General features: G+C 70.2%; 41 protein-coding genes and 3 pseudogenes (2 of these 44 running past the window's edge). 15 read left to right on the top strand and 29 right to left on the bottom strand.

The features are described 5' to 3' along the window. Positions 1-936, bottom strand: partial view of a molybdopterin-dependent oxidoreductase gene (locus tag LUX31_RS31115; protein WP_235478625.1) — the 5' portion only. It extends 330 nt beyond the left edge of the window; only the first 936 of its 1,266 coding nucleotides appear in the window; it begins with the start codon at positions 934-936; its stop codon lies off the left edge, out of view. 114 nt (positions 937-1,050) lie between these two features. On the opposite strand from LUX31_RS31115, the gene LUX31_RS31110 reads away from it, so the two are divergent. Both LUX31_RS31110 and LUX31_RS37575 read left to right on the top strand, forming a co-directional pair. Continuing rightward, the gene (locus LUX31_RS31110; protein ID WP_235478624.1) at positions 1,051-2,502 is read left to right on the top strand and encodes a hypothetical protein; all 1,452 of its coding nucleotides are present in this window, start codon (positions 1,051-1,053) and stop codon (positions 2,500-2,502) included. A 103-nt stretch (positions 2,503-2,605) separates the two neighbouring features. Beyond that, positions 2,606-2,740, top strand: coding sequence for a hypothetical protein (locus LUX31_RS37575; RefSeq protein ID WP_268828219.1), 135 nt, complete (start codon positions 2,606-2,608; stop codon positions 2,738-2,740). Between the two features lie 30 nt (positions 2,741-2,770). Here LUX31_RS37575 and LUX31_RS31105 read toward each other — a convergent pair whose 3' ends face one another. The 3 genes from LUX31_RS31105 to LUX31_RS31095 form a co-directional block, all read right to left on the bottom strand. Further along, on the bottom strand, positions 2,771-3,895 hold the full coding sequence (locus LUX31_RS31105) for a sulfite oxidase (RefSeq protein ID WP_235478623.1): 1,125 nt from the start codon (positions 3,893-3,895) through the stop codon (positions 2,771-2,773). Positions 3,896-4,119: 224 nt separating this feature from the next. Continuing rightward, positions 4,120-5,229, bottom strand: coding sequence for an SPFH domain-containing protein (locus tag LUX31_RS31100; protein WP_235478622.1), 1,110 nt, complete (start codon positions 5,227-5,229; stop codon positions 4,120-4,122). Between the two features lie 31 nt (positions 5,230-5,260). Beyond that, positions 5,261-5,698 (bottom strand): NfeD family protein, encoded by a 438-nt coding sequence (locus LUX31_RS31095; RefSeq protein ID WP_235478621.1) that lies wholly within the window; start codon positions 5,696-5,698, stop codon positions 5,261-5,263. 745 nt (positions 5,699-6,443) lie between these two features. On the opposite strand from LUX31_RS31095, the gene LUX31_RS31090 reads away from it, so the two are divergent. Together LUX31_RS31090 and LUX31_RS31085 are read left to right on the top strand one after the other, a co-directional pair. Beyond that, positions 6,444-6,977 carry a TerD family protein gene (locus tag LUX31_RS31090; protein ID WP_235478620.1) on the top strand — a complete coding sequence of 178 codons (534 nt, stop codon included), beginning with the start codon at positions 6,444-6,446 and terminating at the stop codon, positions 6,975-6,977. 329 nt (positions 6,978-7,306) lie between these two features. Continuing rightward, positions 7,307-8,166 (top strand): IS5 family transposase gene (locus LUX31_RS31085; protein WP_235478619.1). Its coding sequence is split into 2 segments (ribosomal slippage): positions 7,307-7,658 and positions 7,658-8,166, totalling 861 coding nucleotides; the frame shifts between segments, so codons are not numbered across the junction. Positions 8,167-8,187: 21 nt separating this feature from the next. Here LUX31_RS31085 and LUX31_RS31080 read toward each other — a convergent pair. After that, positions 8,188-8,484 (bottom strand): barstar family protein, encoded by a 297-nt coding sequence (locus LUX31_RS31080; RefSeq protein ID WP_235478618.1) that lies wholly within the window; start codon positions 8,482-8,484, stop codon positions 8,188-8,190. A gap of 54 nt (positions 8,485-8,538) precedes the next feature. Next, a pseudogene (locus LUX31_RS31075) lies at positions 8,539-8,643 on the bottom strand (dihydrofolate reductase family protein); the annotation flags it as partial. A 164-nt stretch (positions 8,644-8,807) separates the two neighbouring features. On the opposite strand from LUX31_RS31075, the gene LUX31_RS31070 reads away from it, so the two are divergent. Then, a complete protein-coding gene (locus LUX31_RS31070) occupies positions 8,808-9,638 on the top strand; it encodes a hypothetical protein (protein ID WP_235478617.1) in 831 nt (276 codons plus the stop codon). 213 nt (positions 9,639-9,851) lie between these two features. Here LUX31_RS31070 and LUX31_RS31065 read toward each other — a convergent pair whose 3' ends face one another. From LUX31_RS31065 to LUX31_RS31040, 6 genes are all read right to left on the bottom strand, one after another. Continuing rightward, a complete protein-coding gene (locus LUX31_RS31065) occupies positions 9,852-10,310 on the bottom strand; it encodes a DM13 domain-containing protein (protein ID WP_235480124.1) in 459 nt (152 codons plus the stop codon). A gap of 34 nt (positions 10,311-10,344) precedes the next feature. Next, positions 10,345-11,265 carry an IS3 family transposase gene (locus tag LUX31_RS31060; protein ID WP_235475767.1) on the bottom strand — a complete coding sequence of 307 codons (921 nt, stop codon included), beginning with the start codon at positions 11,263-11,265 and terminating at the stop codon, positions 10,345-10,347. Continuing rightward, on the bottom strand, positions 11,262-11,570 hold the full coding sequence (locus LUX31_RS31055; protein ID WP_030053558.1) for a transposase: 309 nt from the start codon (positions 11,568-11,570) through the stop codon (positions 11,262-11,264). Before LUX31_RS31055 ends, LUX31_RS31060 begins: the two co-directional genes overlap by 4 nt. A 374-nt stretch (positions 11,571-11,944) precedes the next feature. Then, positions 11,945-12,196, bottom strand: coding sequence for a hypothetical protein (locus LUX31_RS31050; RefSeq protein WP_235478616.1), 252 nt, complete (start codon positions 12,194-12,196; stop codon positions 11,945-11,947). A 61-nt stretch (positions 12,197-12,257) separates the two neighbouring features. Then, positions 12,258-12,437 carry a hypothetical protein gene (locus LUX31_RS31045; protein WP_235478615.1) on the bottom strand — a complete coding sequence of 60 codons (180 nt, stop codon included), beginning with the start codon at positions 12,435-12,437 and terminating at the stop codon, positions 12,258-12,260. A gap of 106 nt (positions 12,438-12,543) precedes the next feature. Beyond that, a complete protein-coding gene (locus LUX31_RS31040) occupies positions 12,544-18,735 on the bottom strand; it encodes a DNRLRE domain-containing protein (RefSeq protein WP_235480123.1) in 6,192 nt (2,063 codons plus the stop codon). Positions 18,736-19,148: 413 nt separating this feature from the next. On the opposite strand from LUX31_RS31040, the gene LUX31_RS31035 reads away from it, so the two are divergent. Beyond that, entirely contained in the window at positions 19,149-20,288 is a 1,140-nt protein-coding gene (locus tag LUX31_RS31035) for a sensor histidine kinase (RefSeq protein WP_235478614.1), read from the top strand. A 21-nt stretch (positions 20,289-20,309) separates the two neighbouring features. Here LUX31_RS31035 and LUX31_RS31030 read toward each other — a convergent pair whose 3' ends face one another. After that, positions 20,310-20,915, bottom strand: a complete 606-nt coding sequence (locus LUX31_RS31030; RefSeq protein ID WP_235478613.1) for a response regulator transcription factor — start codon at positions 20,913-20,915, stop codon at positions 20,310-20,312. A gap of 335 nt (positions 20,916-21,250) precedes the next feature. On the opposite strand from LUX31_RS31030, the pseudogene LUX31_RS31025 reads away from it, so the two are divergent. Then, positions 21,251-21,400: pseudogene (locus LUX31_RS31025) on the top strand (cyclase); the annotation flags it as partial. Positions 21,401-21,478: 78 nt separating this feature from the next. Then, on the top strand, positions 21,479-21,730 hold the full coding sequence (locus LUX31_RS31020; RefSeq protein ID WP_235478612.1) for a hypothetical protein: 252 nt from the start codon (positions 21,479-21,481) through the stop codon (positions 21,728-21,730). Here LUX31_RS31020 and LUX31_RS31015 read toward each other — a convergent pair. Beyond that, positions 21,708-22,373, bottom strand: a complete 666-nt coding sequence (locus LUX31_RS31015) for a class I SAM-dependent methyltransferase (protein ID WP_235478611.1) — start codon at positions 22,371-22,373, stop codon at positions 21,708-21,710. The genes LUX31_RS31020 and LUX31_RS31015 overlap by 23 nt on opposite strands. A gap of 102 nt (positions 22,374-22,475) precedes the next feature. Between LUX31_RS31015 and LUX31_RS31010 the strand changes: the two genes are divergently transcribed. Both LUX31_RS31010 and LUX31_RS31005 read left to right on the top strand, forming a co-directional pair. Further along, positions 22,476-22,811, top strand: coding sequence for an ArsR/SmtB family transcription factor (locus tag LUX31_RS31010; RefSeq protein WP_235478610.1), 336 nt, complete (start codon positions 22,476-22,478; stop codon positions 22,809-22,811). Beyond that, the gene (locus tag LUX31_RS31005; RefSeq protein ID WP_235478609.1) at positions 22,811-23,518 is read left to right on the top strand and encodes a cation transporter; all 708 of its coding nucleotides are present in this window, start codon (positions 22,811-22,813) and stop codon (positions 23,516-23,518) included. Before LUX31_RS31010 ends, LUX31_RS31005 begins: the two co-directional genes overlap by 1 nt. Before the next feature lie 44 nt (positions 23,519-23,562). Here LUX31_RS31005 and LUX31_RS31000 read toward each other — a convergent pair whose 3' ends face one another. Then, a complete protein-coding gene (locus LUX31_RS31000; protein ID WP_235478608.1) occupies positions 23,563-24,315 on the bottom strand; it encodes a DUF2182 domain-containing protein in 753 nt (250 codons plus the stop codon). Between the two features lie 267 nt (positions 24,316-24,582). Here LUX31_RS31000 and LUX31_RS30995 point away from each other — a divergent pair, with 267 nt between their 5' ends. Beyond that, a complete protein-coding gene (locus LUX31_RS30995; protein WP_235478607.1) occupies positions 24,583-25,236 on the top strand; it encodes a DUF1326 domain-containing protein in 654 nt (217 codons plus the stop codon). A 406-nt stretch (positions 25,237-25,642) separates the two neighbouring features. Here the strand turns inward: LUX31_RS30995 and ltrA are convergent, their stop codons facing one another. Beyond that, a complete protein-coding gene (gene ltrA, locus LUX31_RS30990) occupies positions 25,643-26,953 on the bottom strand; it encodes a group II intron reverse transcriptase/maturase (protein ID WP_235478606.1) in 1,311 nt (436 codons plus the stop codon). Between the two features lie 535 nt (positions 26,954-27,488). Between ltrA and LUX31_RS30985 the strand changes: the two genes are divergently transcribed. Further along, a complete protein-coding gene (locus LUX31_RS30985; RefSeq protein ID WP_235480122.1) occupies positions 27,489-27,815 on the top strand; it encodes a zinc ribbon domain-containing protein YjdM in 327 nt (108 codons plus the stop codon). A 179-nt stretch (positions 27,816-27,994) separates the two neighbouring features. Here the strand turns inward: LUX31_RS30985 and LUX31_RS30980 are convergent. From LUX31_RS30980 to LUX31_RS30955, 6 genes and pseudogenes are all read right to left on the bottom strand, one after another. Continuing rightward, positions 27,995-28,177: pseudogene (locus LUX31_RS30980) on the bottom strand (DUF2637 domain-containing protein); the annotation flags it as partial. Positions 28,178-28,343: 166 nt separating this feature from the next. Next, positions 28,344-28,865, bottom strand: coding sequence for a DUF2637 domain-containing protein (locus LUX31_RS30975; protein ID WP_235478605.1), 522 nt, complete (start codon positions 28,863-28,865; stop codon positions 28,344-28,346). A 374-nt stretch (positions 28,866-29,239) separates the two neighbouring features. Then, entirely contained in the window at positions 29,240-30,208 is a 969-nt protein-coding gene (locus LUX31_RS30970) for a hypothetical protein (protein ID WP_235478604.1), read from the bottom strand. Between the two features lie 81 nt (positions 30,209-30,289). Beyond that, a complete protein-coding gene (locus LUX31_RS30965) occupies positions 30,290-31,153 on the bottom strand; it encodes an RICIN domain-containing protein (RefSeq protein WP_235478603.1) in 864 nt (287 codons plus the stop codon). A gap of 53 nt (positions 31,154-31,206) precedes the next feature. Continuing rightward, positions 31,207-33,816, bottom strand: coding sequence for a right-handed parallel beta-helix repeat-containing protein (locus tag LUX31_RS30960; protein WP_235478602.1), 2,610 nt, complete (start codon positions 33,814-33,816; stop codon positions 31,207-31,209). Further along, a complete protein-coding gene (locus LUX31_RS30955; protein WP_235478601.1) occupies positions 33,813-42,395 on the bottom strand; it encodes a hypothetical protein in 8,583 nt (2,860 codons plus the stop codon). The genes LUX31_RS30960 and LUX31_RS30955 overlap by 4 nt, the downstream gene beginning before the upstream one ends. Positions 42,396-42,582: 187 nt before the next feature. Here LUX31_RS30955 and LUX31_RS30950 point away from each other — a divergent pair, with 187 nt between their 5' ends. The 3 genes from LUX31_RS30950 (at position 42,583) to LUX31_RS30940 (ending at position 44,259) form a co-directional block, all read left to right on the top strand. Beyond that, the gene (locus LUX31_RS30950; RefSeq protein WP_235478600.1) at positions 42,583-43,524 is read left to right on the top strand and encodes a serine/arginine repetitive matrix protein 2; all 942 of its coding nucleotides are present in this window, start codon (positions 42,583-42,585) and stop codon (positions 43,522-43,524) included. Positions 43,525-43,547: 23 nt separating this feature from the next. Further along, positions 43,548-43,859 (top strand): hypothetical protein, encoded by a 312-nt coding sequence (locus LUX31_RS30945; protein WP_235478599.1) that lies wholly within the window; start codon positions 43,548-43,550, stop codon positions 43,857-43,859. A gap of 70 nt (positions 43,860-43,929) precedes the next feature. Further along, positions 43,930-44,259 carry a hypothetical protein gene (locus tag LUX31_RS30940; protein WP_235478598.1) on the top strand — a complete coding sequence of 110 codons (330 nt, stop codon included), beginning with the start codon at positions 43,930-43,932 and terminating at the stop codon, positions 44,257-44,259. Positions 44,260-44,328: 69 nt separating this feature from the next. Here LUX31_RS30940 and LUX31_RS30935 read toward each other — a convergent pair whose 3' ends face one another. From LUX31_RS30935 to LUX31_RS30905, 7 genes are all read right to left on the bottom strand, one after another. Next, on the bottom strand, positions 44,329-48,906 hold the full coding sequence (locus LUX31_RS30935) for an FtsK/SpoIIIE domain-containing protein (RefSeq protein ID WP_235478597.1): 4,578 nt from the start codon (positions 48,904-48,906) through the stop codon (positions 44,329-44,331). A gap of 673 nt (positions 48,907-49,579) precedes the next feature. Then, complete coding sequence (locus tag LUX31_RS30930; RefSeq protein ID WP_235478596.1) at positions 49,580-50,824, bottom strand: hypothetical protein; 1,245 nt, start codon at positions 50,822-50,824, stop codon at positions 49,580-49,582. After that, positions 50,821-51,330 carry a sigma-70 family RNA polymerase sigma factor gene (locus LUX31_RS30925; protein WP_235478595.1) on the bottom strand — a complete coding sequence of 170 codons (510 nt, stop codon included), beginning with the start codon at positions 51,328-51,330 and terminating at the stop codon, positions 50,821-50,823. The genes LUX31_RS30930 and LUX31_RS30925 overlap by 4 nt, the downstream gene beginning before the upstream one ends. A gap of 245 nt (positions 51,331-51,575) precedes the next feature. Beyond that, entirely contained in the window at positions 51,576-53,873 is a 2,298-nt protein-coding gene (locus LUX31_RS30920; RefSeq protein WP_235478594.1) for a glycosyl hydrolase family 95 catalytic domain-containing protein, read from the bottom strand. 7 nt (positions 53,874-53,880) lie between these two features. After that, positions 53,881-54,579, bottom strand: coding sequence for a cinnamyl alcohol dehydrogenase (locus LUX31_RS30915; RefSeq protein WP_235478593.1), 699 nt, complete (start codon positions 54,577-54,579; stop codon positions 53,881-53,883). 156 nt (positions 54,580-54,735) lie between these two features. Next, positions 54,736-55,356, bottom strand: coding sequence for a sarcosine oxidase subunit gamma (locus LUX31_RS30910; protein ID WP_235478592.1), 621 nt, complete (start codon positions 55,354-55,356; stop codon positions 54,736-54,738). Beyond that, positions 55,349-57,671: the 3' portion of a sarcosine oxidase subunit alpha family protein gene (locus LUX31_RS30905; protein ID WP_235478591.1), read on the bottom strand. Its footprint extends 953 nt past the window's final position; only the last 2,323 of its 3,276 coding nucleotides appear in the window; the start codon falls outside the window, past its right edge; the stop codon is at positions 55,349-55,351. The genes LUX31_RS30910 and LUX31_RS30905 overlap by 8 nt, the downstream gene beginning before the upstream one ends.

Genomic DNA, 57,671 nt, shown 5'->3' with positions numbered 1-57,671 from the left:
ACTGTGCAGGGGCAGATCCAGCAGATCGGCCCGGCTCAACCGGACGGCCCCGGAGCGCCCCCTGACGACCAGCCGCCACGCCGCCTCGCTCGTCTCGGCGGCGCTGATCCCTCGGGACGCGGCCGTCTTGTTGATCTGGAAGCCGCCCGGTCCACTACCCGGATCGGCGCCCCCGTGCGGTGCGAGGAGGGCCGTCCGCCGCAGCGGTCCGTCGAAGTTCTGCCCCACGGTCGTCCCGAACAGCAGCAGCGAACCGCCCCCGACGAACCACAGCGCACCGCGCCGCGACACGGTGGGCTCCGCGGGCCGCGGGGAGACCAGCGGAAACTCCGGATCGACGCCGGCCTCCTCCTGAGGGCCCTCCCCTTCCCGCATGCGGCGCAGATTGCGTACGGCGGCCGGCGCCCGCAGCGCCACGTGCACGACGAACGCGGCGAAGAACACCCACGCCCCGTAGAAGTGCAGCGGGTAGAAGGAGCCGGGGAAGACGTAGTCCAGCTGGATGTTGAGCACACCGGTGACGAGCTCGAAGAGCACGCCGCCGACCAGCAGGAGCAGCGAGATCCGCTCCAGGGCGTGGGCGAGCGACCGGGCCGGTGGCAGCGCGAACAGCTTGGGCACCACCGACCACAGTTTGGCCAGCAGGACAGGGATGAGCGTGATGCCCAGCGTGACGTGGACGCCCTGGTTGAGCCGGTAGAGCCAGGGCGGATCGGTCGGCCAGGCGAAGAGGTAGAAGCCGAGCAGTCCCTTGTCCGGGGTCTTGTCGTTGACCGGCGACAGCTCCGGGTTGTACGCGGCGTAGGACAGCAGCCCGGTCACGAACAGCACGGTGATCCCGCCGAGCAGCACGACACCGAGGACCGAGGTGAACCAAGGACCGCGCAGCGGACTGCGCCAGAAACCGGGGGAGGAAGGCAGGCGTTGGTCGGGCATGTTCCGACGTTAGGCAGGAACATGCCTGTACAGGGGTGTGCGACCCATGACGAAACTCTGACGTCAGCAGCGCGGGCGACCCTGTGCGCCGCCTTCCGCCCTAGCGTTCCGTGTGTGATCCGCACCCCGTTCCGCGACCTGGCGGCTGTCCTGGCCGCCGTCCTCCTCGTCGTGTCGGCCGTCCTGGTCGGCCGGCACCTCCAATTCACCTACGGCAACCTGCACGTGGGCTGGCCTCCCCTGTACGCCCACTGGGGCCCCCACATCGGCCCCGGCACACCTGCCGCGCTCGTCGTCGCGGTCGCCGTCGTAGCATACGGCCCCCGCGTGGCCGCCCGACTGCCGTGGCGCGCGCTGCTCGGCGCCGTCTGGGGCACGGCGATGGCGTGGACGTGGTCACTGGCGCTGATCGACGGCTGGCAGCGCGGGATCGCGGTCCGGCTCACGACCAGGTACGAGTACCTGCAGGTCATCGACCGCTTCCAGGACATCCCCGCGACACTGCGGGACTTCACCCATCACATCCTGTTCCACTCTCCCGACCACTGGCCCCCGCATGTGGCGGGGCATCCTCCGGGGGCGACGCTCACGTTCGTCCTGCTCGACAGGGTCGGACTCGGCGGCGGGGGCTGGGCCGGAGTCTGGTGCATCACCGTCGGCGCGTCGGCATGCGTGGCGGTACTGGTCGCCGTGCGGGCGCTCGCGGACGAGGCCCTCGCACGCCGGGCGGCACCGTTCCTGGTGATGGCGCCGGCCGCGGTGTGGATGGGGACGTCCGCGGACGGGTACTTCGCGGCGGTCGCCGCCTGGACCATCGCCTTCCTCGCCCTCGCGGTCACCGGACACCGGCTTCCCCTCACCGGCTTCGCCTCCGGCCTCCTCTTCGGCCTCACCTGCTACCTCTCCTACGGCCTCACCCTTTTCGCCGTGATCGCTGGCGCCGCCCTGCTGCTCGGCGGCCCACGCCGAACCCGTCCCCTGCTCTACGCCCTCGCCGGAGTCACCGTCGTCCCGCTCGCGTTCACCCTCGCCGGCTTCAACTGGTGGGAGGCGTACCACCTCCTCGTCGAGCGCTACTACCAGGGGGCCGGCGGCATCCGGCCCTACGGCTACTGGGTGTGGGCCAACCTCGCCTGCACGGTCCTGCTCGTCGGCCCGGCGACAGTGGCGGGTCTGCGGCGAGCCGGCGCCACACTCCTGGGGCCGCCGGCGCGCCTCACGGGACGTTCTCCCTTCAACGCTCCAGAGACGGGGGTGCGGACAGACGACCGCCACGGCGCTCCCGTACGTTTCGTCGCTGCTCTCCGTCGGCGTGTCGTGCCCCGGGCGGGCTGGTCCGGCACCTCACCCGACGTCCGCCTCGCCCTGCTCGTCGCCGCCGCGTTCGCTGCTCTGCTCATCGCCGACCTGTCGGGGATGAGCAAGGCGGAGACCGAGCGCATCTGGCTGCCGTTCGCCCTGTGGCTGTTGGCCGCATGCGCGTTCCTGACCCGACCCCGGGCCTGGCTCGCGGCGCAGGCCGCGCTCGCTCTGCTTCTCAATCACCTGCTGATGACCGGCTGGTGACGGGAGGTGGCAGGTCCCGGCAACCCCAACCCGTAGATCCTGCCACCCGCTCCAGGACGCGGTCCGCTGCCGGGCGTCCCGGATCTACTCGAAAGCGTAGGCGTTGGCCCACCCCAACGGCGGGGAGCGCCCGGGCCGGTTGGGGGAGGAGTTCGCCACGCTGGTGCGTGAGCGGGGCGAGGCCGTCGCCGAGGCCGGTCAACGACGGGCGTGGGACGTGGTGGACCTGCCGCTCTGACGGGGTGGCCGAGCCCGCTGCTCCACCCGTTCAGTCGTCGGGCTCCAGGCACACGACGGGAACGCGCTGGACGAGGTTGTTGGCGAAACCACCCCGGTTCCAGGGCTGGTCCAGTGGCTGGGTGTGCCCCTCGGCGTCGGTGGCCCGCGCCGTCAGGACGTGGTCGCCGGGGGTGGCCGTCCACGCAAGACGCCACCGGCGCCAGGCCCAGCGATGCGTGCCCGCCGGCTCGACCTCGGCCTCGCCCCAGCCGAGTCCGCCGTCGGTGCTGACCTCCACGCGCTTCACCGGCACCCGCCCGGACCAGGCGCGTCCCTCCAGCGTCACCGTGCCGGGCCGTACGATCCGTGCCCGGGACATGAAGTCCGGGAAGCCGGGCGGGACCACCAGGGCGCGCGGCGCGATCCGGGTGACCGGCTCGCCCTCCTCCTCCGGACGCCGTCTGAGCCGGTAGGCCACGGACTGCTGGAACCCCGTGAACGGCCTGTCGGTGACGGTGATGTCGCGCAGCCACTTCACATGCGCCATGCCGTACCAGCCGGGCACCACCAGACGCAACGGGCGGCCGTGCTGCGGGGGCAGCGGGGCACCGTTCATCCCGTAGGCGACCAGCACGTCGGACTCCTCGCCAACGGCCACGTCGACGGGGAGGGCGCGCTGGTAGTCCTGTTCGACGCCGCGCTCCACACCGTGATCGGCGCCGGTGAAGACGACGTCGACGGCACCGTCCTCGACTCCGGTATCGGCGAGCAGCAGCCGCAGCGGTACGCCCGTCCACTCCGCGGTGCCGACGGCCTCGACCAGCCACGGCTGGCTGACCGGCCGGGGAGTCAGCAGAGCCCGCCCGTTGCCCGCGCACTCCAGGGTGACACGGAGGGTGACGGCGGGGTACGCGCGCAGGTCCGCCGGTGTGAAGCTCATCGGACGGCGGACGCGGCCGCCGATGGTCAGCTCCCAGGACTCGTCGCCGGTGACGTAGGGGATGTCGTAGTGCGTGAGGACGTAGTGCAGCCCGGGCGGGGTGACGTCGTAGCGCAGGGCCTCCAGCGGCAGACCGTGGTTGCGGGTGGCGAGCGCCAGTTCGTCCCGGCCGATGCCCTCGTCCGGTCCGGCCAGCCGGGCGGATGCGCTCACGTCACTGAGTCGGCGCCCCATACCCACATTGTCCCCGTCCGCCCCAAGCCGTGCACGGCGGTTCCCATACCCGCCCTTCCCCACAACACATGGCGCGGGCCGGGGCGGGGCGAAGAGTGCCGAACGTGCGCTGATTCCACGGCGGCGCCGCGAACGCCGTGACCGCTGACGCTGCGGTTCACCGGCACCAGCAGGCGGGCGCCGATGGCTGTCACGGCGGTCCTGGCGACAGCCCGAGGGTGGGCTCAGTCGCCGGACGTCTGCCCCCGACGCGGCACCTGGGGCGACATCGCGGCTGCTGCCTCCGCCTTGGCATCGCTCACCGCGGCGGCGGCCTGCTTCCCGGCCTCGTCCGCAGCCGCTGCGGCGTCGAGCGAGACCGCTGAGCCCGCATCGAGCTCTGGAACCCGGCTTTCGTACGACGTGTCGTCAGCGTCGGCGGCGGCTGCTCCCTCGGGCTGCGCGGGTGTGTGCGGACCCGTCATCGGCTGGTCACCGAACGCGCGGGTGACGGTCCGCACCGCTTCGGTCAGCTCTCCCGGGATCACCCAGAAGGTGTTGTTGTCGCTGCTCGCCAGGTGCGGGAGCGTCTCCAGGTACTTGTAGGCCAGGACCTTGGGGTCGGCATTGTTGCGATGGACGGCCTGGAAGACGAGCTCCACCGCCTTGGCCTCACCGTCCGCCCGAAGAATCATGGCTTGTTGCGTGCCCTGGGCCTCCAGGATGTCCTTCTGCTTCGTGCCTTCCGCGGTCAGGATCTTGGCCTGCCGCTCCCCTTCGGCGTGCAGGATGGCCGCGCGCTTGTCACGCTCGGCCCGCATCTGCTTCTCCATCGCCTCCTTGATGGTGTGCGGTGGATCGATGGCCTTGATCTCCACACGGTTGACCCGGATGCCCCACTTGCCGGTCGCGTCGTCGAGAACGGCACGGAGCCGGGAGTTGATCTCCTCACGCGAGGTGAGCGTCTCCTCCAGGTCCATGCTGCCGATGACGTTGCGCAGCGTGGTCACGGTGAGCTGATCGATCGCCTGCAGATAGTCAGCGACCTCGTAGGCCGCCGCCCTGGGGTCCGTGATCTGGTAGTAGAGCACGGTGTCGATGTTCACCACGAGGTTGTCCTCGGTGATCACCGGCCTGGGATCGGAGGAGTAGACCTGCTCGCGCACGTCGAGTTTGGTGTTGATCCTGTCCGCCACCGGCGCGACGAAGTTCAGGCCGGGTTGCAGCGTCCGGCGATATCGGCCGAACCGCTCGATGTTGTAGCGGCGCGCCTGCGGGACGATCCGCACAGTGGAGGCCACGAGGAAGACGACGACGATGGCCGCCACAAGAGTGACGATGACAACGGGATCCACAGTGTGCCTCCGTTGCTGTGTGCTCAGCCGTTCACGGAAGGAGCTCGCGGGGGTAGACGATGGCTGTGGCGCCTTCGATTCCCATGACATCCACCAGCGCTCCGACGGGTATCACCAGGCTCTCGTCGAGGGCGCGGGCGGACCACTCCTCGCCGGAAAGTTTGATCAGGCCGCGGGTGGCGGTCACCTCCTGCATGACCTCGGCCCGCTTACCGATCAGCGCATCACTGCCCTCGCGCGTGAGGGGTTGCTGGGCCATGTGCCGCAGCGCGACAGGACGGACGATGACGAGACCCGCTGCCGCCGCTGTCCCGAACGCGACGAGCTGGCCGAGAACGCCGATGCCCACACCTGCGACGACGGCGGCGACCAACGCCGCGCCCGCCAGCAACCCGAAGGCCAGCGTCAGAGTGAAGAATTCCGCGGCACCCAGCACCCCGGCGGCGAACAGCCACACGAACCACGGCATCGGAGCGCCCTCCTTACAGGGGCCTTCTCCACCAAGCTACCTGCCATAACTCGGGCAGAACAGACACGGGTGCCGTGGGTCCTGATCGTTGAAAGGTTCACCTTGACCGGCGAGGGCAGATACAGACAGCTGCAGGCCGCGCCCGACGGTGCCGGACCAGCGGGCGCCGGGGACGTCAGGACACTGCGCGGTCGCCGTACGTCGACGGCCAGGCGGGCCTGCAAACAGGCGCTGCCGTCCAGGACGGGAGCGGGGACGGTGACCACGGGACGTATCGCCGCGGAGAGGGCCACTGGCACCAGGGCCGGGCCACGCCGTCGCCGGGATTCGCGCGGCCGACGCGGGCATCCTGGCCATCGGCGCCCGGCTGGTGGACTGGCGTGCCAAAAAACGCTACGACACCGGCCCCCACCCCGGCCGTCGGGGCCCGACGGCGGTCCTACGCCGACAGCCGCTTCTGTCCCCGCAGCTCGACGGTCAGTCGGAGCTACTCCTGTCCACAGCATGTGGACAGGAGTAGCCGATCGGCAGACGATCCTGCGTCGGCTACCTGAAATTGCCCCGCAGCTTGAGCCGACAGTACCCGCGACAACGTCATCACCAGGCTGCCTGGCCTGCCGACCATTGCCCCGGCGGCATGTCGAAGGAACGTGCCGCACAGGGCTTCAACAGGTTGGCCGAGAGCCATACTTGACCATGCGGGGACCATCCCGTGATGGCCTGACATGGGAGAGGCAGCAATCCGGTGAGCAGCGACAGCCAGGGCGTGAGGAAGGCCGAGGTACGGCTCAAGTGGGACCCGAGTCCCTGGAACCAGCCACCTCACCATCTCGACATCATCGCCACGACCTACTCGTCGGAAGCGCCCCACGGGCGGCCGGTATACGTCGTCCACTCCGACAGCCGCTCACCGGACGGCACCATCAACATGGGCCGGCACAGCCAGACCGGTCAGGGCTTCGGCTACGTCGAAGTGATGACCCTGGAGCTCGATCGCCTCGCTCCCTCCTTCGCGCGGGTGGTCGTGGGCGTGGCGATCCACCAGAACAGCGGCCCCAAGACCTTCGGTGACATATCGGACGCCGGAGTGCTGGTTGTCGAGGGGTACACGGAGCTGCTGAAGGACGACTTCGCGCAGGTCTCCGAATCCACCGCGGCAACGGTTGCGGAGTTCACCCGGCATGCCTCCGGAGTGTGGGAGTTCCACGAGACGGTCCGCGGGTTCGACAGCGACCCCGTGGGCTTCTCCGCGGAGATGGGCAGCACCCCACAGCCCTGACCGCAGACCAGCGCAGAGATATAGACATACGGCCGATCGCAGTGGTCCCCACTCGTCCCGGCGATCCTCGTCCGACTCGGGTGGCTGGTCGTAGGCGCTCCGGAGCCCTTCGATGCGCTGGTTGTTGATGGGCTGCCGTACGTACAGGCACTTCGCGTACCGAGACAGCAAGGACCTCGACGCCGTTACCGGCCCGCTGGGCGACCTGAGCCGGGTCGCCCAGCGCACAGCCAGGCGGAACAGGGCCGAGTGCCGAAGGTCGTACAGACCGTCATACAAGAATCGAGGCTAGAGCGTGTCTCTTTGATGGGTTGATCAGTTGATCGGATATGTCAGTCCGATTAGTGATCACCGATGCGATGTGGGACCGGATCGAGCCGCTGATGCCGGCCGATCCGGCCCGTGGACGACGATGGGCCAACCACCGCCGGACCCTGGAAGCCATCGCGTGGAAGTACCGCACCTGCTCACCCTGGCGTGACTTGCCAGAAGAGCTCGGGCCCTTTCAGACCGCCCACAAACGCCTGATCAGGTGGGCAATGGACGGCACATGGGAACGGGTCCTCGCGGCGGTCCTTGCAGCGGCGGACGCCGATGACGAGGTGGGCTGGACCGTCTCGGTGGACTCCACCGTCTGCCGGGCTCACCAGCATTCGGCCGGAGCCAGGAAAAGGGGGCGCCCGGCCGGTCCGAGCCCGAGGATCACGCACTCGGACGATCCCGCGGTGGCTTGAGCACGAAGGTCCACCTGGCCAGTGACAGCCGGGCACGACCTCTGTCCTTCCGCGTCACCGCGGGCCAGGCTGGTGATGCCCCGGCCTTCGAGGCGGTCATGGCCGGAATCCGGATCCCGCGGAGCGGACTCGGCAGGCCAAGAACCCGCCCTGCGGTCGTGCTTGCGGATCGCGCCTACTCTTCCCGCGCGATTCGTGGCCACCTCCGTCGACGCGGCATCCGCGCGGTCATCCCGCAGCCCGCCGACCAGATCGGCCACCGTCTGCGGCGAGGCCGCGCCGGAGGCCGCCCGCCCGGCTTCGACGCCGAGACATACAAGGAGCGCAATACCGTCGAGCGGTGCATCGCCCGACTCAAGCAGTGGCGCGGCCTCGCAATGCGGACGGACAAGCTCGCCATCGCGTACCAGGCCGCACTCCACCTTGCTGCCATCTTCATCTGGACCCGACGCTGAGCAAGGCGTCCGAAGGATTCGTCAGGCCAGCGCGTGGACGACGAGCCGGTTCTGATCTCCGTCAAAAATGCCGGCCAGGACGTTGGCCTCCCGCCGGTCCCCATTGAAGAGACCCCGCTGGTCGACGTGCACGGTCAGAAGGTCGTGGCTGTCGATCACCTCAGAGATGCCCCGGGTCTCGATCGTGTCCGACCACGCGTCCAGGTTCCGGCCGAACCACTTCGGCAGGCCACACGGCTCGCTCACCGCGTCCCAGAAGTCGTTGAGTGTCTCGATCAGCCGACCGCGCAGGTCAACAATCAGCTCGCTGTCCGTCATCGCAGCAGCCTAACCAGCCTCACCACAGTCACTCACCGGCCAAAGAGACAGGACCTAGTAGCTGTCGTAGTTGGACTCACCGTTCGGCTGGTAGACGCCGACGATGGTGCCGCCCTTCGTCGTCGAGACGCTGACCGGCTCCAGCGCGGCGGGGACCGCGCAAACGGTGGACGTACGCGCTCTCGACCGGCACGTGCCCCCTGTGATCCGGGTGACTGACACGACATCCCGCCCGCCCAGGCCGGATGCAACAATGCGGCCCTGATGCGACGAGGGCACTGGCGCACGGTAGGACGCAACCACCATTGAAACGGGGGAAAACCATGGGGCTGGCCATGTGCCCGCTGTGCAGTGAAGACGATGACATCGAGGTGGTCCGCACCCTCGATGACGGACGACGCGTCGTCAAACATCGGTGCGGCTACGCATGGGAACACGGGGCGCCCGTCGCTCCGAAGAGGATTGCGTCCCACTCCTTCGACGACCTCAAGGCCCGTTTCCCGAAACCCGAGGACATCGAGCCCAAGGTGCTGGAACGCGCGGCCCGGCTCAAGACGCAATACCTCGCCACCAGGCCGGACTTCGACCCCGGGGTAGCGGCCTACTGGGCGAAGTACCAGCAGGTCTTCTCTCCCGACGGGTTGCGGACATGCGACCCGAGGGTGCTCAAGGACTTCGCCAACTCCGAGGTAGGAGCCCGCCCCGGCAACCAGGCCACCTTCAACTCCGCCTGGAACACCATGGGCGACACCGCGGCCGGAGAAGCGACCCGCAAGACGATCGAGTACCTCCTGTACGGGCCTGACGCCGTGCCGCTCGAAGACCGGCTGCAGCAACTGCTGGACGGCACCAAGCCGTTCGCCATGACCGGCTTCAAAGAAGCCCTCCTCACAAGGGTTCTCTGCGTGATGCAGCCCGACCGGTTCCTGACGATCCTCAAGTACACGACGGAGGCGGGCGGCAAGCGCGAGATCGCGCGGATGGTCTACGGCCTGGAGCTGCCGGCACCTGAGTCGGTGAACTGGACGCTCGGGCGGCTGATCCTCTGGAGCAACGACGTCCTGCGTGCCCTGGCCGGCGAAGGCTTCGCCAACCAGCAGCACGCCGCCGCGTTCCTGTGGTGGGCCAAGGATCAACCCGGCGGCTTCCTGTAAGGAGACGCACTCTCGGACATCGCTGCGGCAGCCTGCCAAGGAGGCTCCACAAGCACTACGCCGCTTCGGCTGGGCATCGTCGGGGCGACAGGGGTGAGCGTACTGACCGAACCGACTGCCGCGACGGCTGTGGCGGTGGGTTCGAAATGAAACACGCACGGAACGCGTGAACTCGGCCTGGCCGAGGGACGGCCGGCTGATTCTGAACCCCGGTCAGACCTGGGCGAGTTCGGCGGCGCCGAAGGAGACGTCGAAGCGGTCGCACCAGATGCTGACGCTGCTGTACCGGGACAGATCGACGTCCTCGGGCACCGCATAGTTCTGGCTGCCCTTGTTGCCCTTCAGCCTGCCGAGGCTGACGTACTCCCCGTCGTCGAAGACACGCCAGCCGGCCATACCCTCCTTCACCGGCGCGTCGGTCAGCCACACGCGCAGATCCGGCCCGTTGCTGGTGTCGAAGTTCTCCAGCCGTACGACATGGGAGCCGTCGACCAGCCGTACAAGTTTCACCGTGCCCGACGTCGCATGCTCGTGGCTGATGAGCTCACCGCCCGCCAGCGTGTCCGGCACGGAGGGTGATGCGAAGGGAGACCCGGACGGTGCCACCGTGGGAGGGGCGGACGCCTCCGCCACGCCGGGCAGCGCCTCCTGCACCGTCTCGTCCTGCCACAGCTTTGAGGTTCCCCCGCTGTGCGGGAGTGGCTGACTAGCAGGTCAGGGCGGGTTGACGTGGTTTCAGGTTCACTGGTTCGGCCGTTGCCTGGTCGGCGTAGTGCTTCTCCTCGAACTCGACGGGGCTGAGGTAGCCGAGACGCTTCTGGATGCGGCGGGGGTTGTAGAAGCCGTCGATGTACTCGAAGAGCGCGAGGTTCGCCTCGGCCCTGGTCGCGAAGACGCGGCCGCGGATGCACTCGGTCTTGACCAGCATCCACAGGTTCTCGGCCAGGGCATTGTCGAAGGAGTCGCCGACCGAGCCCATGGACGCCTGGATCCCTGCTCTGACCAGGCGTGTTGTGAGCTTGATGGATGTGTATTGCGTGCCGTGGTCGGCATGGTGGACGAGTTTGCCGGGGGCGACCTCTCGGCTGGCCAGCGCGTACTCGAGCGAGGTGAGGACCAGGTCGGCGTCCGCGTGGGCGGAGGTCTCCCAGGCCACGACTCTGCGGGAGAAGGCATCGCGGATCGCCGACAGCCACAGTGGCCCCTCCAGGGTGGGGATCATGGTCAGGTCGGTGACCCACAGCCGGTTCGGTGCGGGTGCCGTGAAGTCGCGTTGCACCAGGTCAGGGGCGAGATCGGCGTCCGGGTCGCGGCGGGTGAAGCCCTTGCTCCTGCGGGGGCTGATCCCGGCCAGGCCGGCCTGGCGCATGAGCCGCTCGACCCGCTTGCGGCCGACGTGGACGCCCTCGCGCTTCAGGACGGCATGGATCCTGGGCGATCCGTAGATCCCGCCGGAATCCTGGTGGATCTGCCGGATCTGCCCGGTCAGCTCGGTGTCCTGGCGGATTCGCTCGCAGGGGTCCTTCTCGGCCTGGCGCCAGCGGTAGTAGGTGGAGGAGGGGATGTGCAGTTCCCGCAGTACGGGCTCGACCCCCAGGTGCGGGTGCTCGTCGAGGAGCGCTCTCACCTGGGCCGGGTCGGGTCGAGCTGCGCGGCGAAAAAAGCCGAGGCCGTCCGCAGGACCTCATTGGCACGGCGCAGGTCCCGCACCTCGCGCCGCAGCTGGGCGAGCTCGTTCTTCTCTTCGGTGGTGAGCAGGTCATCCCGCTCGCCGGCATCGGCCTCGGCCTGCCGGATCCAGTTCCGCAGGGCTTCGTGATGCACGCCGAGTTCCTCGGCCATGCGGCGGATCACGGGCTTCGGCTCGGCAGTCCGGTACATCCGCACCGCACGCTCACGCAACTCCAGGGGGTACTTCCTCGGGGCAGGCATCGTCTGGGCTCCTCTCATGAGACCCATCTGACCTGCTGTCACCTTTCCTCGCATCTCGGGGGAACCTCATTCCACGGCTGGAACCAGTACAGCCCGAAGCCCGCCCCGGCCATGGCCACCACCAGCACCCCAATGATCCACGGCCTGCCCAGCACCTTCCGCACGCGTCCCATTCCCGCCTCGCCTCTCCAAGGAGCTTCCTGCCGGTCCCCATTCAACGGAACGGCGGGGCCGTCGCGTACCCCCTGGGAGATGACGGAACTCTTACATCGCCGCAGCTCAGCCGAACGGTGCTGCCTGGTCGTCCGTCACGAAGAGTACGTACCGCCCGGCCGGTGCCACTTTCACCAGCGCCGGGGCGGAAGTGGAACCCGTCACTTTCTGATGCTGTAACTGACAAGCCCTGCCGCAATGATCGAGCCGACGCCGGGGACCAGGAGCTGCAGAAGTGCCTCGGGCCCCCACAGGTAGCCGAGCACGACTCCCGTCGTATTGATCGCGATCGCCAGGCTCCACATCACCGCACCTTGCGCCCGCGGCGCAATCCCCCGCTTTTTCACTTTTGCCCACATACCTTTCGCAGCGGCCTGGAGGCCGCGACTCATGACAAAGGCGGAGCCGGACACCGCCGGCTCCGCCTCTGCGCCTTGACCGTGTCAGCTCGTGTGGTTGCCCACAGATCGCACGTCAGTCACGGGCGGCGGACTTCCTCTCGAAGTACCAGGCGCCCGCGAAGAAGCCGGTGGACAGCCAGAACAGCGGGGCTCCGAAGGCGCGCCCCTCCGTGATGGTGAAGACGAGGCCGATGACGACGTTCAGGACTGCGACCAGGACGAAAGAGGTCGCGGCGCGACGGTTCACACTCATGTGGTGTCTTTCCGAGAGGGGTTGAGGGGTGAATTGAGATGGTTGGGAACGGGCACTGGTGCCCGTTCCCAACCACGGTCAGCGGCCTACGCCGAGCGATGCAGCGTCAGCAACTGCCTCGCCAGGGATACGCGTACCGGCCGTACGAATACCGGGGAATCCACCACTTGGTGTAAACCGAGGCACCCGCGTTGATATGCAGGCATTGCCCGCGTGCGGACGCGTTCTGGGCCACGATCTGGATGATCGCCAGGCTGATGATGATCAGTCCTGCCAGAACCCCCAGCACTGGCGCCGCCGGAGGGAAGAGGATCGCCAAGATCCCGAGCACCGCTCCGGCGATGGTATATGTCACCCAGCCGTAGGCGCCGATCCGGTACGTCCACCGCTTGTTCGCCACGATCTTGAGCGAGACACCGCCGACGCCGGTTCCCCAGTTGGGCCCCCAGTACTTGGCAGAGATGCGGCCCCAGGAGTAGTAGCGGGTCTTGGACCTGCTGAACTTCCCGTCCAGGTCGACCCTGCTGACGGGATTGCCCATGCAGTACTCATAGGCGTTCGCGTTGCCCCCGTACACCGGGTCGACCGAGAGGAACCGTCCGGTCGCCGGGTTGTAGAGGCGGACGCCCATCAGCATCGCCCCGCTCACGGCCTCCGTGGAGCGCTGGTAGCCGCCGAGCCAGGAGTAGCGCGCGTCGGCGGTGCCTTCGCGCTGGTTGCCGTACTCGTCGGCGCTGAGCACGACCGGAGCGGCCGACGCGTCGAGCGGGAGCATCAGGCTGATGTCCCCGTGCAGGTTGGCGAGTTGCAGAACCACCGTGCTCGCCGCGCCCGTTGTAGCGGACATTCCGCCGGACAGGCCGGTGACCATACGGGCGATGCCGCCCGAGGTGTTGTCGGAGATCCAGCGCGGGCTGTCCGAAGAACCGCCGTAGTGGTTGGTCTTCGAACCGGTCTGCGCCCACGCCCCGGATGCGCTGGACTCCGTGGTCCAGCCGCGGAAGCGGCCCGCCGCGTCCAGCTCCCAGGTCTGGCGGGTGGTGCCCGCCGTCTGCTGCCGGACGAGGTCGTTCGTGTAGTACGCGATCGACGTGCCGTCAGGCATCGCCGTGGTCCGTCCGAACGCGTCGTACTCGTACCCGGAGTCCACGATGCGGTTCGCGCTGTCGTACGTGTGCGAGACCGTCGTGGCACCGGAGGTGGTGCAGTCGGCGCCGTTGTCGGCCACCGCCGTGCTCAGCCCGGTGCGGTTGGTGCGCTCGTCGAAGGCGTACGCGCGCGTGGTGCACACGTTGTCGTACGTGTCCTCGACCTTGGTGAGCCGCCCGAACGCGTCGTACGTGTACGCCTGTGACTCGCCCGCGCCCGCACCGCCGGAGTGGGTGGTCCATTCCTCGCGGACCGACTCCGTGACGGTGTCGGTCAGCAGGACCGAACCGTCCGAATCCCGGGTGTACGTCCGCTGGTTGGACAGCCCGGCCTTTCCGCCGGTCTGGGTCATGGTGTAGCCGCCGGGCATGGTCTCCTTCACGACCGTTCCGTCCACGTCGTACTCAGCGGTGAACGTGCCCGCCACCGAGTCGGTCGTCGTGGTGGCCAGGCCACGCGGTTCGGAGGCGTGGTCGTAGGCGTACGTCACCGTCGACGGCACCGAGTCGGAGACCTTCACCGGCCGGTCGAAGGCGTCGTACTCGGTGGTGGTGACACCCTCGTCCGCGTCCGTGTAGGAGATGAGGCGGCCGAGTGCGTCGTACGCCTGGTAGATCGTGCCGCCGTCTGCCGACGTCACGACGGTGATCTGACCGTTCGATGTGTCGTAGGACAACGACGAGCCCGTCACCTCGGTGCCGAGGCCGCCGTCGACTTGGCTGCTCTTGACGCGGCCGGCGGAGTCGTGGCTCACCGTGGTGACACGGGTCTCGCTGCCCGAGGTGTCGGTCTTCTCCGTCACCAGTCCGTAGAAGCCGTACTCGGTGGCCGAGTCCACCACTTGGGCGGGGTTGGCACCGCCGCCCGTGATGTCGCCCGCCGGGCCGGTCCAGCACTCCAGGCCGACCCACTCGGGGCGTCCCTCGCACCAGCCGTCGCCTGTGGCGGACCAGTACACGGTGATGCGCGAGGTCGCGTCCTCGCCGGTGCCGCCCGGGGGGACGACGGCCGTGACACGGCCCTGCGCGTCGTACTCCGTGCTGGTGTTCAGACCGAGGCCGCCCGGGTCCTCGATGGAGAGCGTGGGCAGGCCCTTTGCCCAGTCGTACTGGGTTTCCGTGAGGCGCTTCTCACTCATGATCGAGTAGTAGCCGCGGACGCGGGCTCCGGAGATCGCCAACGTGAGCTGGTTCCTGACGGTGGCGCTGCCGTCGGTGGGCCGGCCTTCGTCGTATTCGTTGACGGTCCACGGCTGGGCCGCGACCGACGTGCCCGCAGGGATCAGGACAGTGTCGCCGTCCTTGAAGTCCTCGGTGAGGTCGACCCTGCGCAGCGGCTCGAACTGCTCCAGCAGACGGGTGCCGTTGTCGTTGTAGTACGAGGTGGTGGAGAGCAGACGGGCCCTCCCGGCGACACTCAGCGCGCGGATGCCGAGGTCGTCGAGACGTGCCTTGTCCTCGTCGGTGGTGCCGAGGGCGAGGGCATGACCGCCTGCCGAGAGCCCGCGCACGACATGGCCGTACTTGTCCGATTCGGTCGTGGTGACCCCGCCGGCCTCGTCGATGGTGTTGACCTCGTCGCCCGAGGCGTCGAGGTAGTGAACAACGGCACGGTCGTAACCGCTTGCCGTCAGCTCAACACCCTTGTGGGACGCGGGAGTCGAGTCGGCCGGGAAGACGGCGGTCGCGTCGGTCGGGTAGTCCAGCTGGCCCCAGTTCTTCACCGCCGAGGCGTTCATCGCGTACGGCGCGGTGGCCCCGGACAGCGGGACGTCGTACACGACCGAGGTGACCGCCTGCCCGTCCGTCTCCGTCGCGCTGCCCTGTGTCAGGGTGGCGCGGGTGACGGTGGTGAGCATGCCGTCGCCGCCGGCGGTGCCACCCGCGTTGCCGTAGCCCAGGGTCCAGGGCAGTTCGCCGGGCGGGGTGAGGCTGGTGATCCGGCCGGTGGAGTCGTAGGCGTACGACGTCTTCAGGGCGGGGGTGATCAGGGGGTTCCAGGCTTCACGCAGCCGGCCCGACGTGTCGTACGCGTACGACTGGATGGTGCGGGCGGTGGCCGCGGTGTCGCCGGTCTCGGTGGACCAGAGAGTGAGGCCCTTGACCCGGCCCGCGTAGTCGCCGAAGGCGCTGCCGGTGGCGGAGGTGGTGTCCGCGTACGCGAACTCCAGTACCCGGCAGCCGCGCGTCGACGGTGCCGTGGCACAGGTGCTGGTTTCTATGGCGCCTCCTGCGGCCACCAGCAGTTTCGGACGGGCGAGGACCTTGCCGTCGACGGTGACCGCTTCGAAGGCGATGTCCGTGGTGGAGTTCTCGACGCCGCTCAGGCCTGAGGAGGTGATCTGCCACGTCTCGGCTCCCGCCGCGACCTTGGCAAACGTGGAGACGGCACCGTCGGTGTCGGTCAGCGTGAACCCGTCGGTGAACGTTCCGGTCAGGGTCAGGGACTCGCCGCCCGGCTCGGGCACCCAGCCGTCGGCGTCGTCCGCCTTGGCGGTGAAGTAGACGCTGGAGCCGTCGTCCGTGACGACGTCGAGGGAGGTGTCGGAGGTCCTGCGGATATGGGTGTACCCGGCGGACGTGACCTCGGCGACGACACCCGACGTCCACTCCTCACCGAAGATCGCCACCTGCCCTTCCTGGGCGCCGGCGGTGGGCTGCCGGGACTTGGCCGTACGGGAGGCGGAGAGGCCGAAGTGACTCTCCTCCGTACCGGTGAGCGTGAAGTCCCCGGTGAGCAGGTTGAGATGGCCGGGGCCGACCTCGGTGGCGGCGGCGGAATCAGCGTTGCGGTCCACCACGGCGCCGATCGAGGCGGTGCTCGCGACGGCGTCCGCCGGGCCGGTGAAGTCGGCCTTGAGCTGTATGGAGCCGTCCGGGTCGACGGTGTCCGTGGCCGCCCAGACAGCCGCCTCGTTGGTGCCGTCGGTCAACGGCAGCGGCCAGGCGGACAGCGCCTCGCCGCCCACCGTCACGGCGGAGACGGGCACTTCGGCCCAGTCGTCCTCCGCCGAGCGCCGCCACAGGAAGGTCACGGAGTCGTACGTCGAAGCGTCTGCTTCGGCGACGAGCGACAGCCTGCGGGCCGTGCGGGTCCCGTCGTCCGGGGAGGAGAAACCACCGGGGCCCGCGTGGAAGGTGTACTCGACCGCCTCGGAACGGTGGTCGGCCGCGTCCACGCTGCGCACCTGGAGCGTCTGTGTGCCGTCCTCCGGCGGAGTGACGCTGATGTCGACCGGGTCGGCTCCGTCGGTGTCCTTCTTCGTCCACTCGACGCCGTCGAGCGACCACTCGAACCAGCGGTGGTCGGAGCCGGACGGCGGTGTGACGGTGAAGGTGCCCGCCTGGCCCGCGCCCTTGACCCAGTCGCCGTTCGGGTAGTCGGTGGAGGTCACACCGGCCGGGGCGGACGGCGCCGTGGCGTCCACGGTGAACGCCGTCCACGCGGACCAGTCGGTGTTGTAGTGCGTGCCGTCGTAGGGCGAGGTGCGGAACTTGTACGTCCCGCCGTCGCTCAGCACACCCGTGGGCACGGTCACCGGGGCGGGCTGCCCGGACGGGACGTACTCCGACACGAGGATGTCACCGACCTGCGTGTCGGTGGCCGCGTCGCGGATCTGGAACGCGCCGGTGACCTTGTCGCCGTCGGTGTCGGTGAAGGTGTCCTGGAGGGTCGGGGTGGTGCTGTCGACCGTCCAGGCGCCGTTCTCCACGAAGTACGGCGGACCTGCCTGCGGGGCGGTGCCGGTCTTCGGACGGTAGTTGTACGTCACCGTCAGCTTGGGCGGGTTGGCCGCGGCGTTCGCCGAGTTGACCCGCTTCCAGGAGTAGAAAGTGCTCTCCTCGGAGGCCCTGATGCCCATGTGCGAGGTGGCGTTCTTCGCCGAGGCCCACACCTGCGTCAGGTCGGTGACGTCGGCGTTGATCCAGCCGTCGGCCGTGCAGGCGGAGTTGCCCTTGGTCTCGGTCGACGTGGCGTACAGGTCCTCCCAGGTGGGCTGGGCGCTGCCGGCCCAGCGGGACGACGTCGACGCGGCCGTGGTCGACCAGACCTGCCAGGGGTAGGCGGCGCAGTCGGTGTTGCCCGAGTGGAAGTTGTACAGGCTCAGCGTCGCACTGGAGACCAGGGCGTCGGAGATCGGCTTGGTGTTCCAGGTGATGAACGAGCGTGCCGTACGGGGCGTGCCGTCGGCGTTCGTCGTGCCCGGGTTGCCGAAGTCCAGCTCCGTGTCGGCCGACCAGTCGACGGTCTCGCCCTGCTGGACGTAGGTGTCGAAGACGTTGCCCAGGGACGAGGTCGACGGGTCGACCGTCACCGGGTACTTGGTGTCCTTGTCGGCCAGGAAGGCGGCGTCCGGGGTGACGACGAGGTCGACTCTGTCCCCGTTCTTCACGACCTTCAGGTCGACGGGCGCCTTACGGGTGTGCTCGCCGGACACCTTGTCGACGGTCGCGTCCCACATCACCGGGGCGGGCATGACAGCGTGCTTCTTCTTGCCCGACTTCTTGTCGGTGAAGAGCAGACTGCCGTCCTTCAACTGCTTGACCCGCAGCCCCTCGACGTTCAAGGGCAGGGTGTAGGAGTAAGCGCCGGTCGCGGGCCGCTCGCCGATCTCCACGTACTGCTCGAACCCCGTACGGGTCGACTCGATCACGAGGTCCGCGTCGGGAACAGCGTTCTCGTAGCGGGCGGTCGTGCCGTCGAGCTTCGGCTTCGGCAGCCCGCCCTTCCACTGGAGAGTGATCTGCTGGTCGCCGGAGCCGAGGGTGACCAGGTCGCGTGCCTTGGCGTCCTCCGCCGCCGCCAGGGACTTCACGACCGTGCCACCCTTGCCCGCGAGTTCGAGCCCGCTCGGGTGCGCCTTCGCGGCGACCGAGCCGTCCTCGCGCTCGGCCAGCGCCACGTCCACGTCGACCCACGCGCCGTCGCGTTCGAAGCGTATGGGGCCCGCGGCCAGCTCCGTCGTCAGGGAGCCGTCCTTGTTGGCCCAGGTCGTCGACGTCTCGGTGCGTTCGCTGAGCGCCTCGACACGGTGACCGTACAGACGGGCCGTGACACGCGCCGAGGCGATGTCGGCAGCCTCCTTCGGGCCCTTCGTGTCCTTCGCCGCCGTGGTTTTCGCGGCTTCCGACTGCGCGGGCAGCGCCATGGCCTGCCCCGTACCGCCGATGACAAGGGCCGTCTCGGCAGTGAGTGCGGCGACGATGGCCAGCGCTATTCGGGACCGGGCGCCGGCCCTACAGCCACCGCCCTGCCGGTTCCCGCGTGTGCGGGTGGGTCTCCAGTGCAAGGAAATCGGCTCCTAACAGGCATGTTGCAGAGTGCTACGCCTGTAGAGTCCCGTCCCCTCTCGTGACGCGGAAGTGAGATTTTCACGAGTCACCTGTGGAGCATCCGTGCACGGCCTGCCTCCTGATTCGCCGGTGCCCTGTGTCTTCGCCATGACAACATTGGCCTGCTGCGGGAGGGTGCGATGTGGCGGTCGGGGGAGATGTGGTCCAGAAGACTATTGGGGTCAGGTTCAGGCACGCGCGCGTGGGCGTGAACACCAGGGCATCGGAAGTGGACAGAGAGCAACTGGCCCAGCGCCTGTGCCTGGTGGCACTCGCCGCGGCCACAGGAGTCGTCTTCCTGCGCGTGACACGGGAACTGCACGGCAAGCAAGCTGAACTCGGCGTGCTCGCCGCCAGCTGGCTGCTGGCCGGACTGCTCTTAGCCACTCTGCTCGGGCAACACACGGGGAAACGTTCCCGCAACCATAGATCAGCCCTGCTCGCGGGCCAGATCTTCCTCACCTATGTGCCCCTGCTGATCTTCGACGAGGTCTGGCTCAGCATGCTCGGACTGCTCGCCGGTGTCGTGCTCGTGGCGCTGCCGCGGCCCGGCGGACTGATGGGTGCGGCTCTCATCACCGCGACCGGCCCCCTGACAATCTTCGCCCTGCCGGTCAGCAACCACACGGCATTCGAATGCGGCGCCCGAACCGTCGTGGTCGGGCTGGTGGTGTACGGAATCGTGCGGCTGTCCTCGGTCGCGGCACAGGCACACGTCCTCCGCGGACAGTCCGCCCGGCTCGCCGTGCACCGTGAACGGATACGGATGGCCCGGGACCTGCATGATCTGCTCGGATCGACGCTCTCGGCCATCACGATCAGGAGCGAGGCCGCAGCACTCAGCCCGGGCGACCCGGTCGCGAACCGCAGGGAGTTCCTCCAGATCGCCGAACTGGCCCGACAGTCCCTGAACGAAGTACGCAGCATGGTGCGCGACCAGGTTTCCCTCTCCCTGTCCCACGAGCTGGAAGCCGCTCGTATGGCGCTGGATGCGGCGGCGGTCCAGGTGCGGATCAGCCGGGAAGGGCCGAACCTGCCGACGGCGGCGGAGAACTGCCTGGGCACGGTCCTGCGCGAGGCCGTAACGAACGTACTGCGGCACAGCCAGGCACGGACGTGTTCCATCGCGGTCCGGTGCGTGGACGGCACAGCCGAACTCTCCGTCGAGAACGACCGTGCGGACGTCCGCGACCGATCGTACGGCGGTGGCGGCCTGGAGAATCTGGCCACCCGTGTCACGGCGATGGGCGGAACGCTGCACTCCTCGGGATACGCCCCGGACGGTTTCCGACTGGTCGCCGTGCTGCCGCTCGCGGCAGCGACTCACCGAGGCCCGGAGGCATTCGAGCCGGTCCCTGCCGCACCCTGAACAGAGTTGTCACGACAAGCGTCAGATCCAGCCGTTCCGTTCGGCGATGCGTACGGCGTCCACCATCGTCCGGGCGCTCAGCTTGCTCATCACATCCGACAGACGGTTGCGCACCGTGCCCACGCTGAGCGACAACAGGACAGCGATCTCGCGGGCGTCCAGCCCGTCGGCTGTCGCCCGCAGGATCTCCGCTTCCCGTTCGGTCAGCGGGCACTCCCCCAGTGCCCAGAAGTCGTCCGCGAGTTCGGCGTCGATCGCACGACCGCCGGCGGCGACCGTGCGCACACCCTCCAGGAGCCGTTCGGGGGTGGTGGTCTTCAACAGGAACCCGGGGATGCCCTCGTCCAGTGCCCGACGCAGATAGCCCGGCCGGTCCATGCCTGTCAGCAACAGCGGTCGGCAGGCGGGAACATGCTCGCGCAGCAGGGCAGCGGCTGCGAGACCGTCGAGTCCCGGCATGCCTATGTCGAGCACGGCGACGTCCGGGGTGTACCGCAGCGCCGCGGGCAGGACCGCGTCCCCGGTGCTCACCTGTGCGACGACATCGACGTCGAAGGCGTCGCCGAGCAGGGCAACCAGCCCGGCCCGCACGACGTGGAGGTCCTCCGCCACCAATACCTTGATCATGTTCGCAGCATGAGGCAACGTGCGGCCGGCGTACAAGGCCACCGCAGCGCCAGTCGAGGACGGCCCGGAGTGTGCGGCCACCAGCTGATCGCGTCGGGGCGAGGATTGCCACGCACTTCACATGACAAGTCCTTGGAAACGCTTCGAGGCCACGGCTCCTCCCGTCCCTTCTCCCGTTCTCCCGTCGAGGTTCCAAGACGGTCGACTCTCGATCCGCCCACGTGACTTTGCCAGTCGGCCGCGCTGCTCCAGATTTAACTCCGGGTGGCTCGGGTGGCTCTCCTCGGGCCGGTCGAAGTTCATCGACGTGTAGGTGACCCTTCAACCGGGAGCGCCCCCGGGTCCAGGCTCGGTTCGAGTACGACCCGGGCACCGTCAGGGAGGCGTTCGGCGGGCCGAAGGGATTCGCCCAGGCGGCAGCGATCGAACGGTTCGTACGCAATGACCTTGAGCAGTTCAAGGAGTTGGCGGAACAGGAACGGTGAGCCACGCGAAGATTCCTACCGGAGGCGGTGAGGTCTGCCCTGAAAGGCAGCCGGTGCCCAAGCGATCGCGGGCGCGCGATGGTGCTGCTCGGCGCGTACCGCTTGCACCGCGTCACCAACGACCGGCCAGCCGGCAGCCGCCCGGGCCACGTCCGCGACGCCGTCGTGGGAACCGCCACGCACTTCTACGCCGGTACGCACTCCCCGCTGTACTGGACACGTGAGTTCCGCCGCTCGCTCCCGATGCTCCTGGACGCCCTGCGCACCGCTGACGACGACCGTCCCGGCGCCGACCGGCCGGCTGGGGTCACCGCGGCAGGGTCTGCGTGACACGCCACAGCCGACGGGGGAGGTCACCTTCTTCGAACGCGTGTACCTCGTCCAGGCTCCAGCCGTCGGCGAGGCTGTCAACCAGATCGCGGGGGAAGAAGTGCACGGCGAACCCGCCGTGTTCGTAGATGTCGTCGCCGTGAGAGGTGCCAGCAGCGTAGTGGGCGTCGCCGGTGTGGCGGACGGTGTAGACGAGGACCCCGCCCGGCCGCAGGACACGGCGGATCTCGGCGACCGCCGTGTGGATCTCCTTGGTGGACAGGGCCATGCACAGCAGCATGTGCGCGAAGACCGCGTCCACCGAATCGTCCGGCAGGGGCAGGGGCTCACGCACGTCGTGCACCACGGTGGAGACCCGCCCAGCGACGCCCTGGTCCCGGGCGGAGCCGCGCAGCTGCTCCAGGCCGGCCGGGCTGAAGTCGGTGGCCTGGACGGTGAAGCCCTCGCGTGCGAAGTACAGGGCGTCGCGGCCGTGTCCGGCACCCAGCTCCAGTACATCGGTCGCCCCGGCCAGGCGGAAGACGGCGGCGGCGTGGACCGCGGGAGCGGAGGGCTGCTCGCCGTACATGCCAGGGTGGGCGGCGTACGTCTGCTGCCAGTGCGCCCGCTGGGCCTCGCCCAACTCCTGCCCGTCGTCTGCCACGGCTGTCTACCTCCCGATTCTCTGCGCAGTCAGCCTAGACGCCGCCGCCAAGCGGGATAGTTCATAGTTTCCTGAATTCAGGATGTCATGTACTTTCATTATGTGCTGACTGTTGCCTCCGACATCGAGGTGCTGGCCCGCTTCGGCCGCGCGCTCGCCGACCCGATCCGCTGCCGACTGCTGCTCGCGCTGCGCGAGGGCCCGGCCCACCCTTCCGATCTCGCCGACGCCCTCGGTATCTCCCGCACGAGGCTGTCGAACCACCTGGCGTGCCTGCGGGACTGCGGTCTGGTCGTCGCCGTGCCTGTCGGTCGCCGCACCCGCTACGAGCTGGCCGATGAACGCCTCGGGCACGCGTTGGACGACCTGCGCAACGCCGTGGTGGCGGTCGAGGCGGACCGGACCTGCCCGGACGCGGAGACGGAGGGCTGCTGCTGATGGCATCCATATCCCTCGGGCCGTCCCCGACCCGCCGTGACGCGCTGGCCAAGCGGATACGGCTGCTGGTCGCCGCCACCATCACCTACAACGTCATCGAGGCGATCGTCGCGATCACCGCGGGAGCGATCGCCTCCTCCACCGCGCTGATCGGCTTCGGCCTCGACTCGGTCGTCGAGGTCTCCTCCGCCGCCGCGGTCGCCTGGCAGTTCTCCGCTCGTGAGCACGCGGTGCGCGAGGAGCGGGAGAAGACGACACTGCGGATCATCTCGGTGTCGTTCTTCGCGCTCGCCGCGTACATCACCGTCGACGCGGTCCACGCCCTGACCGGCACTGGCGAGGCCGACCGTTCCCGCCCGGGCATCGTGATCGCCGCCCTGTCCTTGGCCGTCATGCCGTTCCTGTCCGCTGCCCAGCGCAAGGCCGGACGTGAACTGGGTTCCGCCAGCGCGGTCGCGGACTCCAGGCAGACCCTGCTGTGCACCTACCTCTCCGCCGTCCTGCTCGTCGGCCTGGTCGCCAACGCCACCCTCGGCTGGTCCTGGGCCGACCCGATCGCGGCTCTCGTCATCGCCACCATCGCGGTCAAGGAGGGCCTCGACGCCTGGCAGGGCAAGGGGTGCTGCGTGACCCCGGCCTCCTCGGTCCCGGTTCCGGGCCAGGAAGCGGACGCGTGCGGTTGCGGCTCGGGATGCGACTGCTGCTGAACCGTACGTGGTCGACCGCTGCGGCTGATCAACCCTTCAGTCACCTACGTCATCGGCTGCATCGACGGCGCCGAATGTTCCAGCCCTGGCAGAAGCCAGCTCTGGAACGGGGCCAGCGCGGCCAGGACCAGGAACACGACACCGACCGCCGTACTGAAAACCGGTCCCAGCCGCCACAGCTTCTCGATGAAGATGACGACGGCGAGTCCGGCCATCGCCGCGATGTTCATCGTGCCCAGCGGTACGAGGACGATCATGAGTCCCCAGCAGCAGCCCACGCAGTAGAGCCCGTGGTGGGCCCCGACCCACAGATCGCGGGCGTGCGACCGGTAGCCGGCGTAGCGCACGAGCTGGCCCATGGGGCTTCGGCAGTGGCGCAGGCACACGTTCTTCAGCGGACTGAGCTGATGAAGCCCGGCGAGCAGAAAGGCTCCGGCGCCGATCCACCGCCCGGTGTCGGGGTGGCTGTCGACCAGGTTGCCGGTCACCGTGAGGATCCCGTACACCACGAGTCCGAATGCGGTCCAGGCGATCAGGTATCCGCCCACGAACTGCGCGGTCCGCGCTGCCCGGACCGCGCCGGACGACTGACGGCCGATGGCCCGGACCCAGGTGATGGCCACCGGCGACACAGACGGGAACATCATGGCGGCCATCATGATCACCCAGAACAGCAGGAACAGCGGCAGGCCGAGGCCCATCGTCCCCGGCCCCATCTCCGTGTCGTCGGCCTGCCCGACCACCAGGAGCCACGCGAGCAGGGCGAGCAGCAGCATGAGGGGCCAGGCGACGGTCATCTCCCGAGCAGGGAGGAGATTGCCCGGCCGCAGGGGCGCGGAGAGGGATGCCCGGTTACGGAACACGCTTCCAGGTCACCACAGAAGGCGGCCGCCTGCGAGGCATCTGGCTCCGTCCCGGACGTCTTGGCTCTCCTGCGGTACAGGGAGGAGGATGGAGGTGATGGCCCGTGTCACCGAGTGGATGCGGTGTCCCGCGGCGGCGTGTTCCCCGCGAGATTGCCGACCACCTGATTCACCCGGTGTGGGCCGCGAGGAGGCGAGGACATGGCGGAGACCGCGAAGCCTGTTCCGAGGTGGCATGCGTCGGGGGACTGGTTCGACACCTGTAAGTGCAATGTGCCGTGCCCGTGCTCGTTCGCACAGCCGCCCACCTACGGTGACTGCGAGGGAGTCCTGGCCTGGCATGTGCGCGAGGGGCGCTACGGCGATGTGCCGCTGGACGGCCTCAACGTGCTGATGCTCGGCTCGTTCGTCGGCAACGTGTGGGCCGAGCACTCCGATGCGTACGGGGCCGTCTTCCTTGACGAGAGGGCCGACGATGCGCAGCGCGAGGCACTGCAGATGATCTTCGGTGGTCAGGCCGGCAGCTGGCCTGCCGAAATGATCAGCATGTTCGGAGCCGAGATGCGTGGCATGGACTTCGCCCCCATCGAGGTGCAGGTCGACGAGGACCTCGGCGGTTGGAAGGCCACTGTTCCGGGCCGGGTCGAGGCGAGTGCGATGGCCCTCACCGGACCGACGACCCCCGAGGGGGCGCGTGTGCAGTCCACCAACCTGCCGGGCTCGGAGACCGGTCCGGGGCAGGTCGCGACCTGGGGCCGCGCGACCGCGGACCGCGCCGACGCCTTCGGCTTCCGCTGGAGCCGGGAGGGCCGGTCCAGCAAGCACATCACCTTCGACTGGTCAGGTCCGACCTGACGCCTGCCGGCGAGGTTGTGCCAGACGCGCCAGAGATTGGCGATCTGGACCAGGTCGTCGGCGTGGGCTGCGGAGAACAGGCGCATGGCGAACTCGTCGAGGATGAGCACATCTGGCCGTGCTAGGGGCCCAGACCGGCTACCGCGTCCACAGCACCACGGGCGCTCAGCGGCGCGGACGCCCTTGTGGTCGACGGAGGCCCCGTTTCGCGTGGGTACCCTTCTGGCGGCGGACCTTCCGGTTCAGGACGTACCCGGAGCGGCCACCCGCGGTCCTTCGCGTTCCGTCGGTACGGAGGCCGGCGCCGGATTCGCCGGCGGGGTCGGGTGGCCGGGAGGAATCGCACTCCCGGCTCCCACAGATCCGTACGTGAGCCTCTCGGCTCATACGGCTCCTGCCACCCTCATCACCAGACTGCTGGAAGGGTGTTGACCCACCGCCAGTGGGCGTAGAACCGCGGGCGCAGTCGAGTCACCCTCAGCCACGCCTTTTGGGCGGCTTTCCGTCCCCGCAGCCGCTTGTACTTCTTGCGGACCCATCGCATCAGGTAGGCATTGATGCGTGCCAGGAGTGGAGTCAGTGCTGACCGGTAGAACCGGCCGTAGTACGTCATCCAGCCCGCCACGATCGGGTTGATCCACGCGGCGATCTCCTGCTCTGTGAGGCTTACCTGCTTGTGGAGCCGCCAGCGGCGAACCTCACCGCTGATCCTCTTCAGGGCTTCCTTGCCGATCGCGGGGAGGAAGGCCAGGAAGAGCCGGCCATCCTCGCTGTTCCGCGCACTGCGCGGGCGGAACGTGTACCCAAGGAAGGTGAACGAGGTATGCGCGTAAGTGCCGCGCCTCCTCGCGTTCTTGCAGTACACGATCTTGGTCTTGTCGGGGTGCAGCCGCAGCCCGACTTCCTCCATCCTGTTCCCGATCGCATCCAGGACCTCTCGGGCCCGGACTTCGGAGACGCAGTGCACGACTGCGTCGTCTGCGTAGCGCTCGAACTGGACGGTCGGGTACTTCCTGGCCATCCAGGCGTCGAACGCGTAGTGCATGAACAGGTTCGCAAGCACTGGCGAGACCGCTGAGCCCTGTGGGGTTCCACGATCACGATCCTGCAAGGTGCCATCGGGGAGCTGTACCGGCGCTTGGAGCCACCGTTTGACGTACAGAACCACCCAGACGGCGTCGGTGTGCGCTTGCACGGCCTTGACGATGAGGTCCCACGGAACGCTGTCGAAGAACTTCTGGATGTCCATATCGATCACCCAGCCTGTTTTCCGGCAACGTTCCCGACAGATCTCCACCGCATCCAGAGCCGACCGCCCGGGGCGGTAACCATAGGAATCCGGGTGGAAAACTGGCTCCACCCTGACACCGAGATGATTTGCCACCACTGTTTGCGCGACCCTGTCAGCAACGGTAGGAATTCCCAGAACTCTTGTACCGCTGCCGTGCCGCTTTCCAATTTCCACCGCACGCACCGGTGGCGGAAAGTAGGTCCCCGATGACATTCGGTTCCAGATCTTGTAAAGGTTGCCCTTGAGATCCGTCTCGAAGTCGACGATGGACTGCCCATCCACGCCCGGCGCTCCCTGATTCCTCTTCACTTGCTGGTAAGCCTCCCAGACCTCCCGCTTCGAAATATCAAACGGCTTGTCCGGCAATCTCAACGTATCCATCCAGTTCCTCCCGGATGTTCCGGTTGACCAAACGAACAACGCCACGGATAGCCCGGCCCCTTGGCTCCACCCCCGTTACAGGGGCTTCGTCGCTACTACGAGCCGGTCCGCCGACGTGCCCCGCCACGGTACTCAGGTCCCCAACCGGCTTGGCCGCTCAGGGCACTCCCTCTCGCCACCCGGAGGCGGACGGTTTCGGAGCACGCCTTCTCACGTTTCACGTGGAAGCAGCAGATCAGGTTCGCGTCGCCTCCATGCCGGACACCACCTGGCCAATAGACGGGCACCCGCCAGGCTCATCCCGGAATCAATCACACACCCCGGTTTTGATGTCAACTAGTTCCTTACGACACGTCCGCAGCGATTCACTTGCGCTCGCCTCCCTGATCCCCACCTGACGCCTCGAAGGCGCCTTTTCCTCGATCGCTCACCACGACGGTCTTCAGCCAACGCAGCACGAGGCGGTTTGGAGCCTCCCCCCGCAGGGCGACTCCGAAGGGCCAAATCCTTCATCTTCCACGCAACATCGCGTCAAAGAAATTCTGCCTACATGAACTTCTCCTTCGCGTTCGTGACACACGTGATCGAGAATCTTCCCCTGTGTCCGAAGGCCTCGTGTGAGTACACCTACGAGATGAATGCCCTGGTGGTGTGCCCGGAGTGCGGCCACGAGCGGGTGCCTGCCGAGGGCGGCACGGATTCCGGCACCCCCGCGGAGCGGGTCGTCAGGGACGCCGTCGGCAATGTGCTGCAGGACGGCGAGTCCGTGGTCGTGGTGAAGGCGCTCAAGGTCAAGGGCAGTCCCTCGGGGATCAAGGCGGGCACGAAGGTGCGCAACATCCGGCTGGTCGACGGTGCAGCAACAACTCCACCGACAGCAGCAGCGCGACCGGAGGCCATCCGGTGACCAGCACCGGCTTCCACTCCAAAGCCGGCGCCGACGCGATGTTCGCCGCCGGCGAGACCGCGATCCCCAGCGGAAACGCCGACCACCGCGCCTCGCGCCCGGCGTGTGTGAGGCGCCGTGGGCTTCAGCAGGCCGATCGTGGCCAGGAGCAAGAGCCCGTCCACGGACAGCGGCCACAACGAAGCGCTGACCGTGTCGGCTCCGCCCTGCAGCGCGAGCTCCCGCTGGTGAACGTGCGAGGCATACGCGGCGACTCCGGGAACGACGAGAGCACACAGAAGCCGGATCCACGCGTCCAGGCCGAAACCCCGGCTCTCGGCCGCCTCCTCCCGAGGCTCGCCGACATCACTTGTCGAACCCATCACCCGGCACGCTGAGCCAGTGCACAACGCGTGCACACTTCCGCAGGAACTCCCGGGAACTCGCAGCTAGAAGCGGCAAGCGCCCGGACCCGAGAAGAGGCCCGACCGGGCCATAAGACCAGGTCAGAGCCCCGAAGGCAGACGAGTCGGGCCTTACGCCGGAGACTCAATCGCGAGTGCTTCCGTTACTACGCGCGCGCACCGCCGCTACCAACTGCCGTGACCGACTCGCGCCGATGCGCAACTCCTTCCGCAACGTCTCAGCCGACACCGGCCGTTGATACAACTCCCAATGCCGGGCATCCACCTGCCGGGCACGCCCCACCAGCGGATCACCCGCACCGCCGCCCTCGTCCATGAACTCGTCTCCAGCAGCGGTCCCGGCACGATCGGGAGACCGGTGGGCAAGAAGCTCCACGGCGAGCAGCAGTGCCACGGGAGGCCATCCCGCCACCAGAACCGGCTTCCACGCCAACGCGGGCGCCGCGGCCACGTTGGCCGCCAAAGAAACGGCGATCCCAAGCAGAAACGCCAACCGCACCACATACCGCGTGCGGCGGTCACCCTCACTGGGCTGTTTCAGCACACCGACCGTCGCCAACAGCAGCAAACCGTCGACCGACAACGGCCACAGCGTCGCACTGGTCCGGTCCGCCCCACCCTGCAGAGCGAACTCATGCTGATGCACGTACGAGGCATACGCCGCGACCCCGGCAACCACCAAGGCCCCCACACGCCGAACCCACACCTCCAGATCGGCCCCCGACCCCACGACAGGCCGCCTCACCGCCCCGCCCTCCCCCGCGCCGTAGGACAAAAGCTCCCCTCGACAACGAGCTTCCCCGACAAAACCCCAGCTGGAGACGGCCATCCTTCTGCGGAGCGCCCCGCCGGGGGCGCACACACCCTCTCCCCCGCGGAAACGCGTGAGGGGTTCTGCTGTCCGGATGCGCATCGCTGCGAGGGCAGGCGCCTTGGCTGTCCTGCAGCTCCTCGTCCAGCGCAGATCGGTGACCTCACGGGCGCCGCTCGGCAATTCGGCTCTTGCCCGCCGAGGTCACCTCACACGGTGAACCTGACGGCTTCGAGCCACAGGTCGTTGCTGAGGGTTCCGCCGAAGATCAGGTTCTCCCCGCCGGGTTCGTCGCAGCCCATGTTGTGCCAGCCCTCGTTGTGGACGTGCGAGGTCTGGCAGATGACGCTGTTGCTGTTGTCGACGCTGATGGCGAAGCCCAGCATGTCCGGGGCGCTGTTCCTGGCGCTGCCGATGTAGAGGTCGATGCCGTCGACCGCGCCCTTCCACGGCGCGTTGTAGTGGCCCTTGCCGTCGGTCGAGTCCGGGTTGTGGACGAAGGCGGTGGCAGCCGTGCCGTTGGTGCCGGACACCGCGATGTTGAGCGCCTTGACCGGCCTCTCCTGGCCCACCGTGCCGGCGGTGGCGCCGTCGCACACCGCGGCCTGCCAGCCCAGGTTCTCCACATAGACCCGGTAGCAGACGTGCCGGCCCGGATCCCGGGTGGCCAGCGCCTGTACGGCGGTCGCCGCGGTCTTCACCTGCGGCTTGGTCACCTGTTTCTCTGTGCCGCCCCCGGATCCCGCACCGGCGGCCGGCGCCGACGTGACCGGTGCGGCGGACGGGGTCTCCGGTATGACGGCGGCCGGAGGGGGCTGAACCACTGCCGTGGGGGTGGGGGTGGGGGTGGGGGTGGACTTGGTCCGGGTGGGCGTGGGTGTGGGCGAAGGGGTGGGAGTGGGGGTGGGTGAGCCCGGGATGGCCTCGGCTGCTGTCACCTTGTCGCTGTCCCCCGAGGTGAGCGCGTCACCGCCGATGAGCGGAATGCCGAGGGCGAGGACGACGACCGCGCCCCCGCCCCAGCCCAGACTGATCCAGACCCGCCGCCCGGGGACGAGACCGCGGGGCGAGCGGGCGGGCTTGCGGGCGAACGCCTCCGAGAAGCCCTTCGGCTGCTTGTCCGGCTGCTTGTCCGGCTGCTTCGGGGATTTTGAGGGCTTCGGTGACTGCGTGGGCATCGGGATTGCTCCGGGGAGTCGTGGCATGTGAGTCGGGTATCGCCTTCGGTACGTCGCCAACGCCTTGCGGGCGGGGTGGGTTCAGGGCACCGTCCACTTCTGGGCCGCGTTGCCCGAGCACCAGGCGATCTGGAGCGGGGAGCCGTTGGCCGTGCTGGCGTTGGCGACGTCCAGGCACTTGTCGGCGGCGACGTTGACGATGTCGTAGGCGCCGCTGACCCGCCACTGGGTGACCGTGGTCGAGTCGCAGGCGGCCATGACGACCCGGGTGCCGTCGTTGGTGGAGCGGCCGGCGAGGGACAGACAGCGGTCGCCCTGCTGGAGGGTGCCGTTGGCGGCGAACTTCCACTTCTGGTCCGAGCCGCCGTCGCAGCCGTACAACTTGAGGGCGCTGCCGACGAGTTGGACGCACTTGCCGACGAACCCGTCGTAGTGGCCCGAGATCTGGCCGACGGGGCGGGAGAAGTCCTGGGAGGGAGTCGATGCGGCGGTGGCCTTGGGCTGGGCGGCGGCGGTCTTCTTGGCGGCGGGTGCCTTGGGCTTCGCGGTGGCTGTGACGGTGACGACCGTGCCCGGGTTGGCCGGGGCCTGGGGCGCGGCCGGGTTCGCGGCCTTCTGCGGGGTCTTCGCCGGCGTCCTGGCGGGGGGCGCCGACTTCGGGGACAGCGTGGGGGTGGGCGTGGGGGTGGGGGTGGGCGACGGGGTGGGCGGCGCGACCCGGACGCTGCTCGCGGCGGGCACCTCGTCGTCGTCCGAGGCGAAGACTCCGCTACTGGCCAGGGAGATGCCGAGGGCGCAGACGCCGGCCAGGGCGCCGCCCCAGCCGAGACCGGCCCAGACCCGGCGCCCGGGGACAAGACCGCGGGGCGAGCGGGCGGGCTTGCGGGCGAAGGTCTCAGAGAAGCGCTGCGGATGTTTCGAGGGCTCCGGGGGCTTCGAGGGCATGGGGGCTGCTCCGGGGAGTCGGGAGTGGGGGGCCGTAGGACGGGCAGGGGCCGTCAGACGGGTGTGGCGGGCTGGGGCAGGTCCTGCTCGTCCAGCAGCACGAGTTGGGCCGCCTCGGGCGCGGTCAGCTCGGCGACCCGCATGGCCTGACGTTCCGTCATGCGCTGGAAGAGCTGGCGGGCCGTGCGGCCGTTGCCGAACTGGGCGCCTCGCGGGATCAGTTCGACGTGCTCGGTCAGCGCCTTGCGGGCGGCCGTGCTGAGTTCGTACTGGTGGCGCTGGGCGTGGTGCTCGACGATGCTGACCACTTCGGCCGTGGAGTAGTCGGCGAAGACCAGGCTGCGGGTGAAGCGTGAGGACAGGCCGGGGTTGGAGCCGATGAAGCGGTCCATGTCGTCCGGGTAGCCGGCGGCGATGACGACGACCTCGTCCCGGTGGTCCTCCATCAGCTTGACCAGGGTGGCGATCGCCTCGCCGCCGAAGTCGTTCGCGGCCCCGGCCGGGGCCAGGGCGTACGCCTCGTCGATGAAGAGGACGCCGCCCCGGGCGCGGTGGAAGGCCTCGGTGGTCTTCGGGCCGGTGTGGCCGACGTACTCGCCGACAAGGGCGCTGCGGTCGACCTCGACCAGGTGGCCGCGGGCGAGCAGGCCGAGTGCCTTGAGGAGGCGGCCGTAGAGGCGGGCGACGGTCGTCTTGCCGGTGCCAGGGTTGCCGGCGAAGACCAGGTGGCGGCTGAGCGGCGGGGCGGGCAGGCCTGCCTGCTCGCGCAGCCGTACGGTCTGCATCAGCTTGACCATGCCGCCGACGTCGCGTTTGACGCCGTCCAGGCCGACGAGTTCGTTCAGCTCGGCGAGCAGGTCCTCCAGGGTCTCCGGCTCGGGTTCGGGCTCGCCCTGCTGGCCGAGTCCGGGGGTGCCGGCGGCCGGTTCGGCGGGGGTGGTCGGGATGCCCGCGGGTGTGCGCGGCGCGGCCGGGGCCGTGGGCAGGTCCGAGAGCGTCGGGAGCAGGGCCGTGCCGACCCGGATCGCGGCGCAGTCCTCGAACACCGGCTCGGCGCCCTCGGCGAGTTGCGCGTCGTGGCCGCAGTCGAAGACCCGGCAGCCCCGGAAGCGCGGGGTGGCGCCCCGGGCCATGTGCAGCGCGGGGAACGCGGTGGCCGTCACGTCGCAGTGGTCGAAGGTGCCGCCGGACTCCTCGCCGACGAGGATCCCGTTCTTGCCGGTGCCCTCGATCCGTACGCCCCGCACCTCGGCCTGTGCCTTGCGTCCCAGGACCAGTCCGCCGGCCCCCGCCCCGGACACCCCGCCGCCGTCCATCATCAGCCGGGCCCCGGTGTCGACGGTCACGCCCGCGCCGCCCACCTCGGCGATCCGGGTGCCGCGCAGCACGGCGACCGCGTCGGCGGTCAGCTCGATGCCGCCGCGCCGCTGCCCGGTCACCGAGCAGTCCAGGAGCTGCGACTCCCGGCCGGAACGCACCCGTACGCCCGTGTCGCCGTCCTCCACGCGTACGGCGGCCAGCGCCACCTGGGCCTCGTCGTCCACCTGGACACCGCACGCCCGGGCGCCGGCCAGTGTGGTCCGGGTGACCTCGGCCTGCGCGCTGCCGGCTGCCGCCAGGGCGTGTTCCCCGCTGCCTGACACCCGGCAGCCGGTCACCACCGCGACCGCCCGCTGGTCCAGGCGCAGGGCCGAGCCGCCGGTCCGGGCGAACAGCGAGTCGGCCAGCGTCACCGTCGTACCGCCGGCCGCCAGCAGCCCGTGGCCCGCCGGGTCGAGGACGTGGCAGCCGCGTGCCGTGACGTGTGCCGTGTCGCCGGCCTCCAGGCCGTGGCCGCCCGCCCCGGTGATCCGGCAGTCGGTCAGCTCGGCCCGTGCCTCGTGCGAGACCTGGACACCGGAGCGGGCCACGCCCTCGATCCGGCAGTCGGTGAGCAGGGCCTCGGCGGTGTCCTGGACGAGGACGCCGTTGCGTCCGGCGCCCACCAGGCGGGCGTCGCGCAGCAGCAGCCGGGAGCCGCCGCGAACCCGTAGCGCGGACCCGGAGTTCTCCTGGATCCGCAGCCGCTCGGCGAGCAGCACGGCCGTGCCGGACAGCACGACGCCGATGCCGTCGACCGACTCGATCACCGTGTCCTCGACGCGGGCGCGGGCGTCCCCGGCGAGATGCAGCGCGGTGTGCTGGGCGCCGCTGAGCCGGGTCCTGCGCAGCACCAGTACGCCGCCGCCCAGCGGGTCCGCCAGTTCGGCGGCGAGATCGCTGTCGAGGTCCAGGGAGGCGTTGGCGACGGCTCCGGAGCCGTCCGGGGAGCCGAGCACCTCGACCCGGCCGTGGCCGAGCCGGCAGTCCTCCAGGCTGAGCCCGGCCGCGTCCTCGACCCGGACCAGCGCCTCCGTGGGGCCGGCGCCGCGCAGCACCAGGCCGGTCAGCAGGCACTCCGGGGCGGTGACGGTGAGGGCGGTCCCCCAGGGAGCCCGCAGGACGACCGAGCCGGGGCCGTACTCCGGTTCCAGCGTGACGCGCCGGTCGAACCGCAGAGTCTCCTCGTACTCGCCGGGCGCGACGGTGACGACCGCGCCCGCGGGTGCGGCGGTGAGCGCCGAGGCGATGCTGCGGTGGGTGCCCCGGCCCTTGGGCGCCACCTTGATGATCTTGTCCGTCACGTGCCGCCCCCGCCGTTCCAGCCGTTGCCCCCGACGACGTTGTCGCGGACCACACCGCTCAAGTACATGTTGGAGAAGATCTTGTCGACCAGCTTGCCCATCCCCCCGACCACGAAGATGTCGAAGAAGCCCTGGCGGTGGTACCAGCGCCCGGCGATGTTCTGGGTGATGATCGTCCGGGCGAGGCCGGTGGTGACCCCGCCGATCACACCGGCCGCCGCACCGGCCGCGCCCACCAGCAGCGCGTCGGTGCCGTACAGGTGAACGGTGTTGCCGTCCTTGTCCTTCACGCCGAAGATCGCCGCGCTCGCGCTGCCGCCGATGAAGCCGGACAGGGCGCCGCCGAAGATGCCGAGACCGAAGTCGTACGTGCCCGAGCGCCAGCGGGTGACCTTCTCGTTGCCCGCGAACTCGCCCTGCCAGCCGTCGTCGTTGGGACGCCGGGAGTAGGGCTGGCCCATGTCCATCTGGCCGAGGCCGGTCTTCCAGGGGCCGCCCCGGAAGGTGGCCAGGTGTCCGGCGGTGAGGGTGCCCTTGACGCCGGCGCTGACGGTCGCGCCGAAGGCCGCCTTGGCGACGTCGTTCCACCCGAACTCACCGCCGGTGGCCGCCGCGACGATGCCGTAGACGACCAGGTTCATGCTGAAGTCGAGCAGCCACTCCTGGCCCATCTCCACGGCGAGCGCCTGGAAGGCCTTCCCGGCGAACGGGGTGTAGACGGACTCGCCGCCGACGCTGCGGCCGAAGTCCCAGCGGTTGGGCTCGCGCCACATACGGCTGAAGCCCCGGTATTCGCCGAGCGCGCCGATGTAGTTGGTCTCCCGGCCGATGAGCGTGGTCCGGCCGAAGGTGTCGGTGTTCCAGATGTATCCGGAGATGGCGCGCTGTTCGAGGAGGGTCGTACCGGTCGGCCCGCCGTAGCGGCGCCACTGCTTGTGCCACTCCTCGCTCTCCAGGAAGGTGTTGTCGCCGAGGTCGGTCTTGCGGCGGATGTCGATGCCGTTGTCGAACTCCTTCCACACGTTGGAGTTGAACGTGCCGCCCACGTCCGAGACGTACTCGCGGACCCGGAACGGTGCGTCGGTGGCCCAGGAGTGGATCGGGCCGGTGGCCGGGCGGGCCGGGATCTCCTGCACGGTCATGTGGTTGATGGTGGCCGGGTTGTTCGGGTCCGGGGTCGCCACCTGGTCCTGCCAGCGGGCGTCCTGCCGCCAGCCCGGGAGCACGTTGCCGTTGGAGTCGATCCAGCTGCGGATCCGGTTCGGGGCGCCGCCGCCGAAGTCCATGACGTTGCCGTGCCGGTCGATCTTGTTCCACTGCCAGGTCTCGGCGCCGGTGTTCGGGTCCCGGCTGACGCGCCAGGCGTCGACGGTGGTGCCGTCCCCGAGCAGCCGGTGCTCGCGGATCAGCCGGAGCTCGTCGGTCGGCATCATCCGTTCGAAGTCCTGGAACGACTCCTTGTCCCAGGCCCAGGTCTCCATGCCCCGCTGGTTCTGGGTCACCCGGAGACCGGTGGTGCGGTTCGGTCCCTCCCAGGTCAGGGTCTTGGCGCCCGCCGGGCCCGTGGCGGTGATCGTGATGGTGTTGTTGGCGCCCCCGCCGGCCGGGGCGGGCCAGGTGTCCTTGCGGCCGACGACCACGCCGTGCGGGTCGTACTTCGTCCAGTCGCCGGTGCCCGCGTGGATGTTCTGCCGGAAGGCGATGTCCCCGTTGCCCGCCGCGCCGTCCGGGCGGACGGCGGGGGTGGGCCGGTACTCGATCACCGTGCCGTCCTTGAACCCGGTCCGGGCGACGTCCCACTGCTTGTTCGGATCGGGCGAGTACCAGTCGCCGTTGCCCCGGTTGGCGGTGAAGCGGTCCTGGAAGAGGATGTCGTTGCGCCGGTAGCCGTGCGGCACGGCGAAGTCGCCGGCCACGTACGTACGGTGACCGTCGAGCTTGCCCGCGCCCTCCGACCAGGGCAGGTAGTTGGCCTGCCGGTTGACGCCGTTCGGCAGCGGGATGTCGCCGACGGTGAGGTCGTTGCCGCTGGCCACCTTGCCGGTCACGCGGACGACGTTGCCGTTCCTCGCGATGTCCGTCGTGACGCCGCTCATGCTGACGAACCGCACACCCCGCTCGGGCAGTCCGCCGGCGGCGGGCGTCAGCTTCCACTCGTGGATCTGGTACCTGCCGTCGAACCGCAGCCAGCTCGCGTTGGCCAGGCTGGTGGCCCGGTAGTCCCCGCTCATCGCCCAGCGGGCGAAGAACGGCGGGCGCTGCTCGGCGAGGCGTTGGGTCTCCAGGAAGTCGCCGTTGCTCAGGGTCGTGCCGCGGCCGTTCTCCTTGCCGTGCGCGGAGTGGGACATCCAGTCCCGCTTGGGGATGCCGTCCGCGCCCATCTCCACCTGGAAGTAGCGGCGTACGTCGTGCGGGGTGGGGGTGAAGCGGCCGAACTTCTCGTGGACCACGGTGTCCGCGCTGGTCTTCGGGTGGGCCATGGAGTCCGTCCAGCCTCGGCCTGGACCCCACTTCCTGGTCCCCTCCGCCAGGTGGTTGTAGTCCGCGTCGAAGCGGTGCCAGTCACCGCGGCCCGCGCTCTGGGTCCAGACCGTGCGGTCCAGGTTCGCCAGCACATGGCCGCCGTCGGGGTTCTGCTGGAAGTGGTGGACGCGGGTGTCGACGCCCCGGGTGGTGGTGACGTCGAAGTAGCTGCGACCGCTCTCGCCCCAGTGCCGGGTGCCGTGGCGGGTCGCCGCGCCGGCCCCGTCGAACTCGGTCCACACACCACGCTGGTTGAAGCGGCCGAAGGTCCCGGCTCCGGCGGAGGAGTGGTACGCGTCGATCGAGCCGCCGTTGCCGAACGGCAGCGGGCGGCGCTCGAACACCTCGGCGCCGGAGTGGCCGAGCAGCCTGAGCCGGCCGTGGTCGAGGCCCTTGAGGTCGACCGTCCCGCCGTCGTACCAGGGCCGGTTGCCGTTCTGTGGCCGCGGGTTGCCGGCCCCGTCGAGGTGGACGCGTTCCCAGGTCGGCTTGGCACCGCCGGTGGCCGGGTTGGGATAGGTCACGTCGATGCGCTGGCCGGGCTTGATCTGGCCCTGGTGGATGACGTTGATCCGCTGGAAGTCGAGCCGGCCGTCGGCGTCGTACCGCTTGAACTCGCCCTGGTGCGGGGCGCCGACGCCGTCGACGCGGTACTGGCCGTTCGCCTGGACGGTGACGTTGCCGGGTACCGGGGTCAGGTCGCCGTCCAGGACGCGGAGCTGGTTGATGTCCGTGCGCAGGAAGCGGGTGCCGATGCCGTCGCCGAGGCGCACGGTGTCGTAGAGGTGGGTGCCGTTGCCGTCGTTGACGCGGAAGACGCCGCCCTGGCGGGCGTCGACGACGGAGCGCTCCAGCCTGCCGTTGTTGCCGTGGAGCTGGAAGCCGCCGTCCGTCTGCTCCACGCGGTGGCCGCCGCCGGGCCGCGCGGTGACCTTGACGTTCGGGATCTCGGCCAGGTTGTTGTCGAGCAGCTCCAGGCCCCCGCCGGGGTGGACGCGGACGTTCTGCCCGATCGGCTGACCGGCCGCGCTCTGGAGCCGGACGGTGTCGATGTCGACGGCGCCGTCCGCCGCCCGGTGGACGCGGATGGCGCCCGGGTGCTCGACGAGGAAGCTGCCGTCGGCACGGACGGTGAAGTTGGCGTTCGGGATGGCGGCGCCGTCGGCCTGCCTGAGCACGGCCGGCCCACCGCCCGCCGGCATGTGGACGAACTCGCCGTTCGCGTGCGGGGCGGTACCGCCGGTCAGTTCGCGGACGGTGGCGGTGTGGGCGCCGCGAGCGTCCACGGTGACATGGTCGTTGCCGCGGATGACGCGGAAGCCGTTGCCGCCGCCCGTCTGGGCGACGGCGGTCGCGGTCGGGTGACCGTCCAGACGGACCGCGCCCGCGGGGTCGATCCGCAGCACCCCTCCGTTCAACGCGCCCCCGTTCAGCGGGAGTTCGTCGTACACGTGCTGGTAGTTGGCGTTGTAGACGGCCGTGCGGTTGTTGGCGCCCGGGACGCGGTACTCGCCGCCGACGTGGGTGATGCCGCCCTGGGGCACCCCGGCCGCGTCGGTGCGGATGATCCCGCCCGGCTGCCCGGCGACCGGCGTGTGGACGAACTGCCCGTTCGCCGCACCACCGTTGAGCGGCCGGGCGGTGTGCGTCTGGACTCCCGCCCCGTCGACCACGATGTGCGGCCGGGTGGCCCCGTTCTCGATCCGGAAACCGCCCGGCTGCGTCTCCACCCGGGCACCCGGCACCGGGACACCGTTCGCGCCGACGAGGTCATGGGCCGTACGGGTGCCCTCCGGGAAGCGGACCATGTCACCACCCGGCACCGGCAGCACCCGGTGGACATAGGCACCGTCCGCCCCGTACACCCGCAGCCAGCTGCCGTTCGCCTCCGGCACATGGAAACCACCGTTGCCCGGCAGGACGGCGACGTTCACACCCGGCTGACCCGTGGGGTGAACCGTGCCGTCGGGGTTGATCCGCAAGCTCTGGCCAGGCAACGTACCCCCGGTCAACGGGAGTTCGTCATACGCGTGCGTGAAGTTGCCGTCGTACACCTCGAACCGGTTGTTGGCGCCCGGCACGCGGTACTCGCCGCCGACATGGGTGATGCCGCCCTGGGGCACCCCGGCCGCGTCGGTACGGATGATCCCGCCCGGCTGCCCGGCGACCGGCGTGTGGACGAACTGCCCGTTCGCCGCACCACCGTTGAGCGGCCGGGCGGTGTGCGTCTGCACACCCGCCCCGTCGACCACCACATGCGGCTGAGTCGCACCGTTCTCGATCCGGAAACCGCCCGGCTGCGTCTCCACCCGGGCACCCGGCACCGGGACGCCGTTCGCGCCGACGAGGTCGTGGGTCGTACGGGTGCCCTCCGGGAAGCGGACCATGTCGCCACCCGGCACCGGCAGCACCCGATGGACATAGGCACCGTCCGCCCCGTACACCCGCAGCCAGCTGCCGTTCGCCTCCGGCACGCGGAAACCACCGTTGCCCGGCAGGACAGTGACGTTCGCGCCCGTCGGGCCGTTCAGCCGGACCGTGCCGTCGGCGTTGATCCGGAGGTGTCCGGTCGACGTGCCGCCGGTCAGCGGCAGTTCGTCGTACGCGTGCGTGAAGTTGCCGTCGTAGACGACCGTCCTGGTGTTCGGCCCGGGGACACGGTACTCGCCACCGACACGGGTGCCGCCCTGCTGGGGCGCCCCGGTCGCGTCGAAGTGCCGCAGGCCGCCGGCGCCGCCCGGCGTGACGTCGATCCTGACCGTCGCACCGCCGAAGTGGCCGCCCTGCAGGGTGATCTGGCGCTCGGCGCCGACCAGCCGGGTGCCGTTCGCGTCCACGTCGAAGTCCCAGTGGCGGGTCTCGCCCCCGTTGACGTGCTCGATGCGGACGACGTTCCCCTGGCCGATCCGATCCGCGCGCAGCCCCTGGAAGCCGTTCGGGTTGGTGATGTTCGGGAGGGACCCGGGAGTGATGTCGACGCGGACGCCGTTCAGGCCGGGCACGTTGACCGCGTGGGCGGGTGCGCTGTTGAGCCCGGAGGGGCCGGCCGCGGCGTTCTGATGCGGCGGCGGGGCCTGCCGGGTGACGTTCTGGAGCTCGATGCCCTGGACGACCCTGCTGTCGATCTGCTGGTGGTTCAGGGCGGCGCTCAGGTGGTAGTCCGTACGGAGGACGCTGCTGCCGCCCGCGAGGTCCTGCTCGATCCTGAGGAACTGGCCGCCGCCGCCCGGCGGGGTCTCGAAGGTCGCCCGGACTCCCGGGGTGGCCGGGACGACCCGCGGTGCGGTGGCCGTCGGGGTGACCTCGACCCGCACGTTGGGCAGCCCGGGGATGTTGCTGAAGGTGTGCTGCAGGTCCAGGGACTGGTTGCCGAGCATGAAGACCTGCATGTTCCGGTGCTGGTCGCGGAACGCCGCGAGGTCGACGCGGCCGAGCTTCGGCAGGTCGACGAAGAGGCCGTCGTTGCCCAGCGGGCCGAGGGGGCCGTTCTTGGCCGGTCCCCCGGTGCCGGGCGGCGGGACGTGCGATCCCGGGCCGCCGTCGAGCCCGCCCGGGGTCGGGGTCGGAGTCGGGGTCGGGGGTGTTCCCAGCGCGTTCGCCGGTGCCGGGTTCACCGCAGGCATGCCGCTGACGGGCGCGTCCACCCGCCCCAGGACCGTGGCCGGCGGCACCTCCACATGGGCGGCCCCGGCGGGGACGTCCGACACGCCTCCCCTCAGCCCGTTCGCGCCCCCGGTGGCCGGGACGTCGACCCGGCCCACCGACGACGGCATGCTCACACCCCCGGAGCCCGGGACGTCCACTCGGCCCACCGACGGCACGTTGACGCTCCCGACCGACGGGATGTCCACCCGGCCCACGGACGGCATGGTCACGCCGCCGGTGGGCGGGACGTCGACGCGGCCGACGGACGGCATGGTCACGCCCCCGGAGGCCGGGATGTCCATCCGGCCCACCGACGGCACGTCGACCCGGCCCAGGGACGAGCCGACGCCGTTCACCGAGGGGATGTCGGTCATCCGCGCGGACATCGCGGGGGCGTCCACCCGTACGGTCGTCGGGCCGTTCGACAGCGCCCCCGGGCTCGACACGTTGACCTGGTGCAGACCCGCCGTGGGGACGTCCACGCCGCCCATGTTCACCGTGGGCACGTTGACCTGGCCGAGGCCCGTCGTGGGCACGTTGACCTGGGAGACGGACGGGACGTCGACCTGGCCGACGGACGGCGAGGACACGGACCCGAGGCCGTTCACCGAGGGGATGTCGGTCACCCGCGCGTCCATCGACGGCATGTCCACCCGCACCGCGGTCGGCCCGGACGCCACCGACCCCAGACTCGGTACGTCGATCCGGGCGACACCGACCGCGGCGACGTCCCCCACGGCTAGGTCGGCGCCCCGGAGCCCGGCCACGCCGACCGTGCCGACCTGGCTGATCTGGCCCAGCTGCGGCAGGCTCATATTGCCGATGCCGCCCAGCTGGGCCATGTTCACGCTGCCGAGGCCGCCCAGCTGGGGCATGTGCACACCGCTGAGCCCGGTGACGGCGGGCAGGTCGGTGATACGGGCGCCGATGGCCGGCACGGGCGCGTTGAAGGATCCGCCGAGCCCGCTCAGACCGCCGGTGAGGTTGACGTTCCCGATCGAGGACGACAGGTTCAGCGACGGCAGGTCCGCCATCCCCGCGCCCAGTCCGCCGGTCGGACTGGGGGTGAAGTTGCCCATGTTGATGTGGGACAGGCCGCCCAGGCCGGCCCCGGGCTGCAGCAGCGTGAGCCCCGACGCGGCGCCGCCGCTGATCTTGCTCGACACGCCGAGGAACTGGCCGCCGGCGAAGGCCCCGTACCGGTACATGCCGAAGACACCGCGGTCGATGACGCCGATCCTCAGCGCGAAGAGCAGGCCGTTGCCCATCTCGTCCGCGGCGACCGGCAGGAAGAACCGCAGCCCGTTGAGCCCGCGCACCCCGTTCAGCATCGTGGTGCCCAGCGAACTGCCCAGCCGCCCGATGCCGTTGAGGCCGCTGATCACCGTCCGCACCGCGAAGAAGCTCTTCACGCCCAGCAGGTTGATGACGGTCAGTTCGTTGGCCAGCGGGACGACGCCGAAGCCCTTGCCGAGGCCGGCCCCGCCCATGGTGAAGCCCTTGAGCCCCGGCATGAACGTCAGGGGCGTGAACTTCACCCCGCCCAGGCCGCGCAGACCGCCGTTCAGCCAGACCCCGGTGGCCCGGAAGGCGTCGTCGATGCCGAACGTCAGCCGGCCGAGCAGCCCGAGCGCGTTGGGCCCGCCCAGGAGCAGGTTCTTGCCGCCCTGGAAGGCGGAGACACCAGCCCCCTTCAGCCCCTTGAACACCGCGCCGACGTTGATGCCCTTGGTGGTGGGCGCGATGACGCCCAGGATGGAGAGCACCAGTTCGGTGACGCTCGCCTTGCCCTGGGAGAAGTCCACCGCGGTCTTGATCAGCAGCGCGACGTTGAGCCCGATGGCGAACAGTGCCAGCGGACCGCCGACGATGATCGCGGGGATGATGAGGATCAGCGCCAGCCAGCCCAGCGCCTTCCAGAACGCCTCGCACTCGTCGATCGGCGAGGCGATGCTCTCGGCCGCCGTGGTCAGCGCGCTCGCCGCGGTGTCGGCGGCCTCCGACAGGATGTCCTTGGCGTCCTCGGCGGTGTTCTTGTGCGTCTCGCGTCCCTCGTCGTCGTCCTCGGCCAGCGCCGCCGCCGCGGTCAGGGCGGCGTCGGCCCGCTCCTGCTGGGTGCGCATCACCCCGACGAAGGTCCGCAGCGCGGCCTGGGCATCCTCGTGGGCCTGGCGGAACGTGGAGACGTAGTTGCGCAGATCACCGTCGATCACCTTGCGCAGCGCGTTCGCCGTCTCGCCGACGAAGGCGCCGTCCGTGGTGTTCTTGATCTCCGTGAGTCCGGAGTCGATGGTGTCCGCCAAGGTGACCAGGTCGCCCTGCGAGGTGATGATCTCGTCGATCCGGGCGGCGTCGCCCGGGGTGGGGTCGCTGCCCATGCCGAGCGCACTCCAGTCGGCGGGACGAGCCATCGGGGCGCCTCCATCTGCTCTCGGGACACAACGCGGGACGTACGTACGGGCCGTCGTCTGCACCGTCCACGCACCGGGACCCCGGGATGGTTCAACGCACGGGAAAACAGTGTCCGTTGAACCTTCCCGGGGGCCTCGTGCGTGGAGAGGTCGCAAGAGGCGTACGGCACATCAGGAGGTACGACGCGTGGCGGACTTCTCCATCGACTACTCGGCCCTGCACAAGGTCCAGAAGAAGATGCACGACCTCGCCGACCAGGCCGACTCCGGCGGCGCGACCGGCGCGTTCAAGGAGGTGGGCGAGGACACCTCCAGCGAACGCAGGGCGGTCTTCGGCGACTCCGGTCTCTCCGCCGCCTTCAACCTCTTCTACCGCCGTTCCACCTCCCGTACGAAGCAGGCCAAGGACGGGCTCGGCGAGCTGGCCGACGTCTTCAGCTCCGTCGCCAACACGTTCTTCGACGCCGACTCCCAGCTCTCCAGCGCGGCCGGGCTCATGGGCTCCAGCATCGGGCTCGACGAGTGGAAGAACGACACGGAGGCGTACGAGGACTGGCAGGAGAACAAGAACACCTGGGACGCCTACCTCGACAGGATCGGCGCCGGCGAGTACTTCGACCAGCATCCCGACGCCGACATCGGTGAGGTCTGCCGGGCCGACGGCGCCCCTTCCTGGTGCGAGACCTGGCAGAACGACGAGGACGCCCCCGATCCGCCGGGCGACGAGCCGGAGAAGCCCTCGGCCGACCCGCCGACCACGTACACCTACGAGGACGAGAACGGGAAGGTCGAGGTCAAGGTCGAGCTGAACGACGAATACGACGTCATGAAGGAGACGTCGACGATCACGACCCCCGACGGCCAGTCCTACTCGTCGGTCACCACCTACGACTCCGCCCCGAAGATCATCGATCCGGAGGGCAACGGCACGAAGGACGCCTTCGACGCCCGCGACTACACGATGGTCACCACCTACGCGGACGGTTCGAAGACCACCAGCGTCTTCGCGATCGGCGACGACGGCTCGGGAACCATGACGAGCACCGACCAGGACGGCAAGGTCACCGTCTCCACCCGCTCCGGCCCGGACGCGGAATGGGTGACCCCCGAAGAAGAAGACGAAGAGTAGAGACCGGGAAAGGACCCCTCCCCATGGCAGCCAACATCAGCCTCTCCTACACCGAGATCGAACGTGTCGCCGGTCTGCTGGACACAAGCGTCGACCAGACCCTCGTCCCGCGCATGGACGAGGCGAAGCTCGAGGTGGACAACCTCCTGGACACCGCCCTGGTCCTCACCGAGACCAGCCCCGCCCTCCAGGCGCAGTACGAGAAGTTCACCGTCTCGCTGAAGGAGGCCACCGACAGCATCAAGGGCTACGCCGAGCAGTTCCGCAAGATCATGGAGTCGGTGAAGGGCATGGACCACGACATCGCCGAGAAGGTCAACAGCAGCGGTCAGTAGGCCGGTTGGGCCAGTCAGCGTCCAGTAGTCCGACAGAGCGAGCAGTCGGCCACACCTCAGGAGGATCACGATGGCAGCAGGAAATCCCGATGTCCTTTTCGACTACGACGAGATCGGCCGGGCCGCCACGACCATGGGCACCAAGCTCACCGACATCTCCACCGAACTGGCCGAACTGGAGACCACGGTGAGCGGTCTGCTCCAGGACGGCCTCGTCTTCGAGAAGGCCAGCCCCGCGCTCAAGGACGCGTACGAGGCCTTCAGCAAGCAGATGAAGTCCTCGGCCGCGAACATCGGCGAGTACGGCAAGAGCTTCAAGGACATCGGCGACTCGATCGCCCAGTCCGACACGGACATCGCCAACGAGGTCATCAAGGCCCAGAGCGAGTCGAACGCCTGACCCGGTAAGGGCAGTTGAGGGTAGGGGGGTGGAGCCGCCGGACGGCGGCTCCACCCCCCCTACCGTCTGTCAGCCGTCCAGCAAGGTGAGCGGCACCTGGACCGCGATCGGGGCGCCGGCCTCGCTCGCCGTCCAGGCGCGGCCGGGAGACAGCGGTGTACGGACCTGCTCGGAGGAGATGCGCACCCCGATGAGGTCGCCCTCGCCGATCGACTTCGGCCCGAGCAGGATGCCGCGCCGCGAGCGGCGGGCCATGCCGACCCAGCCGAGGGAGCTCATCGACTCGGGCAGCCCGGCGAGGAGCAGGCCCTGCTGCCGGTCGCGCCCCGAGGTGGCGACCTGCCTGAGCACCTTGTCGGCCCCGCAGGACAGCAGCAGGTCCGCGTCGTCCACGACGACGACCACCGGTTGTCCCGCGACCGCGCGCAGGGCCTGGGTGACCGCGTCCGCCGACGGGTCGTGGTCGGTGATGACCTGGGCCAGGTCGTGCGCGGCGAGTTGCCGCAACTGCGAGTCGCGCGGCGCGAGGACGACAAGTGCCGTGCCGCCCATCAGCAGGGACACGCACATGGAGGCGAGCGTCGTGCTGCGCCCCGAACGCGGGGGCCCGGCGACGATGAAGGAGCCGCCGCCGGCCGCGAAGTCGAAGCCGAGGGGTTCCGCCGCGTCACCGCCGATACCCACCAGGGCCCACAGCGGACGGCGTTGGGGCTCCGGTACGCGGTCCACCGCCTCCTGGAAGCCGATCAGGGAGGGGAGTTCCTCGATACGGAAGGGCCTGCGGACGGCCGGGAGCGCCGCGTCGCGGGCGGTGGTGCGACGGCCGATCTCGATCAGGGCCTCGCCCTGGTCCACGCCTTCCTCGGTGGGCAGCAGCGCGATCTGCGCCTCGACCCCGCCTGGGGCGTGCCAGCCACGGCCGGGCGGAATGTGCGCCGGGACCTTGTTGCGGCCGATTCCGGCGATGTTGTAGTCGCTGAGGTCGGCCTGCTTGAGCAGGAACCGGCTGTCGTTGTGGGCGGCGAGGCGGCCGCCGAGCAGGATGCGCTCGGAGGTGGCGATGACATGGATGCCGGCCGCCGCGCCCTCCCGCAGCAGCCGTACGACCTCGGAGTACAGCCGGCCGCCGTCGTAGTCGTCGAGCATCGCGCTGAGCGCGTCCCAGCCGTCGATGAGCAGCAGCAGATGGGCCGGGCGGCGGTCCTTGGGGAGCTTGGCCCGCAGTTCGGCGATGCCGGCGGCGCTGTGCTGCGAGACCAGCCGCTGACGGATCGTCAACTCCGCGGTCAGGCGGGAGATCAGCCGCTCCAGGCGTTCCGTGTCGTGCCGGGAGACCACGGCGCCGCAGTGCGGCAGCGACTCCAGGGCGGCGAGGCCGCCGCCGGCCGCGTCGATGCCGTAGATGTGCAGGTCGGCGCTGGGGATGACGAGGGCGGCGGAGCCGGCCACGGTCCGCAGGACCTGGGTGCGTCCGGAGCGGGGCGAGCCGATGACGTAGAGGTGCCCGAAACTCGCGAAGTCGATGGTGCCGAGCCGCTGTTGCTGGAACTGCGGGACGTCCATGAGGGCGTACGGCACCAGCGGCAGGCCGCCGGGCTCGGGCGGCGGGCAGGGCGGCAGGGACTCCATGCGGACGGTCTCGGCCAGCGGAGGCAGCCAGGGGCTGCGCTGCGGCTTGTAGTCGTCGAGGAGTTCGGCGGCCCGGCCGAGGGCCTCGACCAGGGCGCTCAGGTCGGTGACGGGTTCCTCGCCGCCGGTGAGGTGCTCGACGACGACGTCGTGGTCGTCCTCCGCGGCGGTCAGTCCGGCGGGGCGGCCCAGCCGGTTCCAGGTCAGTTCGACCCCGCGTACGGGACGGGAGGGCGTGGCCGACTCGGGCATGGCGGCTCCGGCGCGCTCGGCGCCCACCCAGGCCGTCTGGAACGGGGTGGGGGCGCCGGCGCCGCGCCGGACGAGGGCGCGGCCGGGGGTGGAGGGCGAGATGCTGGCCGCCTCCGGGGCGTTGATGATGTCCTGGCTCTCGGAGCGGTCGGTCACGCGCAGGGCGATCCGGAGGTTGGTGTTGGCCTTGATCTCGTTGCTGACCGAGCCGCCGGGCCGCTGGGTGGCGAGGACCAGGTGCAGGCCGAGGGAACGGCCGCGCTGGGCGAGGCTGATCAGCCCCGGCACGAACTCGGGCAACTCCCTTACCAGGGTGGCGAATTCGTCGATGACCAGGAGCAGGCGCGGCAGCGCGGGCAGCTTCGGGTCGCGGGCCCGCTTGGCCCGGTACTCGGGATGGTCCTTGGCCTCGACGTCGGCCAGTACGCGTTCACGGCGGCGCAGTTCGGCGTCCAGCGAGGCCAGGGCGCGCTGGACCAGATGACCGTCCAGGTCGGTGATCATGCCGAGGGTGTGCGGGAGTTCGGCGCACTCGCGGAAGGCGCTGCCGCCCTTGTAGTCGACCAGCACGAAGGCCAGTTCGTCGGGCCGGTTGACGGCGGCCAGCGAGGCGATCATGGTCTGCAGCAGCTCGGACTTGCCGGATCCGGTGGTGCCGCCGATCAGCCCGTGCGGCCCGTCCCTGACCAGGTCGAGGCGGAGTTCGCCCTCGTACCCGGCACCGAGCGCGAACGCGGTGGAGGCGGGCCGGCGGGCCCAACTCGCCGCGATCGCGGCCGGGTTGGGAGGTTCCTGGTCGAGCAGCGGCAACAGCCGTACGTCGGAGGGCAGCCCGGAGTCGCTGTCAACGGTGACGTCCCGTACGGGAGCGAGCGCGCGGGCGACCTCCTCGCACCAGTCGGCGCCGACCAGGTCGGCCCGGACGTCCTCGACGGAGGGCACTCCGGACGCCCGTACGGTCAGCCGGTTGCCCTCCGTCGTGATGACGGCGGTGCACTCCTCGGGCAGCAGCCGTTCGCGCTCGTCCACGCACAGGCTGAAGATCCGCACGCCGGGCCCGCCGGTCAGGACCTGGACGACGCCGGGCACGTCCCGCAGCCGCCGGGCCCCGTCGAGGACGACGAGGACGTCCGGTTCGCGCAGCAGGGTGTGGCCCAGGGCGGAGGTGGCGGCGGAGGTCCTGGCCTGGATGTCGGCGATCAGTTCGTTGACGCGGTGGGCGGTGCTCTCCGGGTCGTTGCCCAGCGAGATGACCGAGCCGCCGCGGTCGGGCCGCAGATGCGGCAGCCAGCGCACCCATTTCCAGGCGTCGGCGTGCGCGTCGTCGGTGAGGACGACGATCCTGAGGTCCCGGGGACTGTGCAGGACCGCGGCCTGCGCCACGGCCCAGCAGGCCACCGTACGAGGGGTCTCGCCGGCCCCTGACAGGCCCACGACGCCGAAGTCGGCCAGTTCGACGCCGAACGGCACGTCGGCCAGGCGCCAGTGCACCTGGCGGTGGTTGGACTCGCGAGCCTGGTCGTCGATGCGCTTGAGGGACGGGCGGGTGACCGTGCCGAGCCTGAGGGTGAGGTGGTCGGGGTCGCGGCGGCGGCGCTGCCACAGCAGGCTGCCGGGGCCGGTGGCGGTGAGCAGGACGGTGGCCGGGTCGGGGAAGGTGATGTTGCGCAACTGCCGTTCCGCCACGGTCGCGTCGCGCATCTCCAGCTCCAGGGAGGCGCGGCGCAGCCGGTAGATGCGCAGCGCCTCCTCCTGCTGCTTGCGTCCGGTGCGGCGGCCCATGATCCAGTTGCTGACCGCCATCATCGGCGTGAAGAAGATGAAGATGATGAAGTAGAAGGACCGGAACAGGCCCATCATGACGAGGCCCATGACCAGCGGCATCATCATCATCAACAGCGGGAACGGCCGCGAGCCGCGTTCGCCGGGCGGACCCTGCATACGGATCTGCTCGCCGTCCAGGTGCGGGGCGATGCGCGGCGGCCGGTTGTACTCGATGGCCAGGCCGTCGGCCGAGGGGTTGACGGCCGCGTCCGGGTCGAACGGCGGGGTGAGCCGCAGCAGATGGTCGCCGAGCGACAGGTCGGCGTAGCCGGGCCAGTCCTCGGAGCCGTCGTCCGGCGGCGGCAGCCAGCCGACCGGGGGCAGCGGGGGCTCCTCCGGCAGGCCGTCGGGTCCTGGCCGGGCGGGCTGCGGGGTGTGCCCGCCGGGCCCGCCGTCCTGCGGGCCCGCCGGTTCCTCGGCGGTCAGCGGTGTCCCGGTCTCCGGGTCCACGGGCGGCGGCGGGGTGAGGCTGCGCAGCCCGCAGCGGGCGGGGTCGGCGTCCTCGGGCAGCCGGTAGGTCACCGTGCCGTCCGTGCCGACGGTGATCCACACGCCCTGCTCGGGTGCGCCCCCGCCGTCCAGCCGCAGGGCGCACCCCCGGTCGGTGCCGGCCTCGTGACTGCCGGGCCCCAGCCGCCAGGACCGCCCGGCGCCGGGCCCGCCCACCTGCCGGATCTCCACCAGCTCCGGGTCGGAGGACGGAGGTTCCCAGGCACGGGTGGCGGTGCCGGCCGGCACCGGGGCTCCCAGGCCGACCACGACACCCTCGCGGATACCGCTGGCGCCAACGGGCAGATCGGGGCCGAGCAGCCGGTCGCCCAGATACAGCGGCCCCGCCTCCAGGGCGACACCGAGATCACCGACCGTGGCTCCCTCGGGCAGATCGAGCAGATGGTCCGCCCGGCGCCCGGCCGGGTCGGCGGTGGTGAGGATGAGATTCACGTGGGTCCAACCAGGGGCGAGGGGGGGGTCAGCTGTGCGGGGCGGTGGTGCCGGGGGCCGAGGCCGGGCTCGGGACGGCCGGGCGGGAAACGTCGGGATCCGGGCCCGGGACGGCTGCGGTGAGGGTCAGGTTCACGGGGGTCCAACCAGGGGCGAGGGAGGTCAGCTGTGCAGGGACATGGTGCCGGGGGCCGGGCCCGGGACGGCCGGGCGGGAAGCGACGGGATCCAGGCCCGGGACGACTGCGGTGAGGGTCAGGTTCACGAGGGTCCAACCAGGGGCGAGGGGAAGTCAGCTGTGCAGGGACGTGGTGCCGGGGCCGGGGCCGGGCTCGGGACGGCCGGGCGGGAGGCGACGGGATCCAGGCCCGGGGCGGCTCTGCTGAGGATGAGGTTCACGGGGGTCCAACCGGTGCGCGAGGGGTCAGCTGTGCGTGGACGTAGTGCCGGGGGCCGGGCCCGGGACGGCCGGGCGGGAAGCGACGGGATCCAGGCCCGGGACGACTGCGGTGAGGATGAGGTTCACGGGAGTCCAACCAGGGGCGAGAGGGGGTCAGCTGTGCGTGGACGTAGTGCCGGGGGCCGGGCCCGGGACGGCCGGGCGGGAAGCGACGGGATCTGGGCCCGGGGCGACTGCGGTGAGGGTCAGGTTCACGAGGGTCCAACCAGGGGGGTCAGCTGTGCGTGGACGTGGTGCCGGGGCGGGTGGCCCGGGCGGGATCCGGGCCGTGGGGATCGGTCGCGCGGGAGGCGCCGGGGCGGGCGGTCTCGGAGAGAGATGCCTCGCCGCTCTCGTGCAGGGAGGTCACGGAGGCGGCGCGGGTGACGATCGCCGCTCCTTCCCCGGTCCCGGTCGGAGTGCCCTCCTCCTCGAACAGGTCGCGCGCCTCGCGGCCGTCCAGTCCCGTCGAGGCCTCGGCGGCCGGGGCGGGCGGCAGGACGGGCGGGATCGAGGGCAGCACCTTGGCCACGGCGCTGCCCAGCGGGCCGCAGCGGGCCAGCAGCGGGGTCCCGGTGACGGCCACCCGGCCGTGCCGGTCGGTCAGCAGCGAGCGGACGTACGCCCGGCCGGGGCCCAGGACCACGGCCCGGACCGTGGGCTCGTCCCCGGGCGGGGCGGCGAACTCCGGGGGCAGCGGGTCCGGCAGTTCGGCCGCGATCAGCACGGGCGCGATACCGAGCCGGGGCGGGGTCTCCCGGGCGGTCCGGTAGGCGGACCGCACCGGAGGGCCCGGGTAGTTCTGGTGCACGCCCTCGGCGACGACGACCAGCGGGCTCGGCAGCCGTACGTCGAGCTGCGCGGCGACCGCCTGGACCAGGGCCGTGGCCGCCCGGTCGTTCCCCGTGACGGAGAGCACGGGCGGACCGACGGCCAGGTCGAGGAAGGCCGCCGACCGGTCCGCCTCACCGACGGCGACGATGATCGGGCGGATGTCGGCCGCCTCCGGTGTCACCGAGGGCAGGTCCGCGCGGGCCACGAGCCAGCGCTCCGGCTCGTCCGGCTCCGCCCACCACACCCCGTCGGGGTCGGGCTGCGGGAGTCCGGTCCCGGCGAGGAGCACGGCGACCGAGTCGGAGTCCACCAGCGCGGCGTACGGCCGGGCCGGTGCGGCGGCCAACCTGGCTGCGGCCAGGGCCCGTTCGGCGTCCCGCCAGGTCTCGGGGGCACCCAACCGCCGTACGAGCAGCCGCAGACCGCTCCGGTGGCGGTACCAGGCCCGCACGGGCGCGGTGAACGCGTAACGGGTGACGGCCAGTTCACGGCGCAGCCGCGCCCAGGCCGCGCGCCAGCCGCCCCAGCGCATCGCCCACACGCGCAGCAGCAGGAAGACCAGCAGCAGCGCCCCGGCGATGCCGAGCACCCGGTAGATGGTGTCGCTGTGCTGCCGGAAGAAGACGATGGGGTCGGTGTTCCTCATGCCGCCTGGATCTGGTCTCGTAACGCCAACAGGGCGTAGTGGTTGCGGGACTTGACGGTGCCCTGCGGGACCCCGATGGTCCGCGCGGCCTCCGCCCGGGTGTGGTCGCGCAAGTGGATGTGGAACAGCACCTCGCGATGCTCGGGCGACAGTCCCGCCAGGGCCAGCCGGACGACCTGACGGTCGGCGACGCCGTCGGCCAGGTCGCCGGCACTGTCCGGCCGGTGCACCATTCCGTCCGGAATCACGCCGACCGGGATGGCCCGGTCGCGCCGGTGGGCGTCGACCGCGAGATTGCGGGCGACGCGGTACAGCCAGGCGATCCGGCGGTCCTCGTCGTGCCGGTCGAGGTCGGCGGCGGCGAGCCAGGCCCTCAACATCGTCTCCTGCACGATGTCCTCGGCGCGGTGTCTGTCTCCTGAGGTGAACCGGTACACGTAGCGGAGCAGACGGGCACGGTAGCGCTCAGCGGTGGGGGGAGAGCCGGACGGTCGAGCGTGAGACATGGTTTGGCTCCAACGACGCTCTCTGCGAGGCGACATGGGGACCGCGTGCTTACTGAGTCGCGGTGGAACTCCGAGGTTATTGACCTCTTGACGATTTTTCCTGTATCAGTTTTTGCCCAATACAGACAAACCCGAGCAGAGGTAGCTCAGATCCAGCTCAGAGTTCGGTTTCCGTCCCGTCACGACAACACGCAAGTAGCCCAGTCGGGAAGGAATGCCATGCCCCGCAGAAAGGCCGCACGGTTCTACGGCAGTCCCCAGGCCTCCCCCCGCTCCACCGGAGCCACCGGCCCGATCACGAGGTCCGGCCGCTCCCCCGCGTACAGCAGCACCTCCCGCCCCTTGGCCAGCTCGATCGTGAGGGTGCCGTCCTCCGACACCTCCGCACGGGCCCGGGTGCCGTCGTCCAGCACCGCCCGCACCGGACCGCCGGTCAGGTCGTGCCGCAGGCGCAGCGGCTCGCCCGCCAGGCTTCGGATGCGGATGAAGCGAGTGGCGCCCGCCGTACGGACCGCGCTGATCAGGAAGGCGCCCTGGGCGCGGAAGTCGTGGAGGGTGACGTCCGGCCAGGTGGGCGGGACGGCGGGGAAGACCCGTATGACGTCGCCCCAGCTCTGGCAGAGCATGTCGTGCAGCGACTGGGAGGCCGAGAGAGGGGTCTCGATGACCGGGCCGGCCTCCGTGTAGTGGGTGTTGGCCCGGCACGGGTAGCGCGTGCTGGTGTCGAAGAACTTCTTCAGGTAGGCCAGGGCCGTGTCGCCGCGGCCCATCATCGCGTACAGCGACGCGGCACCCGTGTAGCTGTAGCCGCGGTGGGAGCCGGTCAGCGCGTGCCAGTGGACCACCGACTTCTCGATCAGCTCGCGGTGTTCCGGCTGGTCCCAGTTGACCAGGTACAGCGGGTAGACCATCAGCAGGTGCGAGTAGTGGCGATGGGACTGCGCGTACGGGGTGTCCGCGCCGATCATGTAGCCGTTGCCGTCCACCGGGTACGGCGTCAGCCTGGCCAGGGTCTCCTGCCAGCGGGGCGCGAGCGGGTCGTCGACGCCCAGGCGTTCCGCCGCCTCCAGGAGCGCGGTGCAGCCCCAACGGATGAGCGCCAGATCGTAGTTGGTGTCCTTCGGGGGGATCACCGGGTACTCCGGGGAGAGCGTCGACGGGAGGTGCAGCTTGCCGTCGTCTCCTGGCTGGAGGAAGTGCAGGTAGTAGTTGATCGCCCGGCGGAGGAGGGGGTAGAGGGTGTCCCGCAGCAGCCTCTCGTCCATGCTGTGGCGGTAGCTCAGCCACACGTTGTGCAACGCCCAGGTCAGGTCGCCGACTTCGGCGCCGCTGCCCGGTGTGCCGACGTTCCGGTTGGCGAACATGTCGGAGCTGCGGCCCACTCCGGAGCTGTCCGAGCGGTACGCGGCGGGCACGTTGGCGGTCAGCTGTTCCTGGTTCTGGCGGACGGTCGTGGCCAGCGCGTCCAGTTCCAGGTGGTTGGAGCCGTGGATGAGCCAGTACTCCAGCTGGATGTTGAGGTTCCACCACACCGCCGGCCAGGGCGTGGGCTCCAGCCAGGGGCCGCAGGTGGCCATCGGCGGGCCGCCCGCTCGGCTGGCCGACGCGACCTTGTAGAGCTGGATCCAGTGGAAGCTCTGCAGCCGCTCGTCGGGGAACGAGATGAAGCTCTTGCGGTAGTACGTGTGCCACCAGCGGGTGTGCGGGGCGCGGAGGGCCGCGTAACTCGGCCTGGCGCGGCGGATCTTCCTGAGCGACTCCTCCCCCGCCCTGGTGTCGGACGGGTGGCTGTGGCCGACCGTGAGGAGGAGGGTGTCGTGCGAGTCCGAGTGGCGGTAGGCCGTCGCCGTCTGGCCGCCTCCCGTGAGGGGCTGGAGGACCTGCTCGATGCCGTCGCCCGTCGACCCGGTGGTCCAGGGCGGGTTGGGGACGTATCCCGCCGGTGGGGCCTCGCTGATCTTGCGCGGGCTGATGGCCTCCTCCGGGTGGAAGGTCCAGTGGACCTCCTCGTCCCCGGACGCCGTGACACGGGCGGCGAGGATGCCGTCGTGGATGAGGGCGGCGAGGGTGAGCGTGCCCTTGTCCGTGGTGATCGTGCCGGTCAGTTCGGCGTTCCACAGGCTCAGGCGCCAGTCCACGGCGGTGATGGTGCCGACCGGGTCCAGGGTCAGATGTCCGACCGGGAGGCGGCAGGTGCCCCAGCCGCTGCCGAACTCCGGGCGGTGGTCCTGGACTTCGCCGTGCTGGACGGTGAAGCGGATCGCGTTCGCGCCCGGCTCCCGGTACACCATGCTGCCCAGCCGCCCGTCCCCGAGGAACGGACCCTCGTGCCACAGCGTGGGCACCCTGCGCCACAGCAGATCCTGCCGGCGCAGGAATTCCGCCCAGGCCGCGTCCGAGTCCATGCAGTTGCGGAGCTTCCAACGGCCGCCTGACGGAGGGCCGGTGACACCCGCACTGTCGCCCGCCTGGGCAACTCCCGGCAGGGCGGCGGCCGTTGTTCCGGCCAGCGCCGATCCGATGACCGCTCTTCTGGAGGTCATCGCCGGATCACCGCGTCCAGTAGGTGATGTTGCGGAAGCGGGCCTCGGCCCGTCCGCCGCCGTGGTGGTAGACGCCGTTCTTGAAGTGCCGGGTGGCGGGGCCCCGGTCGTCCCTCGTGAGGACCAACTCGTTGTCGAAATAGACGTTCACACTGCCCGCCGACGCGTCGTGCGCGAGCTTGACGTTGAACCACGTGTCGTACGCGTCGGTCTTCAGGACCGTGCTGTCGTACGCCCGTACCGTGCCGCCGCTCCCGCTGTACGCGTTGAGCATGAAGTCCGTGGCCGGGGTGCCCTCGGGGTGGATCACGCGGAGGATCTGCACGAAGGTCGCGCCGTTCGTGCCCGACGGGAGGTACACGTCGGCGTCCCACATGTGGCGGCCCGACGTGTACTCCTGCCGCCAGCGCATCTCGGTGCGCGGGTCGGTCGAACCGCCCTCGGACATGGGCTCGTCGGTGTCGTAGACCCACATGCGGTGGACGCCGCCGCTGTTGCCGTACCGGTCGCTCAGGGCCAGGTTCCACGGCTTCTGCATGCCGTAGGTGAAGGTCGTCCTCGTCCAGCCGTCCGTGGGGGAGGCGGCTGGTGCGGCTGCGGCTGCGGCTGCGGGAGACGCGAAGGCCGTCGACCGGGTCGTCGACCAGAGGGCGCCTCCGGCGAGTAAGCCTCCGGCCGCCAGAATCGTTCGCCTTGATGAGTGCATGACAATCTAACCCTTCCGGGGGGTGGTTGGATCGGCGAGCATCGGTGATTCATCGGATCTATCTGTGGTGGGAGCGTAGGACTGACCCTGATGCGCGTCAATGTCCACGACTCGCCAAAGATAGATCCGATGTACGGTGTCAGCCGATGTACAGCGTCAGCCCACGTACTCCGTCGCCGCGTCCAGCAGCCAGTCCGTCAGATAGCCGGCGAAGGACGAGCGGACCAGGACCCAGAAGCCGGCCCTGGGTTCGTCCCGGGCAACCAGGACCACCTGGGTGCGGCCGAGGGTCGTCTGGGCGCAGTGGCCGGGGCCGAAGGCGCGCGGGTGCAGGTCGAGGGCGCAGCCGTGGGCGAGGAGGTCGCGGGCGCTCGGGCCCGTGACGAGGAGGGTGGTGCGCTGGGCGGAGACGTCGGTGACGGACACCGGCTCGTCCCCGGCCGCCTCCCGGATACGGCCTTCCAGATCCCGTTCGCCGCCGGGCGGGCCCACGAGCAGCCACTCGTCCGGGCCCAGCCAGAGGGCGACCAACTCCCCTGCCCGTACGACGGTGTTGGGGGCGAGGGGCAGCGGGACGCCCAGCGCGAGCCCGATGGCGTCGGCCGCCGCTCCCTTGGCGTCGAGGCGCACGTTCAGCTGGGCCAGGAAGGGGAGTTCGGCCAGCCGGACCGCGCCCCCGGAGGCGCGGGTCGCGGCGGCGAGACGGTCGGCCGCGTGGGACACGGGGGACACGCGGGACGCGGGGCTGCTGTGGAGCGGGGCGGTGGTGTCAGCCATCTCGGCGGGCTCCCTCGGGGTCGTAGAGGACGGGGCTCGCGACGGTCACCGGGACCAGACGGTCGCCCACGGGGGCGTACAGCCGCTCGCCGACGCGTTCCCGGCCGCCCTTGATCAGGGCGAGGGCGAAGGTCCGGCCCAGGGCTGCGCTGCGGTAGCTGGAGGTGACATGGCCGAGCATCGGGACGGGCGGCGCGGGCAGCACGCTGTCGGCGACCAGCTGGGTGCCCTCGGGGAGGAAGGTGCCGGGGTCGTCCGGGAGCAGGCCGACCAGGTGCTTGCGGTCGGGACGGACGGCGTCGGCACGGGCGTACGACCGCTTGCCGATGAAGTCGGGCTTCTTCTTCGACACGACCCAGCTCATGCCGAGATCCTGGGGAGTCACGGTGCCGTCGGTGTCCTGGCCGATGATCGGGTAGCCCTTCTCGGCGCGCAGGACGTGCATGGTCTCGGTGCCGTAGGGGGTGATGCCGTACGGGGCGCCGGCCTCGTACAGCGCCTCCCAGAGGGCGCGGGCCTCCCACGGTGACACGTTGATCTCGTAGGCGAGTTCACCGGAGAAGCTGATCCGGCAGACGCGTGCGTCGATGCCCGCGACGGGTGTTTCGCGCCAGGCCATGAACGGGAAGTCCGCGTTGTCCACGGCCAGTTGGGGCGCGAGGGAGCCGAGGACGTCCCGGGAGCGGGGACCGACGAGAGCGACCGTCGCCCACTGCTCGGTGACCGACGTGCAGTGGACCCGTAGGTCCGGCCACTCGGTCTGGGACCACTCCTCCATCCAGTCCAGTACGGCGGCGGCGTTGCCCGTCGTCGTGGTGACCAGGAAGCGGTCCTGGGCGAGGCGGATGACGGTTCCGTCGTCGAAGACCATGCCGTCCGGGCGGCACATCACGCCGTAGCGGATCATGCCGACCTTCAGGGTGCTCATCATGTTGGTGTAGAGCAGGTCGAGGAAGACACCCGCGTCCGGGCCCTGTACGTCGATCTTGCCGAGGGTGGACGCGTCCATGAAGCCCACGCCGTCGCGGGCGGCGGCGCACTCGCGCAGGACGGCCGCCTCCATGTCCTCGCCGGCCCGGGGGTAGTACCAGGGGCGCTTCCACTGGCCGACGTTCTCGAAGAGCGCGCCGTGCTCGACATGCCAGGTGTGCAGGGCGGTCGTCCGGATCGGGTCGTGCAGCGCGCCCCGGTCGCGGCCCGCGAGGGCGGCGAAGGAGACGGGCGTGTACGGCGGCCGGAACGTGGTCGTGCCGAGCGCCGAGATGTCGACGCCGAGCAGCGCGGCGACGATACCGCTGGCCAGGAGCCCGGACGTCTTGCCCTGGTCGTTGGCCGTGCCCGCCGTCGTGTAGCGCTTGGTGTGCTCGACCGAGCGCATACCGGCGCCGGTCGCGCGGGCCAGGTCGTCGACGGTGACATCACGCTGGAGGTCGACGAAGGAGCGGGTGTCGGAGGCGTCCGGGATGGCGTACACGTGCATGGGCGGGGTGTGGGGTTCCACGGCCGGGGCGGGGAGGTTCGGTTCCCGGGGCGTGTAGCCCTCCGCCTCGATCGCCCGGGACGCGGCGGCCACGCCCTGAGCGAGGACCGTCGGCAGGTCCAGGACGCCGGTCGCGCTGCCCGCGACCTCGACGGCCTGACGGCAGCTGTCGGGGACGAACGTGCCGAGCGTGTCGTCGTGGCGGAGCTTGCCGCCGGCCTGGCTGAACAGGTGGGCCACCGGGTTCCAGCCGCCGGAGACGAGGAGGAGGTCGGCGGTGAACTCCCGCTGTCCTCCGGTGAGTTCTCCGTCGAACTCTCCGTACGGGGCGACCGTTACGGCCGTCAGGCGCGCGTCGCCCTCCGTGCCGACGACCGCGTGTCCGGCCAGCACCTCGATGCCGGCCGCCCTTGCGCGGTCCGCCCACTCACCCGGGTCGGTGCGGGTGTCGACGATCGCCGGTACGTCCGCACCCGCCGCGGCGAGGTCCAGTGCCGCCGCGTACGCGCTGTCGTTCGTGGTGAACACGACCGCCCTGCGGCCGGGCAGGACGCCGTGGCGGTTCACGTACGTACGCGCCGAGGCGGCCAGCATCACGCCCGGGCGGTCGTTGTCCGCGAAGGCCAGCGAGCGTTCGTGGGCGCCGGTCGCGAGGACGACTCGGCGGGCGCGGATGCGCCAGACGCGCTCGCGGGAGACGTTCTCGGGGGCGGCCGCGCCCAGGTGGTTGGTGCGGCGCTCGACGGCGAGGAGGTGGTTGTCGTCGTAGTAGCCGAAGACGGTCGTGCGGGGCAGGACGCGTACGTCGGGGGCCGTTCGGAGGTGGGTGGCTGTC

This window comes from Streptomyces sp. GQFP, from assembly GCF_021545335.1.
In the GTDB taxonomy this organism is placed as follows: domain Bacteria; phylum Actinomycetota; class Actinomycetes; order Streptomycetales; family Streptomycetaceae; genus Streptomyces.
The sequence above is the reverse complement of the archived record's forward strand: the minus strand, read 5'-3'. Positions and strand labels throughout refer to the sequence as shown.

Bases quoted from the DNA above. Each gene is read 5' to 3' on its own strand.
- LUX31_RS31105 (WP_235478623.1), bottom strand. From the start codon at position 3,895: ATGGGGCGCCGACTCAGTGACGTGAGCGCATCCGCCCGGCTGGCCGGA.
- LUX31_RS31095 (WP_235478621.1), bottom strand. From the start codon at position 5,698: ATGCCGTGGTTCGTGTGGCTGTTCGCCGCCGGGGTGCTGGGTGCCGCG.
- LUX31_RS31080 (WP_235478618.1), bottom strand. From the start codon at position 8,484: ATGACGGACAGCGAGCTGATTGTTGACCTGCGCGGTCGGCTGATCGAG.
- LUX31_RS31070 (WP_235478617.1), top strand. From the start codon at position 8,808: ATGGGGCTGGCCATGTGCCCGCTGTGCAGTGAAGACGATGACATCGAG.
- LUX31_RS31055 (WP_030053558.1), bottom strand. From the start codon at position 11,570: ATGCCTGCCCCGAGGAAGTACCCCCTGGAGTTGCGTGAGCGTGCGGTG.
- LUX31_RS31045 (WP_235478615.1), bottom strand. From the start codon at position 12,437: ATGAGTGTGAACCGTCGCGCCGCGACCTCTTTCGTCCTGGTCGCAGTC.
- LUX31_RS31040 (WP_235480123.1), bottom strand. From the start codon at position 18,735: ATGGCGCTGCCCGCGCAGTCGGAAGCCGCGAAAACCACGGCGGCGAAG.
- LUX31_RS31030 (WP_235478613.1), bottom strand. From the start codon at position 20,915: ATGATCAAGGTATTGGTGGCGGAGGACCTCCACGTCGTGCGGGCCGGG.
- LUX31_RS31020 (WP_235478612.1), top strand. From the start codon at position 21,479: ATGGTGCTGCTCGGCGCGTACCGCTTGCACCGCGTCACCAACGACCGG.
- LUX31_RS31005 (WP_235478609.1), top strand. From the start codon at position 22,811: ATGGCATCCATATCCCTCGGGCCGTCCCCGACCCGCCGTGACGCGCTG.
- LUX31_RS31000 (WP_235478608.1), bottom strand. From the start codon at position 24,315: ATGACCGTCGCCTGGCCCCTCATGCTGCTGCTCGCCCTGCTCGCGTGG.
- LUX31_RS30995 (WP_235478607.1), top strand. From the start codon at position 24,583: ATGGCGGAGACCGCGAAGCCTGTTCCGAGGTGGCATGCGTCGGGGGAC.
- LUX31_RS30970 (WP_235478604.1), bottom strand. From the start codon at position 30,208: ATGCCCACGCAGTCACCGAAGCCCTCAAAATCCCCGAAGCAGCCGGAC.
- LUX31_RS30965 (WP_235478603.1), bottom strand. From the start codon at position 31,153: ATGCCCTCGAAGCCCCCGGAGCCCTCGAAACATCCGCAGCGCTTCTCT.
- LUX31_RS30955 (WP_235478601.1), bottom strand. From the start codon at position 42,395: ATGGCTCGTCCCGCCGACTGGAGTGCGCTCGGCATGGGCAGCGACCCC.
- LUX31_RS30945 (WP_235478599.1), top strand. From the start codon at position 43,548: ATGGCAGCCAACATCAGCCTCTCCTACACCGAGATCGAACGTGTCGCC.
- LUX31_RS30940 (WP_235478598.1), top strand. From the start codon at position 43,930: ATGGCAGCAGGAAATCCCGATGTCCTTTTCGACTACGACGAGATCGGC.
- LUX31_RS30930 (WP_235478596.1), bottom strand. From the start codon at position 50,824: ATGAGGAACACCGACCCCATCGTCTTCTTCCGGCAGCACAGCGACACC.
- LUX31_RS30925 (WP_235478595.1), bottom strand. From the start codon at position 51,330: ATGTCTCACGCTCGACCGTCCGGCTCTCCCCCCACCGCTGAGCGCTAC.
- LUX31_RS30920 (WP_235478594.1), bottom strand. From the start codon at position 53,873: ATGACCTCCAGAAGAGCGGTCATCGGATCGGCGCTGGCCGGAACAACG.
- LUX31_RS30915 (WP_235478593.1), bottom strand. From the start codon at position 54,579: ATGCACTCATCAAGGCGAACGATTCTGGCGGCCGGAGGCTTACTCGCC.
- LUX31_RS30910 (WP_235478592.1), bottom strand. From the start codon at position 55,356: ATGGCTGACACCACCGCCCCGCTCCACAGCAGCCCCGCGTCCCGCGTG.